Source organism: Streptomyces sp. NRRL S-455, from assembly GCF_000717875.1.
Lineage (GTDB): Bacteria > Actinomycetota > Actinomycetes > Streptomycetales > Streptomycetaceae > Streptomyces.
In genome coordinates this window covers 455,305-512,975 of record NZ_JOCT01000011.1, presented here as the reverse complement: position 1 = coordinate 512,975, position 57,671 = coordinate 455,305, and the positions used below count along the sequence as shown (strand labels likewise).

The following is a 57,671-nucleotide window of genomic DNA, read 5'->3' as shown; positions in this document are numbered from 1 at the left end:
TGAAGGCCAGCGCGGCCGCGAACACGGGCACCGAGGCGATCCGCACCGAACGGCGGCGCACCATGTGGAAGTGCTCGGGCTTCATCGACAGGCCCAGCACGAAGAACGGAAGGAACTGCAGGACGCGCTGGAGGTCCAGGTCGTCCCCGATCTCCGGGCTGACGGAAGCCACCATGGCGATGCCGAGCGCGAGCGGCAGCGGCCAGCGCGCCATCTTCCAGATGGGGGTGGTCATCCGCCAGACGAACAGCGCGACCAGGAACCAGGTCAGGTACCAGGGGTCGAGGAGGCTGATGTCCTGCCCCGGGTCCTCGTCGATCCAGCGCTTGAAGAGCGGGTAGGCCGTCTCGAAGATGATGTACGGCACGGCGACGCCCGTGATCAGGCGCTTCAGCCGGTCGGGCCGCATGTCGAAACTGCGGGAGAAGTAGCCGGAGATGATGATGAACGCCGGCATGTGGAACGCGTAGACGACCTGGTACGCGGCCTCGAGTACCCGGCTGTCGCCCTTGAGCGGCTCCCAGGCGTGGCCCATGGCCACGAGCGCGATCGCCAGGTACTTGGCGTTGTCGAAGAACGCGTCGCGCTGCTTGCCGTTCTGCTTCTTCTGGGGGCTGTGCGGCGAACGCGGGCTCGGCACTCCGTCGGCCGGTGACCGGGCCGGGGGAAGTGGCGCCTTGCGGTCGCCGTTCGGTCGCAGCGAGTTCGTCACAGACCCTCCCACCAGGAGCTCGGGGAGACGATCCGGGACCTCGCTGCGCGTGCGGGGGACGAGGCAGCGTGGAACATCTGAGGCACCCTAGCGTTCCCTGCGGCTATTCGTAAAACGCCGGACGTGAATCCTGGCTATTGGCTCTGGGTACCCCGGATAACGGGAAGTTGACGTCACTGTGGGCGTGATGGCCAACACATCACCCGACGGCGGACAGCGGCGACCACCGGGGCCCTGCTTGTCGCCATACTTCCGGACTAAGCGGTGCATAAGACCAGCAGGCGACTACGGTGGAATGTCCGCCTCCGCGGGGTGGGAGGCCTGGTCGCGGAGGCGTCGAGGAGCCTGTGAGTTCAATTCGAATTAACTGCGAACGCGTTGTGTGGGTACGGAAACGACCGGGAGGAATTCCCTGTGCGGGTGGCCCATCGAATTGCCGTACGAGTCCTTGCCGTTGAGGCGTCGCCGCCGGGTTGGCGCCTGGTGACACAGGCCGTTCCGGACAGAAGTGAGGTGGCCGATGGGTCACCGGCCGCATAGCGGGGCCGGGTTGGTGGCACGATGGTTCTGGCGGGGGTGCGCGGGCGCGCCTCCGGGCCGGGAGAGCGGACCGACCGAGGGTGTGTGATCAGTTGTGGCCATTTCACTGTCAGTGGTGCTGCTGTTGGCGATCATCCTCGTGGTGTTGCTGAGAGGCGGTTCCATCAAGGCCGGCCCCGCGATCGTGGCGGTCCTCTTCGGCTTCTTCCTCGCCTCGACCGGCATGGCCGACGACATCCAGCGGTTCCTCAACTCGATAGCGGAGACCATCAACTCGATCAGCTTCTGACCGGGACCCCGCACGGCCCCCTCCCGAGCCCCGCGCCAAGGGTCTCCGGCACGGGCGGACACGCTCCGCCCGACGACAGATGCGGCCCGTGACCGGGGGAGCCTATGGGGATGGCGCCGCGCGACTCCGACCCGGCGCAGGTGCGCGGGTGCCACTTCGAGGACCGCCCAGGCTCCGGCGGCATGGGCGTGATCACCCGGCACGTTCGGCCTCCGGCCGACGCATCGCGATCAAGGTCGCGCACGTCCGGTACGCGGGCAGCCCGTAAGGCGTGGGAGGTGCCCCATCGCCCCGGGGGACGGCCACCCACAAGGCGGAACGAACCGGCACGTGCTCTGGCCCACGGCACCGCCCGGACCGCGCTGATCTGTCAGCACGCGAGCGCGGGTCGCAAGCCCCAGACGGAGGCAAGATCAAGAGCCGGAGGGGCGCGCGGGGGACACCCCGGCCTGAACACGCCCCCTGTAAAACGATCAGGGCCAGGCCGAGGAATGACCCTCTGACCTGGCCCTGAGCCGTTCAGAGCGGGCGACGGGAATCGAACCCGCGTAGCTAGTTTGGAAGACTAGGGCTCTACCATTGAGCTACGCCCGCACAGCACGCGCCGCAGGTCGGGTGACCGCGGCACAGAAGGCATCGTAGCGGGTAGGACCCCTTCGCCGCACACCGCATTCCCGCCCGGGCCGACGCGGCGGTGGCGCGGACGGAATGCGGAGGCCGCGCTGCTCGTGGGCATGTACCCTACGTGTCGCACCAGACGGGGTGTGGCGCAGCTTGGTAGCGCGTCCGCTTTGGGAGCGGAAGGCCGTGGGTTCAAATCCCGCCACCCCGACCAGCCACCCGATCACCTAGCGTGATCGCCCTCCGGTCACGCAGGTGATCGCCTTTTGGGCGGTGTAGTCGCTGCCGTTACTATGCAAGCTGCACGCCCGTGTGTCTCAGCGTCTGAAGTTCTCCGGGCGGCAGCATCCGCCGGGCCGCTCTGGCCCCGGCAGAAACCAAGAAGTCAGCCACAAGGAGACCGAACCGTGAAGAGCGCCGTGGAGACCCTGAACCCGACTCGGGTTCGGCTCACTGTCGAGGTGCCCTTCGAGGAGCTCAAGGACAGCCTCGACGCGGCGTACAAGAAGATCAACCAGCAGGTCACGGTGAAGGGCTTCCGCAAGGGCAAGGTCCCGGCCCGGGTCATCGACCAGCGGTTCGGCCGCGGTGCGGTGCTGGAGGAGGCCGTCAACGACGCGCTGCCCAAGTTCTACACCGACGCGGTCAACGAGGCCGAGCTCAGCGTGCTGGGCCAGCCCGAGGTCGACATCACGGAGCTGAAGGACGGCGAGACGCTGAACTTCACCGCCGAGGTCGACATCCGCCCGGCCATCGAGATCCCGGACTTCTCCGGCATCGAGGTCGAGGTCGACGCGGTCGAGGTCACCGACGAGGACGTCGACAAGGCCGTCGAGGAGCTGCGCGAGCGCTTCGCCTCCACCACCCCGGTCGAGCGCGCCGCCGAGGACGGCGACGTCGTGACGATCGACCTGGAGGCCAAGGTCGACGGCGAGGTCCTCGAGGACGGCGTCGCGAACGGCGTCTCGTACACCATCGGCTCCGGCGAGCTGCTGGACGGCATCGACGACGCCGTGAAGGGCCTGGAGGCCGGTGGCGAGGCCACCTTCACCTCCGAGCTCAAGGGTGGCTCGGCGGCCGGCAAGGAGGCCGAGGTCACCGTCAAGGTGAGCCAGGTCGCCAAGCGTGAACTGCCCGAGCTGGACGACGAGTTCGCGCAGCTCGCCTCCGAGTTCGACACCATCGAGGAGCTGCGCGCCGACAGCCGCAAGCGCCTGGAGAACATGAAGCAGTACGACCAGGCCACGCAGGCCCAGGAGCGCGTCCTGGAGAAGCTGCTCGAGCTGGTCGAGGTCCCGGTCCCCGAGAAGCTGCTCGAGGACGAGGTCAACACCCGCAAGCACAACCTGGAGCACCACCAGCTCGGCCAGATGGGCCTCGACCTCGCGAAGTACCTGGAGATCCAGGGCAAGAGCGAGGAGGAGTTCGAGACCGAGACCCGTGAGGCCGCGGTCAAGGGCATCAAGACCCAGTTCGTGCTCGACGAGCTGGTCAAGCAGGAGAAGCTCAACGTCAACCAGGAGGAGCTCACCGAGCACCTCATGCGCCGCGCCGCTTCCTCCGGCATGTCCCCCGACCAGTTCGCCCAGGCGGTCGTCGAGGGCGGCCAGGTGCCGCTCCTGGTCGGCGAGGTCGCCCGCGGCAAGGCCCTGGCCGTCGTGGTCGAGAAGGCCACGGTCAAGGACACCAACGGCGAGGTCATCGACCTCGACGACGAAGAGGACGAGACCGAGACCGCCGAGGCCGAGGTCACGGAGGCCTCTGCCGAGGAGAAGACCGAGGGCTGAGCCCCGGCACCGGTGAGTGCGTGAGGAGGGCCCTGGGGTACGCCCCCGGGCCCTCTTGCCGTACCTGAGGGCGGCCGACCTCACGGGGCGCGGGGAACTGCGCGACAAGCCCCCACACACCCGCAGCCCGGCGATCTCCGAAGCGCCCCGGCGAGACCGCACGGGCCCCACCGGCGGAGCCCACCGCGCTACGCCCCCGGCGAACACTCCCGTCTCCGGGATTCCCCGAAGGGACCCGCGCGTTAGGGTCCATGAATACGAGGGCAGTGGAGTCCCCGACGGCTCCCAGCCCCGCAGGGAAACGTGAGACGGCCCGGCGCCGTCGTAAGACGAGCAGGTGGATACGTGACGAATCTGATGCCCTCCGCCGCCGGCGAGCCTTCCATCGGTGGTGGCCTCGGCGACCAGGTCTACAACCGGCTGCTCAACGAGCGGATCATCTTCCTCGGCCAGCCGGTCGACGACGACATCGCGAACAAGATCACCGCACAGCTGCTGCTCCTTGCCGCCGACCCGGACAAGGACATCTACCTGTACATCAACAGCCCCGGCGGCTCCATCACGGCCGGCATGGCGATCTACGACACCATGCAGTTCATCAAGAACGACGTGGTGACCATCGCCATGGGCCTGGCGGCTTCCATGGGCCAGTTCCTGCTCAGTGCGGGCACCCCCGGCAAGCGCTTCGCGCTGCCGAACGCCGAGATTCTGATCCACCAGCCCTCCGCCGGCCTGGCCGGCTCGGCCTCGGACATCAAGATCCACGCCGAGCGGCTGCTGCACACCAAGAAGCGCATGGCCGAGCTCACCGCTCAGCACACCGGCCAGACGGTCGAGCAGATCACCCGCGACTCGGACCGCGACCGCTGGTTCGACGCCTTCGAGGCCAAGGAGTACGGCCTCATCGACGACGTGATCCCGACGGCCGCCGGTATGCCGGGCGGCGGCGGCACCGGGGCCTGACCGGTCCCACGAGGCTCCAGAAGCCCCGTAGGAACCCGCCTGGCCCCGCGCGGGCCCAGGACCCCCCAGCAGCCCCAGCCGACCGCCTCAGCCCCTTTCAGGAGACACCGTGAACCAGTTCCCCGGCAGCGGGATCTACGACCGTATGCACGCCGTGCAGGACATGAGCGCTTCGCAGGGCCGCTACACCGGTCCGCAGGCCGAGTCCCGCTACGTCATCCCGCGCTTCGTCGAGCGCACCTCGCAGGGCATCCGCGAGTACGACCCGTACGCGAAGCTCTTCGAGGAGCGCGTGATCTTCCTCGGCGTCCAGATCGATGACGCCTCCGCCAACGACGTCATGGCGCAGCTGCTGTGCCTGGAGTCGATGGACCCCGACCGTGACATCTCGGTCTACATCAACAGCCCCGGCGGCTCCTTCACGGCGCTCACCGCGATCTACGACACCATGCAGTACGTGAAGCCGGACATCCAGACGGTCTGCATGGGCCAGGCGGCCTCCGCGGCCGCCGTCCTGCTGGCCGCCGGTACGCCGGGCAAGCGCATGGCCCTGCCGAACGCGCGTGTGCTGATCCACCAGCCGTACAGCGAGACCGGCCGCGGTCAGGTGTCCGACCTGGAGATCGCCGCCAACGAGATCCTCCGGATGCGTACGCAGCTGGAGGAGATGCTGGCCAAGCACTCCACCACGCCGGTCGAGAAGATCCGCGACGACATCGAGCGCGACAAGATCCTCACGGCCGAGGACGCGCTGAGCTACGGCCTGATCGACCAGATCATCACCACCCGGAAGATGGACAACTCGAGCCTGCGCTGAGGCGAGAGTCTGTATCGTCTGCCGCCCCTTGGCACGGTTTGGCCCGGTTCACGACAAAGCGAACCGCGCCAAGGGGGGCCCGAACGGGGGGCCCGGCAAGGTACCGTCGGACATAAGGCAGCACCAGGAGTCCGCTTGGACGTCGGCGTCCAGGAGTCTCCCAGGCGAAGGGGAAGCACACCGTGGCACGCATCGGTGACGGCGGCGATCTGCTCAAGTGCTCGTTCTGCGGCAAGAGCCAGAAGCAGGTCAAGAAGCTCATCGCAGGGCCCGGTGTGTACATCTGCGACGAGTGCATCGATCTCTGCAACGAGATCATCGAGGAAGAGCTCGCGGAGACCAGTGAGGTCCGCTGGGAGGAACTTCCGAAGCCGCGCGAGATCTACGAGTTCCTCGAGGGCTACGTGGTCGGCCAGGAGGCCGCCAAGAAGGCCCTCTCCGTGGCGGTGTACAACCACTACAAGCGCGTCCAGGCCGGCGAGAACGGCGGGGCGAACGGCCGTGACGACGCCATCGAGTTGGCGAAGTCCAACATCCTCCTCCTCGGGCCCACGGGCTCCGGCAAGACCCTCCTGGCGCAGACCCTCGCGCGCATGCTGAACGTCCCCTTCGCGATCGCCGACGCCACGGCGCTGACGGAGGCGGGGTACGTCGGCGAGGACGTCGAGAACATCCTCCTCAAGCTGATCCAGGCCGCCGACTACGACGTCAAGAAGGCCGAGACCGGGATCATCTACATCGACGAGATCGACAAGGTCGCGAGGAAGAGCGAGAACCCCTCGATCACGCGCGATGTCTCCGGCGAGGGTGTCCAGCAGGCCCTGCTGAAGATCCTGGAGGGCACCACCGCCTCGGTTCCGCCGCAGGGCGGCCGCAAGCACCCCCACCAGGAGTTCATCCAGATCGACACGACGAACGTGCTGTTCATCGTGGGCGGTGCCTTCGCCGGCCTTGAGAAGATCATCGAGGCCCGGGCCGGCGCCAAGGGCATCGGCTTCGGCGCGCAGATCCGCTCCAAGCGCGAGATGGAGTCCAAGGACCAGTTCCAGGAGGTCATGCCGGAGGACCTGGTCAAGTTCGGCATGATCCCCGAGTTCATCGGCCGCCTGCCCGTCATCACCTCGGTCCACAACCTGGACCGCGAGGCCCTGCTCCAGATCCTCGTCGAGCCGCGCAACGCGCTGGTGAAGCAGTACCAGCGTCTCTTCGAACTCGACGGCGTGGAGCTGGACTTCGAGCGCGAGGCCCTCGAAGCCATCGCCGACCAGGCCATCCTCCGCCAGACCGGCGCGCGCGGCCTGCGCGCCATCATGGAGGAGGTCCTCCAGGGCGTGATGTACGAGGTCCCGTCCCGCAAGGACGTGGCCCGGGTCGTCATCACGGCGGACGTCGTCGAGTCGAACGTCAACCCGACGCTGATTCCGCGCGACGCGCGCGGACGCGGGCCGGGCGAGCAGAAGACGGCGTAGTCACCCGTCGCACGCGAGGCGCCCAGCACGGCCGCTGGGCGCCTTCGTCGTTGCCGGAGTCAGGCCGCGACGCGGACCTGCTCGCGGATCTTGGTGGTGAGGTCGACCGCGACGTCCTTGGTGACGCCCTGCGCCGCGTCACCCGGCGACACGATGGCGATGGTGCTGTGGTCGGCCCAGGCGCAGAACCAGTTGGTCTTCTCCTTCTTGGTCAGCAGATCCGGTGCCTTGACCGACTGGCACTTCATGACCGCGCCGTCGAGGTCGGCCGCCTCGGGCTCACCGACCAGGTCGGGCTTGCCGGACCCGGTGGCGGACTCCTTCTCGGCCGCCTTCTCGAAGTTGGCGAAGAACAGGTCCAGCGTCGCCTCCGGGTCGGAGATCTCGCCGTAGGCGCCGGCCAGGGAAAGAGTCTTGGCCGTCCCCAGCTTCGCCGCGGACGACGGATCATCGGGGTCGAAGTCGCTCAGGTCCACCGTGTTGTAGAGGCCCGCCACGGACTTGGCGTTCTTGACGCCGCTCTTCTCCAGCTCCGACGTCGAGTCGCTGCCGGCGGTCGCTCCGTCCTTCGAGGTGCGCTTGTACTCGCTGAGCACGGTCGCCGGCGTCGTCAGCTTGTGCGGCCCGTCGTCCTCGAGACCGCCGCCGCTTCCGCCTCTGCCTCCGCCGATCGCGAAGAACACCCCGACACCGAGGGCGGCGACCACCGCGACCGCGCCGATGATGATGCCCGTCTTCTTCTTGCCGCCGCCCGGAGCGGGCGGCTGGGGCACGCCGTACTGGGGCTGCTGGCCGTAAGGCGGCTGCGGCTGCTGACCGTACGGAGGCTGCTGACCGTAGGGGCCCGGCTGGACCGGGGCGCCCTGCGGGGCCTGCTGGGTGTGGCCGTAGCCGGGCTGGGGCGGAGGGGCCTGCTGGGGGTAGCCGTAACCCGGCTGGGGCGGAGGGGCCTGCTGGGGGTAGCCATAGCCGGGCTGGGGTGCCTGCGGCGGTTGGCCGTACGGACCGGGCTGGCCGTACGGACCGGGCTGCTGGGGCTGCCCGCCGTACGGGCCCGGCTGGTTGTAGCTCATGGTCTGGGTTCCCCTCCAGATGCTTGTGTGTTCGAGACATCCTGGCGTAGACCTGCCGTGTGCATGGCGTCGGGGCCCTGACCGTTGCAAAGCAAACGCGTTTCGGGACGGAGTAGTGACACCTCTAAACTGCTCCCGTGACCGAGAACGCTCAGCAGCAGCCACCAGCGCCCAGCACCGACCTGCCGACCCAGTACGCGCCGGCCGACGTGGAGGGGCCGCTGTACGAGCGCTGGGTAGAGCGGGGTTACTTCGAGGCGGACGAGAAGAGCGACAAGCCGCCGTACACCATCGTCATCCCGCCGCCGAACGTCACGGGCTCGCTCCACCTGGGGCACGCCTTCCAGCACACCCTCATGGACGCCCTCACGCGCCGCAAGCGCATGCAGGGATACGAGGCGCTGTGGCTGCCCGGCATGGACCACGCCGGTATCGCGACGCAGAACAAGGTCGAGCAGCAGCTCGCCGAGGAGGGCAAGTCCCGGCACGACCTGGGGCGCGAGCAGTTCGTCGAGCGCGTCTGGCAGTGGAAGGAGGAGTACGGCGGCCGGATCCTCGGCCAGATGCGTCGCCTCGGTGACGGCGTCGACTGGAGCCGTGAGCGTTTCACGATGGACGAAGGCCTCTCCAAGGCCGTTCTCACCATCTTCAAGCGGCTCTACGACGACGAGCTGATCTACCGCGCCGAGCGCATCATCAACTGGTGCCCGCGGTGTCTTACGGCCATCTCGGACATCGAGGTGGAATACCAGGAGGACGCGGGCGAGTTGGTCTCCATCCGCTACGGCGAGGGCGAGGACAGCCTCGTCGTCGCGACCACGCGCGCGGAGACGATGCTCGGTGACACGGCCGTCGCCGTCCACCCCGACGACGAGCGCTACAAGCACCTCATCGGCAGGCAGATCAAGCTCCCGCTGACCGACCGCACCATCCCGGTCGTCGCTGACGCCCACGTCGACCCCGAGTTCGGCACCGGCGCGGTCAAGGTGACCCCGGCGCACGACCCGAACGACTTCGAGATCGGCCGCCGCCACGACCTGCCGTCCCTGACGATCATGGACGAGCACGGCGTGATCACGGTTCACGGTCCCTTCCTCGGACTGGACCGCTTCGAGGCCCGCTCGGCCGTCGTCGGCGCGCTCAAGGAACAGGGCCGCATCGTCGCCGAGAAGCGCCCGTACATGCACTCTGTCGGACACTGCTCGCGCTGCAAGACCACGGTCGAGCCGCGCCTTTCCATGCAGTGGTGGGTCAAGGTCGGCCCGCTCGCCAAGGCGGCTGGTGACGCGGTCCGCGACGGCCGCGTCAAGATCCACCCCGAGGACATGTCGAAGCGCTACTTCGACTGGGTCGACAACATGCACGACTGGTGCATTTCGCGCCAGCTGTGGTGGGGCCACCGTATCCCGATCTGGTACGGCCCGGACGGCGAGGTCGTCTGCGTCGGCCCGGACGACGAGCCGCCCACCGGCGAGGGCTGGACCCAGGACTCCGACGTCCTGGACACCTGGTTCTCCTCCGGCCTGTGGCCGTTCTCCACGCTCGGCTGGCCGGAGAAGACCCCGGACCTCAAGAAGTTCTACCCGACCGACGTCCTGCTCACGGGCCACGACATCATCTTCTTCTGGGTCGCCCGCATGATGATGTTCGGCCTCTACGCCATGGACGGCGAGGCCCCCTTCCACACCATCGCGCTGACCGGCCTGGTCCGCGACGAGTTCGGCAAGAAGATGTCGAAGTCGAACCCGAACGCTGTGGACCCGCTGGTCTGGATGGACGCCTACGGCTCCGACGCCGTCCGCTTCACCCTCGCCAACGGCGCCAACCCGGGCGCGGACGTGCCGATCGGCGAGGACTGGGTCAAGGCCTCCCGGAACTTCACCAACAAGATCTGGAACGCCACCCGCTTCGCCCTCATGAATGGCGCCACGATCGAGGGCCCGCTACCCGACGCCTCCGAGATGTCGGCGGCGGACCGCTGGATCCTCTCGCGCCTCAACACCACGGTCGCCCAGGTCGACGCGTACTACGACGACTACCAGTTCGCGAAGCTCGCCGACGCCCTCTACCACTTCGCGTGGGACGAGGTCTTCGACTGGTACGTCGAGCTGTCCAAGACCACGTTCTTCGCGGGCGGCGAGCCGGCCAGGGTCTCGGGACGGGTCCTCGGCGAGGTCCTGGACGTGATGCTGCGTCTGCTCCACCCGGTCATCCCGTTCGTCACGGACGCCCTTTGGACCACCCTGACCGGCGGCGAGTCCCTGGTCATCGCCGACTGGCCCAAGGACTCCGGGTTCCGTGACAAGACCGCCGAGCAGGAGATCGAGCTGGTTCAGCGGGTTATCACGGAGGTCCGCCGGTTCCGCAAGGACCAGGGCCTCAAGGACGGCCAGAAGGTTCCCGCACGTCTGGAGCTGGACGGCACGGCGCTCGCCCCGCACGAGGCCGCCATCCGCCAGCTGCTGCGCCTCCAGCCGGAGGGCGACGCCTTCACGGCCACGGCGACCCTCCCGGTCGCCGGCGCCGAGGTCGCCCTCGACCTCTCCGGCACCATCGACGTGGCGGCGGAGCGCAAGCGCCTGGCCAAGGACCTCGCCGCGGCCGAGAAGGAGAAGGCCCAGGCCACCGCCAAGCTCGGCAACGAGGCGTTCCTGGCGAAGGCCCCCGACCACGTCGTCGACAAGATCCGCACCCGCCTCGCCAAGGCGGAGGAGGACATCACCCGCATCCAGGCCCAGCTGGAGCGCCTGCCGCAGACGTAAGGGCTCGACCGTCGTGGAGGCCCCGGTGCTTGTCAGCACCGGGGCCTCCACCGGCTCAGGGGCGCGGGGAACTGCGCGAACAGCCCACACGGACCCGCAGCCGCCCACCGACACAAGCCACCGCAAACAATGTCAGTCGGTCTCCGTAGACTGGGCCTCGTGAGCGAGCTCCCTCCAGACCACAACTCCGACGACCAGCCCGACCCCCTCGACTCCTTCGACGAGATCATCGCCGAGGAAACCACCCGCGACCCCGACCTCGCGGTCATCGAAGCCGGCAGCCGCACCCTGCGCACCCAGGGCGGCCCGCCCGAGGCCGACATCCCCACCCGGCCCACCGACCCCGAGGTCGACAAGGCCCTGCGCGAGGTCGAGGCGGAGCTCGCCACGCGCTGGGGCGAGACCAAGCTGGAGCCCTCCGTCAGCCGCATCGCCGCCCTGATGGACCTCCTGGGAGAGCCGCAGCGGTCGTACCCGTCGATCCACATCACGGGCACGAACGGCAAGACCTCCACCGCCCGCATGATCGAGGCCCTGCTCGGCGCCTTCGAGCTGCGCACCGGCCGCTACACCTCGCCGCACGTGCAGTCGATCACCGAGCGCATCAGCCTGGACGGCGCCCCCATCTCCGCCGAGCGGTTCATCGAGACGTACCAGGACATCAAGCCGTACGTGGAGATGGTCGACGCGTCGCAGGAGTACCGGCTGTCCTTCTTCGAGGTGCTCACCGGCATGGCGTACGCGGCGTTCGCCGACGCCCCCGCGGACGTCGCCGTCGTGGAGGTCGGCATGGGCGGCTCCTGGGACGCCACGAACGTGATCGACGGTGACGTCGCCGTCATCACGCCGATAGACCTCGACCACACCGACCGGCTCGGCACCACGCACGCCGAGATCGCCACGGAGAAGGCCGGCATCGTCAAGCAGGGCGCCACCGTCATCCTGGCGCAGCAGCCGGTCGAGGCGGCGCAGGTGCTGCTGAAGAAGGCCGTCGAGGTGGACGCGACCGTGGCCCGGGAGGGGCTGGAGTTCGGGGTCGTTGACCGGCAGGTCGCCGTCGGCGGGCAGCTGCTCACGCTGCGCGGCCTCGGCGGCGAGTACCCGGAGGTGTATCTGCCGCTGCACGGCGCGCACCAGGCGCACAACGCGGCCGTCGCGCTCGCCTCGGTGGAGGCGTTCTTCGGCGTCGGCGCGCAGCGCGCCGAGCCGCTGGATCTGGACACGGTCCGCAAGGCCTTCGCGGCCGTCGCCTCGCCCGGGCGGCTGGAGGTCGTGCGGCGGTCACCGACCGTCGTGCTCGACGCCGCCCACAACCCGGCGGGCGCCCGGGCCGCGGCCGAGGCGATCGGGGAGGCGTTCCAGTTCAGCCGGCTCATCGGCGTGGTCGGCACGAGCGGCGACAAGAACGTCCGCGAGCTGCTGGAGGCCTTCGAGCCGGTGTTCGCCGAGGTCGTGGTCACGCAGAACTCCAGCCACCGTGCGATGGACGCCGACGAGCTGGCCGGTATCGCCGTCGAGGTGTTCGGCGAGGAGCGCGTCCAGGTCGAGCCGCGGCTGCCCGACGCGCTGGAGGCCGCGATCACGCTGGCCGAGGAGGAGGGCGAGTTCTCGGGCGGCGGTGTGCTCGTCACCGGTTCCGTCATCACGGTCGGCGAGGCCCGACTGCTCCTGGGGAAGGGCTGAGATCCCGTGCGTACGCTCTGTTCCTCGACCCTCATCGGCGAGTTCTTCATCATCGGCTTCGCCGGTCTGGTCGCCATGAAGGACCCCGACCTGTCCATGACGACCGTATGGACGGTCAGCGGTGTCGCCATGTTCCTGTGCCTGGTGCTGTGCGGCCTGGTGACGCGCCCCGGCGGGGTCGCGCTCGGCTGGGCGCTGCAGATCGGGCTCATCGCGTCGGGCTTCGTCGTGCCGATGATGTTCTTCCTCGGCGTGGTGTTCGCGGCCCTGTGGTGGGCGTCCGTGCACTACGGACGGAAGGTCGACGAGGCGAAGGCGCGATTCGCTGCCCAGTCCGACTCCTCCACGCCTGACGCTGCGTAACAGGCCCCCCGACACGCCGGGTAACCTCGTGCCACCGCACAACCGCACAACCTTGACACATAAGGAGCCCGTCGTGACCCAGCGCACCCTCGTCCTCCTCAAGCCCGACGCCGTCCGTCGTGGCCTGACCGGCGAGATCATCAGCCGCATCGAGCGCAAGGCGGGCTGGACGATCACCGCGCTGGAGCTGCGCACCCTGGACCAGGACACGCTGGAGCAGCACTACGGCGAGCACAAGGGCAAGCCCTTCTACGAGCCGCTGGTGGAGTTCATGGCCTCCGGCCCGGTCGTGGCGATGATCGTCGAGGGTGACCGGGTCATCGAGGGGCTGCGCGCGCTGGCAGGCCCGACCGACCCGATCGCCGCCGCGCCCGGTTCCATCCGCGGCGACTACGGCGTCATCGTGCGGGAGAACCTGATCCACGCCTCCGACTCGGAGGAGTCCGCCGAGCGTGAAGTGAAGATCTTCTTCCCGGGTCGCGGGTAAAGCGCGAAGGGCGAGGGAAGTCTGGGGGCCGCCGCTCCCAGACTTTTCTGGCATATGCGTGCCGATCGAGGGAACGATCGCCCCCGAACGCCCGTCTCCACAAGCGAACCCGCACAGCATCTGCTGACATTGGCGGAGACCCTCCCGCAGTGTTCGCGAAGGCGCGTCTACGATGGAAGCCTTCACGTCACAGCACCCACCTTTGCCTACCTGAAAAGCCCTCAAAAGCTAGTGGGAAGGCCAGACGAATCCTGATGGGGAACTCAATGTCGTTCATCGGCCGTGACATGGCTGTCGACCTCGGGACCGCCAACACGCTGGTGTACGTCAGGGGTCGCGGGATCGTACTCAACGAGCCGTCCGTCGTCGCGATCAACACCAACACCGGTGGGATTCTCGCGGTCGGCGCCGAGGCGAAGAAGATGATCGGGCGCACACCCGGCAACATCGTTGCCGTTCGTCCGCTGAAGGACGGCGTGATCGCCGACTTCGAGATCACCGAGCGGATGCTCCGCTACTTCATCCTGAAGATCCACAAGCGGCGGTATCTGGCTCGTCCGCGGGTCGTCGTCTGTGTGCCCTCGGGCATCACGGGCGTCGAGCGCCGTGCCGTCATCGAGGCGTCGTCCCAGGCCGGCGCCCGCCAGGTGCACATCATCGAGGAGCCCATGGCAGCGGCCATCGGCTCCGGCCTGCCGGTCCACGAGGCCACGGGCAACATGGTGGTGGACATCGGCGGCGGCACCACGGAGGTCGCGGTCATCTCGCTCGGAGGCATCGTCACCGCGCAGTCCATCCGCGTCGCGGGCGACGAACTGGACAACGCGATCATCCAGCACATCAAGAAGGAGTACTCCCTCCTGCTGGGTGAGCGGACGGCCGAGCAGATCAAGATCACGATCGGTTCGGCGTACGACCTCGACACCGACGAGCACACCGAAATCCGCGGCCGGGACCTTGTCTCCGGGCTGCCGAAGACCGTCGTCATCTCGGCGGCCGAAGTCCGCAAGGCGATCGAGGAGCCGGTCAACGCGATCGTCGACGCCGTCAAGACGACCCTCGACAAGTGTCCGCCGGAGCTGTCCGGCGACATCATGGACCGGGGGATCGTCCTGACCGGTGGCGGAGCGCTCCTGCGGGGCCTCGACGAGCGGCTGCGCCGGGAGACCGGCATGCCGATCCACATCGCCGAGGACCCCCTGGACAGCGTGGCGCTCGGCTCCGGAAAGTGCGTCGAGGAGTTCGAGGCACTTCAGCAGGTGCTCGACGCCCAGCCGCGCAGATGACATCACTCTTCGATTCCGCCGTACGGGACGAGCTCCCCTCGTACGGCGGATCGTTGATATAGAGGCATAAACCCCAAAACGCAGCCCCTCGGGTTCCCTGGGGCTTCCCGAATTCCTATGAGGAAGGGCACGGCCGCCGCACGTGAGGGACACACGAGAGAGCCGGCTGCTCCTGGTGCTGCTGATCGCCATCGCGTTCGCGTTGATCACGGTGGACATCCGCGGTGGGGAGGACTCACCGGTCGACGGTGCCCGGCAGGCCGCGGCGACGGTCTTCGGCCCGATCGAGAGCGGTGTCTCGGCCGCGGTCGACCCGGTCGGCAACGCGGTCTCCGCCATCCGCGACTCCGGCGAGCGGCACGACCGGCTCGCCGTGCTGGAAGAGGAGAACGCGGCCCTGAAGGCCCGGCTCGGCAGTGACGACCGCAGCCGCAGCCGCCTCAAACAACTCGACAAGATGCTGAAGGTCGCGGGCCAGGGCCAGTACGGCATCAAGGGCGCGCAGGTCATCGCCATAGGGGCCGCGCAGGGCTTCTCCTGGACCATCACCATCGACGTCGGCGCGCGCGACGGCATCAAACGCGACATGACCGTCCTGAACGGGGACGGGCTCGTCGGCCGCGTCACCACCGTCGGGCCCGACACCGCCACGGTCCTGCTCGCCAGCGACCCCGACTTCACGGTCGGCACCCGGATGGAGAACAGCGACGAGCTCGGCTTCGCCTCGGGGCAGGGCGACCGCCCGCTGCGCGTGGAACTCCTCAACGGCAAGGCGGAGGTGAAGAAGGGCGACCGGCTCGTCACCTTCGGCTCGCAGGCCGACCGGCCGTTCGTGCCCGGCGTGCCCGTCGGCGTCGTCTCCCGCGTCGACCCCTCCGGCGGCGGCCTGACCCGCACGCTGTACGTCACGCCGTACGCCGGCTTCACCAAGCTCGACATCGTCGGCGTCGTCGTCAAGGCCCCGGAGAAGGACCCGCGCGACACGGTGCTCCCGGCCAAGCCGAAGCCCACCCCCCGGCCCACGGTGACGGTGACCGTGACACCGTCCGCCGGGGCACCCGCAGACGGCCAGAACCAGCAAGAGCAGTAGGAGCTGTCACCTCATGCGCGTCAACCGGATCCTGCTCTCCTCCACCCTGGTCGTCGTCGCCCTGGTGATCCAGGTGAGCGTCCTCGCCCGACTGCACCTGCCGGGCGCCGTGCCCGATTTGATGCTGCTCACCGTCCTCGGTTTCGCCCTGGTGTACGGGCACGTCGGCGGCGCCCTCATCGGCTTCGGCGCGGGCCTGCTCGCCGACCTGGCACCGCCCGCGGATCACGCGGCCGGACGGTACGCCCTCGTGCTGTGCCTCATCGGCTACCTCGCGGGCCTGGTGAAGCCCGAGACAGGCCGGCTGAAGTCAGCCACCGGCCCCATGGTCGTGGTGGTCGCCGCCGCCCTCGGCACCACCCTCCTGTACGCCGGGGTGGGGGCCCTCGTCGGTGACACCGCCGCCCGCCATGTCGGCCTGGGCAGCCTGCTGTTCACGGCCGCCCTGTACGACCTGCTGCTCGCCCCGTTCGTGGTGCCGGCGGTGATGGCGCTGGCCCGGCGCGCCGAGAACGATCCGCTCGCCGAGTCCACGTCGGCCGCCGCCAAGGCCACGGACATCTCCTCCGGCTGGCTCTCCGGTGGCACCGGCCTGAGGATCGGCAGCCAGCGCAACGGGCTGCGGGCAGCCCGGGCGCGGATGGCACGGGCCGGGCGCATCAAGGGGGTCAAGCGGCTGTGAGGGCAGCGAAGTTCACCCGAACGGGGCGGTCCCGTAGGAACGTGGGCGCGTGGGCCCGTCGTTCCTCACTCGTCACCGCACACACGTGTCCGGACAGACCGCCGTATTCGCACATCCGTACGCGCATGGAGAGGGGGAGGCAGCCGCAGTGACCAACATTCCCGAGACCGGCCGCAACACACGGGTCCAGATCCGGCTCGTCGTCATCCAGGTCCTCGTCCTCTCCCTCCTGCTCACCCTCGGCGGACGCCTGTGGTACCTGCAGATCCGTGAGGGCGCTGCCTACGCCAAGGAAGCCTCCGGGAACCACGTCCAGCAGGTCGTCCAGCCGGCCGTCCGCGGATCCATCCTGGACGCACGCGGCGTGGCCCTCGCCGACAACGAGACCCGGCTGGTCGTCTCCGCCTCCCGCACCGACCTCCTGAAGATGAAGGACGACGGCAAGGAGGTCCTGACCAAACTCGCCGGAGTGCTGGGCATGACCCCCAAGGAGGTCATGGCGAAGGTCCGGCTGTGCGACGCGGAGACCCCCCAGCCCTGCTGGAACGGCTCGCCGTACCAGCCCATCCCCATCACCGACGAGGCCACCGCCAAGCAGGCCCTGCAGATCCGCGAGCGCGCCGAGGACTTCCCGGGCATCACCGCCGAGCCGCAGGCCGTGCGCCGCTATCCGAGCCCGGGCAAGGCCAACACCGCCCAGGTCCTCGGCTACCTCTCGCCGGTCACCGACGAGGAGATCAAGCAGGCGCAGGACACCGACTCGCCGTTCCTGCGCTCCGACCAGGTCGGCCGCTCGGGCCTCGAGCGCGAGTACGACAAGCAGCTGCGCGGCAAGGCCGGCGTCACCCGCTACGAGGTCGACAACCTCGGCCGCGTCATCGGCCAGGCCGAGGCGGACCCCGCCCACCCCGGCGACAACCTCGTCACCAGCATCGACGCCCGCGTCCAGCGGATCGCCGAGTACCAGCTGAACGAGGCCATGAAGGAAGCCCGCAAACAGCACGACCGCAACACCGGCACCAACTACAAGGCCGACTCCGGCGCCGTCGTGGTGATGGAGGCCAAGACCGGCCGGGTCGTCGCCATGGCGTCCAACCCGGACTACGACCCCAACGCCTGGGTCGGCGGCATCTCCGCCAAGGACTACGCCCGGCTCACCGGCAAGAGCTCCAACTACCCGCTGCTCAACCGCGCGATCCAGGGCCAGTCGGCACCCGGCTCCATCTTCAAGGTCATCCCGACCGCCGCCGCGGTCAACGCGGGCTACTCCTTCGACGGCCCCTACCAGTGCTCCAGCTCCTACTCGATCGGCGGCCAGGTCTTCAAGAACTTCGAGTCCAAGGGATACGGCCCGATCAGCCTCGGCCGCGCCCTGGAGGTCTCCTGCGACACCGTCTTCTACCGCCTCTCCCACGAGGAGTGGAAGCGCGACGGCGGCACCAAGCCCAAGAAGAACGCCGACGACTGGTTCTACAAGACGGCCCACCAGTTCGGCCTCGGCAAGGAGACCGGCATCGACCTGCCCAACGAGGTCACCGGCCGCGTCCCCGACCGCAAGTGGAAGCTCGACTACTGGAAGGCCAACAAGGACGCCTGGTGCCGCACCGGCAAGCGCGACGGCAGCTACGCGGAGAAGATCGCCTACGAGAACTGCCTCGAAGGCAACCGCATGCGCGCCGGTGACTCCGTCAACTACTCCATCGGCCAGGGCGACACGCTCGTGACGCCCATCCAGATGGCCACCATCTACGGAGCCATCTCCAACGGCGGCACGATGTACACCCCGTCCGTCGGCAAGGCCGTCATCAGCGCCGACGGCAAGACGATCACACCGATCAAGCCCAAGGCGCACGGCAAGCTGCCGATGACGCAGAAGCTCCGCAACGAGATAGACGAAGCCCTCGCGGGAGTCGCCACCCGCGGTACGGCCGCCTGGCGCTTCGGCGGCTGGCCGCAGGACAAGATCCCGATGCACGCCAAGACGGGTACCGCCGAGGTCTACGGCAAGCAGACCACCTCCTGGTTCGCCACGTACACCAAGGACTACTCGATCGTCATGACGATCTCCCAGGGCGGCACCGGCTCCGGCGCCTCGGGCCCCGCCGTCCGCAACATCTACAACGCGCTGTACGGCGTCTCCGAGGACGGCAAGATCGACTCCAAGAAGGCCCTGCTGCCCACCCCGCAGAAGGCCCTGCCGAAGGTCAAGACGGACGGCACCATCACCACCCCGAAGATCTCCAAGGACCCGGCCAAGGACCAGCAGGCGAAGAAGAAGGACCCGAACGCCCCGGCCGACCCGCTCCAGCCGGCGACGTCCGCCCCGCCGTCACCCGAGAACCGTGACACCCGAAGGCGCCGGCAGGGAAGCCGGAGGTTGCCGACATGACCGGCGGTGTGAACAGCTTCCAGGTATCCGGCTACGGCCCCGAGCGCTCCGGCTGGACCCGGCTCCTCGCCCGCGACTCCGTGGCGCGGCGGCTCGACTGGCCGATCCTGCTGTCGGCGACGGCCCTGTCGCTGCTCGGCACGCTCCTCGTCTACTCGGCGACCCGCAACCGCACGGAGCTCAACCAGGGCGACCCGTACTTCTTCCTCGTCCGGCACCTGCTCAACACCGGCATCGGCCTCGCCCTGATGGCCGGCACCATCTGGCTCGGCCACCGCGGCCTGCGCACCGCCGTGCCAGTCCTGTACGGCGTCTCTCTCCTGCTGATCCTGCTGGTGCTCACCCCGCTCGGCTCCACGATCAACGGCGCCCACTCGTGGATCAAGCTCCCCGGCGGCTTCTCCCTCCAGCCCTCCGAGTTCGTCAAGGTCACGATCATCCTGGGCATGGCGATGCTGCTGGCGGCCCGGGTCGACGCCGGAGACAGGCAGTACCCCGACCACCGCACCGTGATGCAGGCCCTGGGCCTGGCCGCCGTGCCCATGGTCATCGTGATGCTCATGCCCGACCTCGGATCGGTCATGGTCATGGTCATCATCGTGCTCGGCGTACTGCTCGCCTCCGGAGCCTCCAACCGCTGGGTGTTCGGCCTGCTCGGCGCCGGCGCGGCCGGCGCGATCGCCGTCTGGCAGCTCGGAGTGCTCGACGACTACCAGATCAACCGCTTCGCCGCCTTCGCCAACCCCGAACTCGACCCGGCCGGCGTCGGCTACAACACCAACCAGGCCCGCATCGCCATCGGCTCCGGCGGCCTGACCGGCTCCGGCCTCTTCCACGGCTCGCAGACCACCGGCCAGTTCGTGCCCGAACAGCAGACGGACTTCGTCTTCACCGTGGCGGGGGAGGAGCTGGGCTTCCTCGGCGGCGGCCTGATCATCCTTCTGCTCGGCATCGTCCTGTGGCGCGCCTGCCGTATCGCCCGCGAGACCACCGACCTGTACGGCACGGTCGTGGCCGCCGGCATCGTCGCCTGGTTCGCCTTCCAGACGTTCGAGAACATCGGCATGACCCTCGGCATCATGCCGGTCACCGGCCTGCCGCTGCCGTTCGTGTCGTACGGCGGCTCATCGATGTTCGCCGTGTGGATAGCGGTCGGCCTGTTGCAGTCGATCCGGGTGCAACGCCCGATGTCGGCTTGAACACGGGGCGGGGCGCCCTCTGCCGCCCCGCCCCCACGCCGACTAGATTCGGTTCATGGCGGACACCAAGCGCGAGATCGAGCGGAAGTACGAATCCGAGGGCAGCGGGCTTCCCGACCTGACCGGTGTCACCGGGGTCGCGGCCGTCCTCGACAAGGGCGTCTCACACCTCGACGCCACCTACTACGACACCGCCGACGAACGCCTCGCCACATCGTCCGTCACCCTGCGCCGCCGCACCGGCGGCTCCGACGCGGGCTGGCACCTCAAGTTCCCGGTCGCCCCTGGCATCCGCGACGAGATCCACGCCCCCCTGTCCGACACCCTCCCGGACATCCTCGCCGGGCTGGTCCGCTCCCGCGTCCGCGACCGCGAGCTGCTGCCCCTCGTCCGGCTGCGCTCCGACCGCGACGTACGCCACCTCGTCGACGCCGACGGCAGGCTGCTCGCCGAGGTCAGCGTCGACAGCGTGCACGCGGAGCGGCTCACGCCCGGAGGCGGCGCGGCCCAGTGGACCGAGATCGAGGTGGAGCTCGCCGACGAGGGAGACCCGGCCTTCCTCGGCAAGGTGGACAAACGGCTGCGCAAAGCGGGCGTACGGCCGTCCAAGTCGCCGTCCAAGCTGGCACGGGCCCTCGCCGAAACGGCGCCGGGAAGAGGGTGTGCCCCCGACCCCGCCGCGGAGCCCCGGACCGCCGGAGACCACGTGCTCGCGTATGCGCGCACCCAGCGCGACGCGATCGTCGAACTCGACCCGGCCGTCCGCCGGGACGCCGAGGACTCCGTGCACAGCATGCGCGTGGCCACCCGCAGGCTGCGCAGCACCTTCAAATCGTTCGGCAACGTCCTCGACCGGACCGTCACCGATCCCATCGCCGACGAGCTGAAGTGGCTGGCCGCTGAGCTCGGCCGGGACCGGGACCGTGAGGTGCTGACCGAGCGGCTGACCACCGCCCTCGACGAAGTGCCCGACGACCTGGTCCGCGGCCCGGTCAAGGAGCGGCTGCAGACCTGGTCGAGCGCCGAACACCACGGAGCACGCGGCCGGCTCATCGGCGTCCTGGACTCCCGCCGCTACCTCACCCTGCTCGACACCCTGGACGCGCTGATCGCCGACCCGCCGCTGCGGAAGGCAGCCGCCAGGAAGCCCGGCAAGACGATCACCGAGGCCGTGAAGAGGGACTTCCGCAAGGTCACCAAGCTGGTCCAGCAGGGACAGGAACAGCGGCCCGGCACCGACCGGGACGTCGCCCTGCACGAGGCCCGCAAGAAGGCCAAGCGCACCCGCTACGCGGCCGAGGCGGCCCGGCCGGTCCTCGGCAAGCCGGCCAAGACCCTGGTCAAGTCCATGAAGTCCCTCCAGAACCTGCTCGGCGAACACCAGGACAGCGTGATGGCCCGGCAGACCCTCCGCGAACTGTCGGCCGTCGCCCACGCCGCCGGGGAGGACACCTTCACCTACGGCCTGCTCCATGAACGCGAGGAGCAGCGGGCCACCCGCGTGGAGGCCGAGCTGCCCGCCTTCTGGGCCGGGATCAAGGACCGCGGCGCGGCCCTGTGACCTTCCGGGCGTACGGAGGCGCCCCGAGGTCGCGTTAGTCTGGATGGTCACCCCTGTCAGTTCAGTCCAGCTCACGAAGGTGCGCGACATGCCTGCCGAAGTCGCTGCGTCGGTGTTCCCGCAGCTCGAAGCTCTGCTCCCGCATGTGCAGAAGCCGATCCAGTACGTCGGCGGAGAACTCAACTCCACGGTCAAGAACTGGGAGTCCTGCGACGTCCGCTGGGCGCTCATGTACCCCGACGCCTACGAGGTCGGCCTGCCCAACCAGGGCGTCATGATCCTCTATGAGGTCCTCAACGAGCAGCAGGGCGTCCTCGCCGAGCGCACCTACAGCGTGTGGCCGGACCTCGAGGAGCTCATGCGCGAGCACGGCGTCCCCCAGTTCACCGTGGACAGCCACCGCCCCGTGAAGGCGTTCGACGTGCTCGGCCTGTCCTTCTCCACGGAGCTGGGCTACACCAACATGCTGGCGGCCCTGGACCTCTCCGGGATCCCCCTGGAGGCCAAGGACCGCGGCCTGGACGACCCGATCGTCATGGCCGGCGGCCACGCCGCGTTCAACCCCGAGCCGATCGCGGACTTCATCGACTGCGCCGTGATCGGCGACGGCGAGCAGGCGGTCCTGGAGATCACCGCGATCATCCGCGCCTGGAAGGCCGAAGGCCGCCCCGGCGGACGCGAGGAACTCCTCCTCCGCCTGGCGAAGACGGGCGGCGTGTACGTCCCCGGCTTCTACGACGTCGAATACCTGCCGGACGGCCGTATCGCCCGTGTCGTGCCGAACCGCAGCGGCGTCCCGTGGCGGGTCTCCAAGCACACGGTCATGGACCTCGACGAGTGGCCGTACCCCAAGCAGCCCCTCGTGCCGCTGGCCGAGACGGTCCACGAGCGCATGTCGGTGGAGATCTTCCGCGGCTGCACCCGCGGCTGCCGCTTCTGCCAGGCCGGCATGATCACCCGCCCGGTCCGCGAACGTTCCATCACCGGCATCGGCGACATGGTCGAGCAGGGCCTGAAGGCGACGGGCTTCGAGGAGGTCGGCCTGCTGTCGCTCTCCTCGGCGGACCACAGCGAGATCGGCGACGTGGCCAAGGGCCTCGCCGACCGCTACGAGGACGACAAGATCGGCCTCTCCCTCCCGTCCACCCGCGTGGACGCCTTCAACATCGACCTGGCCAACGAGCTGACGCGCAACGGCCGCCGCTCCGGCCTCACGTTCGCCCCCGAGGGCGGCTCGGAACGCATCCGCAAGGTCATCAACAAGATGGTCTCGGAAGAGGACCTGATCCGTACCGTCGCCACCGCCTACGGCAACGGCTGGCGACAGGTGAAGCTGTACTTCATGTGCGGCCTCCCGACGGAGACCGACGAGGACGTCCTGCAGATCGCCGACATGGCGACGAGGGTGATCGCGAAGGGCCGCGAGGTCTCCCGCTCCAACGACATCCGCTGCACGGTCTCGATCGGCGGCTTCGTCCCCAAGCCCCACACGCCGTTCCAGTGGGCGCCGCAGCTCTCCGCGGAGGAGACGGACGCCCGCCTCGAGAAACTGCGGAACAAGATCCGCGGCGACAAGAAGTACGGCCGCTCCATCGGCTTCCGCTACCACGACGGCAAGCCCGGCATCGTCGAGGGCCTGCTGTCCCGCGGCGACCGCCGCACCGGCGCGGTCATCCGCGCGGTCTACGACGACGGCGGCCGCTTCGACGGCTGGCGCGAGCACTTCTCGTACGACCGCTGGATGCAGTGTGCCGACAAGGCACTGGCCCCCTTCGGCGTGGACGTCGACTGGTACACCACACGCGAGCGCACGTACGAGGAGGTCCTCCCCTGGGACCACCTGGACTCCGGCCTCGACAAGGACTGGCTCTGGGAGGACTGGCAGGACGCCCTCGACGAGACGGAGGTCGAGGACTGCCGCTGGACGCCGTGCTTCGATTGTGGGGTTTGTCCTCAGATGGACACCCACATCCAGATCGGCCCCACTGGTAAGAAGCTCCTGCCTCTCACGGTCAAGAACGCCGCGCCGACTCCCAGCGGACACGGGCACTGAGGCGAAGCCGCCTCCCCATACCACTCGGGGAGGCGGCTGCCCGCGTCACTGGACCGTGTGAGAAGGTCTCCGCGAAGTCGGGTGATGGATGTCCTGGCGGACGTTCGTGCGGACCGCCTCTTCGATCGGGGGTGAACCCGTGTCGAGTTCGAGGATCTGCCGACCGATACGGGGGCTGAGCGTGATGTCTGCGGCCTGCTTCACGGTGAAGTAGTACTCGACGTCCTCGCCGAGGTCGCGTTCCCGCCATGACTCCGGGAGCACTGAGACCAGTGCGAAGCGTTCGACACCGGCCAGGCGAGCCGCCTCGATCGGCTTCGCGACTCCGTCGCCGTCGACAGCCTTCGTGACCTCCGTGCTGCCGCCGTTCGACCGGCGCTGAAGACGATCACGTCGACACCGCCGAACGCTGCCGTCGGCTAATGCCTGAAATTTCAATGGCCCGGGTCCTCGCGAGCATTGCGTCGTTCGTCGCCGAGCGGTCACCCGCGATGAGATGTGAGCGGTTCGTCCTCGGGGGGACTCGTGGAGACAGGCGGGGTCGGTGACGCTCCCCCCGGGGGGCCGGCTCGGCCAGGTTCCCCCAGTTCGGAATATGTGCTGGGGGAGCCGTCAGGTCAGGTGGCCGTGTTCGCAGACCCGGCGGGCGACCTCGCGGAGTTTGATGTTGTTGTCCTGGGAGAAGCGGCGCAGCACGTCGAACGCCTGTTTCTCGGTGAGGTCGTGGCTGCCCATGAGGATGCCCATGGCTTCGCCGATCTGGTGGCGGGTCTGCAGGGCCTGCTGGAGCTGGGCGTGGCTGCGGGCGCTGGAGAAGGCGATGGCGGCGTGCGAGGCCAGTAGCCAGCCGGCGGTCTCGCTGTCCTCTGTGAATGCCCCGGGGCTGCCGGAGTAGAGGTTGAGCGCGCCGAGCTCCTCGTCGTCGGTGTAGAGCAGGAAGCCCATCATGCTGCCGACGCCCAGTTCCTTGGCCCGGGAGGCGTACTGGGGCCAGCGTGGCACCTCGTGGGTGAAGTCGGAGATGCGGAACACCCGCTCCCCGGTGTCGCTGCGTGCCGCGTCGAAGCAGGGACCTTCGGCGAGGTGCTCCTGGAGGCGGTCGCTCTCGGTGACCAGGGGGTGGGTGGGCGCGATTGTCTCCACTTTCTTGCCGTGCAGCAGGAGGATGCCGGCCGCGTCGCAGCCCGCGACCAGTTCCGTGGCCGAGTGTGTGATGCGCTCGAGGGTGGCGTCGACCGAGTCCTGAGCCGCCAGGTACCGGGCCGTGGAGGCCAGCTGCCGTGCGAATGCGCGCCAGTCCACTGTCGTCCTCCTCGGCTCGGGCGCTCGGCGTTCCTCCCGTCCACGGTGTCACGTGCGGCTCGTGAACCGTGCGCGGCGGCGGGCTGATGGTGTCGTCTGCTTCTGCCCCTTTGCGTCTCCGGCATGCGGCTCGTTGCGTCTCCGGCGAGCGAACCGTTGCGTCACCTATCGAAAGTCGATAGATTTCCATCGTGATTCGATCGAGGGAGTGGTGATGGGGAAGCTGGCCGTGATGGCGTTGCGCGTGGTGCTCGTGGTGCTGCTCGCCGGGTCGTTGTTCGTGCAGGCGGTCATGGTGCCGCTGCTGGCCATCGACATGAACGGCCTCAGGCCCGAGTACGCGTATCTCCGCACCCCGATCCTCGTGGTCACGGTCCTGGGTGTCGTGACGGCCCAGGTCGTCGTGGTCTGTGTGTGGCGTCTGGTGACGATGGTGCGCCGTGGGACCGTGTTCTCCACCGCCGCCTTCCGGTACGTGCACATCGTGATCGGCGCGTTCGTGGCCGCCGCACTGCTGGTCTTCGCGCTGGCGGTCGTTCTCGCCCCGGGCGAGGCCGTCGCCCCCGGGGTGGTGCTGCTGCTGTGCGGGGTCGTCGTGGCCGTGCTGGGCGTCGCGCTGGTCGTGCTCGTACTGCGGATGCTGCTCGCGCAGGCCGTCGCACGGGACATCGAGGCGGCCCAGATGGAGGCCGAGCTGGAAGAGGTCATCTGATGCCGATCGCCGTCGACATCGACGTGATGCTCGCCAAGCGGAAGATGTCCGTGGGTGAGCTCGCGGAGCGCGTCGGCATCACCCCCGCCAACCTCGCGGTCCTCAAGAACGGCCGCGCCAAGGCGGTCCGTTTCTCGACCCTCGCCGCCCTCTGCGAGGTACTCGAATGCCAGCCGGGGGACCTGCTGCGCTGGGAGGCCGACGGTGCCGCTGACGGGACAATGTCCTGATGGACTGTGCGGTGCCGGATCCGGACGGGGCGTTGAGGCGTCTACGTCGGTATGGATCTCGAGAAGCCGACCCGCGAGGGTTCCGAGGCGCGGGTCGATCTGCGCGAGCATCAGACTGAGCCGCCCGTTCGGCGGGAGCCGGGGGCGCCCGAGGGATGCCTCGTCGTCGCGATCCGGATCCCGGTGCGGATCATCGTGCTCGTGCTGGTCGTCCCCGTGCGGATCGTGTGGGACGCGCTCGTCGTGGCCGGGCGGTTCCTGAACGACGTGCTGTTCCGGCCGCTCGGAAGGGCGTTGCTGTGGCTCGGAAGGGCGCTGTTCGTCTGGCCGTTCGTGGGGCTGTGGCGGTATGTCGTCGTGCCGGTGGCCAAGGCGCTGGGGTGGCTCGGCAACGTCCTCGTCGTCGTACCTCTGGTGTGGCTGTACCGGTTCGTACTGACGCCGGTGGGACACGCGATCGCGTGGGTCGGTGGGGGCGTCGGGGCCGCGCTCGGCTGGGTGTACAGGCGGGTGCTCACGCCGGTGGGGCACGCCGCGATGTGGGTTGTGAACGGGCTCGGTGCGCTGCTCGCGGCCCTCGGCACCGGCGTGTACACGGCCCTGGCGTGGCTCGTGAAGCACCTCCTCGTCGTGCCCGCCGTGTGGCTGTACACGTGGGTCCTCGCGCCCGTGGGCCGTGCGATCGCCTGGTGCGGCAAGGGGCTCGTCCGGCTGGTGAGCATGATCGTCACCGGCGTCGGGACGGCCCTGTACTGGATCGCCCGGATCCTGTTCGTCCTGCCCGCGCTCGCCGTCTGGCGGTGGGTCCTCACGCCGGTCGGGCGGGTCCTCGCCGTCATCGGGCGGGAGGTGTGGGACGCCTTCGGCCACGCGTGGCGCGTCGCCGGGCACATCTCGCGCGCCGCTGGACGGTTCCTCGGCACCCTCTTCCGGTGGATCTTCGTCGAGCCGGTGCGGTGGGTGTACCGCAGTGTGCTGACGCCGGTCGGGCACGTGGTGCGGGACGCGGTCCTGCGGCCCGCCGCCGAGGCCGCCCGCAGTGTGGGACGGGCCACCCGGCAGGCGCTCACGTCCGCCCGGGAGTCCGTGCGGCAGGCGCGTGCCGACGTCCGGCGGATGCTCTTCGGGGAGCCGCGGCAGCCGCGGCCCGTCGACCTGAGGGAACCTTCGGGCCGCGAGGCACGTACTCTTGGTAGCAGTACGACCGCTCTCACGAAGGACTGAACGACACTGGGCAAGCGACAGCCCGAAGGCCCGCCGCCCGCACCCGCGGTGCAGCGCATCCGACTGCGCTACACCAAGCGCGGCCGCCTCCGGTTCACCAGCCACCGTGACTTCCAGCGCGCCTTCGAGCGTGCGTTGCGCCGTGCCGAGGTGCCGATGGCCTACTCGGCGGGCTTCACACCGCACCCGAAGGTGTCGTACGCCAATGCCGCACCCACCGGCACGGGCAGTGAGGCGGAGTACCTGGAGATCGCGCTCACCGCGCCGCGCGACCCGGAGCAGCTCAGGATCCTTCTCGACGAGTCGCTGCCCGCCGGGCTCGACATCATCGAGGCGGTCGAGGCCCGCACCTCGGGCCTCGCCGACCGGCTCACGGCTTCCGTGTGGGAGCTGCGGCTGGACGGCGTGCCGCAGGAGGAGGCCCGCCGTGCGGCGGACGCCTTCAACGCGGCCGAGACCGTCGAGGTCCAGCGCCTCGCCAAGAACGGGGTCCGTACTTTCGACGCCCGCTCCGCCGTCGTGAGCCTGGAGATCCGCGATCTCGCGGAAACGCACAGTTCGCAGGCTGATAGGCCGACCGACCAGCCCTGTGCGATACTGCGGCTGGTTGTTCGGCACGTGACGCCTGCCGTACGACCCGACGACGTCCTGTCCGGTCTCCGCGCCGTGGCCGACCTGGCGCCGCCGGTCCCCGCAGCGGTGACCAGGCTGGCGCAGGGGCTGTTCGATGAAGAGACCGGCACGGTGACCGACCCGCTCGCGCCCGACCGCGAGGCAGCGGAGGCCCGCTCAACGGCCGAACCGCCTGCCGCCGCGACGGCGCCGGCGTAAGGAAGGTTCCGCGTAAGGACGGACGTCGTAGCGCCGCCCTCGGACTCGGGAGCCACCTGGGTCGGGTAGCGCACCGACCAGAAGACTTTCGCCAGGCCGTACGCAATAGGTGTACGGAACCGGCGAGACAGGACACGGAAAGCTCCCGTGCGGCGCCCGCGCCCCGGACGGCGGCGACGCGCACAGCGCGAGCCGCGGACGTCACCGGCACAAGCCGGACCAGGTGCGGCGCCCGGGAGCCCGACGGGAGAAAAGCCCGCATGCTCGAACCGACCGAACCCACAGAGTCCACCCCGGGCTCCGAAGAGAACAACACCCCGAGCGACACCCTGCCGCCCCGTCGGCGGCGCCGTGCCGCGTCCCGCCCGGCGGGTCCCCCCGCCGGTGCCTCCCCCGACGCTCCGGTGGAGACCGTCACGCCGGCCATACCGGTCGCGGATCCCGAGGACCTCGAGGACATCGAGGAAGCCGCTGCGGAGGAGACCACCACTGTGGCGGAGGAGACTTCCGTACCTGCCGAGAGCAGCGAGCCCGGTGAGGACGCCGCGCCCGCCGGTCGTAAGCGGCGCCGTGCGGTTCGCCGTGCTTCCGCGCCCGCCGGGGCCCCGGAGTCCGCGGAGACCGCCGAGACCGTGGTGCCGGTGACCGCCGCCGCCCCTGCCGCCTCCGAGGCTTCGGAGCAGGCCGAGGCCCCCGCGTCCGCCGCACCCGCCCAGGTGTCCGAGGACGCCGCTCCCCGGCGCACCCGGCGTCGCGCGACGCGCAGCGTGGCCACGCCTGCCGCGGCTGCGGCGGAGGCGAGCGAGACGGTGACGAGCGAGACCGTGACGAGCGAGACGGCGGCGGCCCCGGTGCCGAGTGCTTCCGAGCCCTCCGCGGCCGATGCCGCCGAAGGAGCCGAGGCCGCCGAGGAGGCCGCTCCGCGTCGGGCCCGGCGGCGTGCCACGCGTCGGGTGTCCGCGCCCACGGGGGCGCCCGCGGCTGTCAGCGCGGAGGAGACCGCCGCCCCCGGCGAGGCTGCCGCCGCGTCCACGTCCGCGTCCCCTGTGTCCGCAGAGGAGACGAAGGCCCCCGCGGCCGCCGAGCCCGCTGCCCCCGAGGTTTCTGCCACTGAGGCATCCGCCCCCGAGGCCCCCGCTGAAGGGGCCGCCCCCGCCCAGGCCGGTGAGCCGGCCGAGGAGGCCGCTCCGCGTCGCCGTCGCCGGGCCGTCCGCCGGGCCGCCGGCGGCTTCGCCGAGCCCGCGCGGGCCGCGAAGGCCTCGAAGGGATCCGCCGGCGCGGCCGCCGGTGAGGACGAGTCACCGGCCCGTCCGGCGCGGCCCGCCGTCGCCGTGTTCCAGGCGCCCGTGTTCACCGAGCCCCAGTTCCAGACACCGGAGCGGGCCGCTGCCGCGGCCGCCGCCGAGGCGGCCGGGACCGAGGAGCCCGAGGAGGCGGAGGAGTCCGCCATGGCCGAGGGCCCGGCCGAGGAGCAGTCCGGCGCGCCGCGTCGTCGGCGCCGCCGCCGGGGCTCCGCCGACGAGTCCGAGGCCCGGGCCGCCGAGACCCCCGCCGCGGAGACCACCGTCGACGAGGCGGACGAGGCCGAGGATTCCGCCGAGGGCGACGAGCAGGACGAGTCCGAGGGGTCCGGCTCGCGGCGTCGCCGTCGCCGGGGCGGTCGTCGGCGCCGGCGTGGTGAGTCCGCCGAGACCGACATCGACGGCGAGGGCACCGACGCCGACACCGAGCAGGCCGCCGCACAGGACGCCGAGGACACCGCCGAGCAGACCGAGGAGGACCGGGAGGACTCCGAGGACGGCGACCGGGACGAGTCGGCCGGCGGGGGTGGCTCCAGCAGCAGCCGCCGGCGTCGTCGCCGCCGGCGCCGTGCCGGTGACAGCGCGGCCGACGGCGAGCCCTCCGAGGACGACCCGGAGCGCACGGTCGTCAAGGTCCGTGAGCCCCGCCCCCAGCGGGAAAAGGGGACCGAGCCCTCCGACGAGGTGCAGTCCATCAAGGGCTCGACCCGTCTGGAAGCCAAGAAGCAGCGCCGCCGGGAAGGCCGCGAGCAGGGCCGCCGGCGCGTCCCGATCATCACCGAGGCCGAGTTCCTCGCCCGGCGCGAGGCCGTCGAGCGCGTGATGGTCGTCCGCCAGCACGGCGACCGCACGCAGATCGGCGTCCTCGAGGACAACGTGCTCGTCGAGCACTACGTCAACAAGGAGCAGTCGACGTCCTACGTCGGCAACGTCTACCTCGGCAAGGTGCAGAACGTGCTGCCGTCGATGGAGGCCGCCTTCATCGACATCGGCAAGGGCCGCAACGCCGTCCTCTACGCCGGTGAGGTCAACTTCGAGGCGCTGGGCATGGCCAACGGGCCGCGGCGCATCGAGTCCGCCCTGAAGTCCGGGCAGTCCGTGCTCGTCCAGGTGACGAAGGACCCCATCGGGCACAAGGGCGCCCGCCTGACCAGCCAGGTCTCCCTGCCGGGCCGCTACCTCGTGTACGTGCCCGAGGGTTCGATGACCGGCATCAGCCGCAAGCTGCCCGACACCGAGCGGTCGCGGCTGAAGACCATCCTCAAGAAGATCGTCCCGGAGGACGCGGGCGTCATCGTGCGCACCGCCGCCGAGGGCGCGAGCGAGGACGAGCTGCGCCGGGACGTCGAGCGGCTGCAGCAGCAGTGGGAGGACATCCAGAAGAAGGCCAAGAACGGCAACGCGCCGACGCTGCTCTACGGCGAGCCGGACATGACCGTCCGGGTCGTGCGCGACATCTTCAACGAGGACTTCTCCAAGGTCGTCGTCAGCGGTGACGAGGCGTGGTCGACGATCCACGGGTACGTCTCGCACGTCGCGCCCGACCTCGCCGAGCGGCTGCAGAAGTGGACCTCCGAGGTCGACGTCTTCGCCACGTACCGGATCGACGAGCAGCTCGCCAAGGCCCTCGACCGCAAGGTGTGGCTGCCCAGCGGCGGCTCGCTGGTGATCGACCGGACCGAGGCGATGGTCGTCGTCGACGTCAACACCGGAAAGTTCACCGGCCAGGGCGGCAACCTCGAGGAGACCGTCACCAGGAACAACCTGGAGGCGGCCGAGGAGATCGTGCGCCAGCTGCGGCTGCGCGACCTCGGCGGCATCATCGTCATCGACTTCATCGACATGGTGCTGGAGTCCAACCGGGACCTGGTGCTGCGGCGCCTGCTGGAGTGCCTCGGCCGGGACCGTACGAAGCACCAGGTCGCCGAGGTGACCTCGCTGGGGCTCGTGCAGATGACTCGCAAGCGGGTCGGTCAGGGGCTGCTGGAGTCCTTCTCCGAGACCTGTGTCCACTGCAACGGGCGCGGAGTCATCGTGCACATGGAGCAGCCGACCTCGGCCGGAGGCGGCGGCAAGCGCAAGAAGCGCGCCCGTGCCGGTGCGGCCGAGCAGCCGCACGTGCACGAGGCCGCCGTCGACATCGCCGACATCGCCGAGACCGCCGAGGAGGAGGCGGAGACCGAGGCGGAGGTCGTCGCCGAGGTCGCCGACCCGGTCGCGCTGCCCGCGCCGGCCTTCGAGCCCGACGAGGAGCTGTACAGCAGCGCCGCCGAGGCGGAGGCCGCGGCCACCCGCGGTCGGTCCCGGCGCCGGGCGAGCCGGCGGGCGTCGGCCCCGGCGGGCGCTCCGCGTGGCGGCGACGCCGCCAGGACGGCCGAGCCGGTCAAGGCCGACCAGGACAAGTCCGCGCGGGCCGAGGCGGAGGTGCCGACGGCTCAGGACGTGACCGCCGAGCAGGAGGTCGCCCGTCCGGTGCGGCCCGAGACGGCCGCCGAGGCGCAGGCCGAGCCGATGGCCGTCGAGGACCCGGTGGTCGAGGCCGCGCAGGCCGCGCCCGCCGAGGAAGCCGCACCGAAGGGCCGCACCCGGCGGCGGGCCACCCGCAAGGTGACCGCTCCGGCCGGTTCGCCGGCGGGGGCCGAGGCGGCCGTGGTGACGGTCTCCGAGACGGCGGCCGAGCCCGAGGAGCCGAAGTCCGAGGCGCCGGCCGAGCAGGCGGTGGTGGCCGAGGCGCCCGCCGAGAGCGCCGCCCCGGCCCGCCCGCGGCGTCGTGCGGTGCGCAAGACCGCCGCGCCCACGGCGTCCGAGGACGCGGCCGTGGTCGTCGTCGCGACGACCGCCGCGGACGAGGCCCCGGCCGTCGAGGCGAGTGAGGCTGCCGAGGAGCCGGCTCCGGCCAAGAAGGCCGCCCGCAAGACCGCCAAGAAGGCCACGGCGAAGAAGGCCGCCACCAAGAAGACGGCGGCCAAGAAGACGACGACGGCCAAGAAGACGGCTGCGAAGAAGACCACCGCGAAGAAGACGACCGCCAAGAAGGCGGCGTCCAAGAAGACCGCGGCGGCCGAGCAGCAGCCGGTCCCGTCCGTCTCGAGCCCGGCCGACGAGGGCTGACGCCTCACACCCGACGGAGAAAAGTGATCCGCCCCCGGTCCGACGACCGGGGGCGGATCGTTTGTCTGAACAACAGGTGAATCGATACCTGGTCATACGGTTATGATGCGAGTCGAGACTGATCGCAAATTAAACAAATTAATGTAAAAACGGGACTTAAGTGAAGGCTCTAGTGCTCTCCGGGGGAGCGGGCACCCGCCTCCGTCCGATCACCCACACATCCGCCAAACAGCTGGTACCCGTCGCCAACAAGCCCGTGCTCTTCTACGGGTTGGAGGCGATCGCCGAAGCCGGCATCAACGAGGTCGGCATCGTCGTCGGCGACACCGCGGACGAGATCCGCGAGGCGGTGGGCGACGGTTCCCGGTTCGGGATCGACGTCACCTACATCCCGCAGGAAGCACCGCTGGGCCTCGCCCACGCCGTGCTCATCGCCCAGGAATTCCTCGGCGACGACGACTTCGTCATGTACCTCGGCGACAATTTCGTCGTCGGTGGTATCACCGGCCTGGTGGAGGAGTTCCGCGCCGAGCGGCCCGACGCGCAGATCCTGCTGACCAGGGTCCCCGACCCCACCTCCTTCGGCGTCGCCGAACTGGACGGCGACGGCCGGGTGGTCGGGCTGGAGGAGAAGCCGAAGCAGCCCAAGAGCGACCTCGCCCTCGTCGGCGTCTACCTCTTCACCGCGGCCATCCACGAGGGCGTCCGCTCCATCGAACCCTCATGGCGCGGCGAGCTGGAGATCACCCACGCCATCCAGTGGCTGATCGACCACAAGCGCGACGTCCGCTCCACCGTCATCTCCGGCTACTGGAAGGACACCGGCAACGTCACCGACATGCTGGAGGTCAACCGGTCCGTCCTGGAGACCGTGCAGCCGATGAACGCGGGCACGGTGGACGAGGACAGCGAGATCATCGGCCGGGTGCGCATCGAGGAGGGCGCCCGCGTCAGTGGCAGCCGGATCGTCGGGCCCGCGATCGTCGGTGCCGGTTCCGTGGTCGACAACGCGTACATCGGACCCTTCACGTCCGTCTCCGAGGACTGCCGGATCGAGGACAGCGAGATCGAGTACTCGATCGTGCTGCGCGGCTCGTCCGTCACCGGTGTACGCCGGGTGGAGGCCTCGCTCATCGGACGCGACGTCGAAGTCACCCCCGCCCCCCGTAATCCCAAGGCCCACCGGCTCGTGCTCGGTGATCACAGCAAGGTGCAGATCTCCTCATGACCGCCTCCGCCCCTTCTCCCGCCCGCCCGATCCGGATCCTGGTCACCGGCGGCGCCGGCTTCATCGGCTCGCACTACGTCCGTACGCTGCTCGGCCCCCAGGGCCCCGGAGACGTCACGGTCACCGTCCTGGACAAGCTGACCTACGCGGGCAACCCGGCCAACCTCGACGAGGTGCGCGAGCACCCCGGCTTCGCCTTCGTGCAGGGCGACATCTGCGACCCCGGACTGGTCGGCGAGCTGATGGCCGAGCACGACCAGGTGGTGCACTTCGCCGCCGAGTCGCACGTCGACCGGTCCATCGACGGCGGCGCGGAGTTCGTCCGCACCAACGTGGTCGGCACCCACACGCTCGTCGACGCGGCGCACCGCTCCGGCATCAAGACCTTCGTGCACATCTCCACCGACGAGGTCTACGGCTCCATCGACGAGGGCTCCTGGCCCGAGACCCACCCGCTTCAGCCCAACTCGCCCTACTCCTCGGCGAAGGCCTCCAGCGACCTGATCGCGCTGTCCTACCACCGCACCCACGGCCTGGACGTCCGCGTCACCCGCTGCTCCAACAACTACGGGCACCACCACTTCCCCGAGAAGGTCATCCCGCTCTTCGTCACCAACCTCCTCGACGGCAAGAAGGTCCCGCTGTACGGCGACGGCGGCAACGTGCGCGACTGGCTGCACATCGACGACCACGTCCAGGGCATCGAACTGGTCCGCACCAAGGGCCGCCCCGGCGAGATCTACAACATCGGCGGCGGCACCGAGCTGTCCAACAAGGAGCTCACCGAACTGCTCCTCGAGGCGTGCGGCGCCGACTGGGAGACCAGCGTCGAGTACGTCCAGGACCGCAAGGGCCACGACCGCCGCTACTCGGTCGACTGCACCAAGATCCGCCAGGAACTCGGCTACGAGCCGCGCAAGGACTTCCGTGCGGGCCTCGCGGAGACCGTGCAGTGGTACCGGGACAACCGCGCCTGGTGGGAGCCGCTGAAGGAGCGCGCGGCGCTGAAGTGACCCGTCCCGCCGACGCCGTTGTCGAGGGCCGTACCGTGACGGCTACGCTGCCGCTGGACAAGCGATGGCGGGCAAGAACCAGAGCTGAAGAAGAGCCGAAGAAGAGCTGAGGACATGTGATGCGGCCCCTTTCCATCTCCGGCGCCTGGGTGCACGAGCCGAAGGTCTTCCCCGACAGCCGGGGCAGCTTCCACGAGTGGTTCAAGGCACCGCTCTTCACCGAGACGGTCGGCCACCCGCTGAAGCTGGCCCAGGCCAACATGTCCGTCTCGAGCCGCGGCACCCTGCGCGGTATCCACTTCGCGGACGTGCCGCCCAGCCAGGCCAAGTACGTCAAGTGCGTGCGCGGCGCGGTGCTCGACGTGGTCGTGGACATCCGGACCGGCTCGCCCACCTTCGGCCAGTGGGAGGCCGTCCGCCTGGACGACCGGGACCACCACGCGGTCTACCTCTCCGAGGGGCTCGGCCACGCCTTCATGGCGCTGACCGACGACGCCACCGTGGTGTACCTCTGCTCGGAGGGCTACGCCCCCGAGCGGGAGCACGGCATCCAGCCGCTCGACCCGGCCCTGGGCATCGACTGGCCCGCGGACATCACCCCGCTGCTCTCCGCCAAGGACGAGCAGGCGCCCACCCTCGCCGAGGCCCGGGAGCAGGGCCTGCTGCCCTCGTACGAGGCGTGCGTGGCGTATCGGGAGAGCCTGGGTTCCTGACCCCGAAGGAGCCCGGCAATGGGCCCGGTTTGACCCCCTCGGCCACGGCCCCGTAACCTTGACCGTCGGCGTGTCGTCAGGCCCGCCACATCCCCGTAAACCTCATCCTCCCGGACACGGGCTGTGACCGGGAGAGGTCGCCCGCGTGCTCTCGTGGGTGGCTGGCCTGCGGGGGTGCCGTTTCCCGAGCGAGAGAGTGAGTTCCGCGTGTACGCCATCGTGCGCAGCGGTGGTCGCCAGCACAAGGTTGCTGTCGGCGACATCGTTGAGGTTGACAAGATTTCCACTGCCAAGGTTGGCGACACGGTCGAGCTCTCGACCCTGCTCGTTGTCGACGGCGACGCCGTGACCAGCGACCCGTGGGTGCTGGCCGGCATCAAGGTCCAGGCCGAGGTCGTGGACCACCACAAGGGCCAGAAGATCGACATTCTGCGCTACAAGAACAAGACCGGTTACCGCCGTCGCCAGGGCCACCGCCAGCAGTACACGGCGATCAAGGTCACCGAGATCCCCACGGCTGCGAAGTAAGGGACTGAGGAGAAATGGCACACAAGAAGGGCGCATCGTCCACCCGGAACGGTCGCGACTCCAATGCCCAGCGGCTCGGCGTGAAGCGCTTCGGCGGTCAGGTCGTGAACGCTGGTGAGATCCTGGTCCGTCAGCGCGGCACCCACTTCCACCCGGGCGCGGGCGTCGGCCGTGGCGGCGACGACACGCTGTTCGCGCTGGAGGCCGGTTCGGTGCAGTTCGGCACCCACCGTGGCCGCAAGGTCGTGAACATCGTTCCGGTCGCCTGATCGGACACTTTCGCGAGGCGGACCTCACTTCCCGGGCGGGAAGGCGGGTCCGCCTTTCGCTTGTTGCACACGTGTTGAACAAGTAAATCTCGTACGTACTTCTGGAGGCACCCACCATGACCACCTTCGTGGACCGCGTCGAGCTCCATGTCGCCGCGGGTAACGGAGGACACGGCTGTGCCTCCGTTCACCGTGAGAAGTTCAAGCCGCTGGGCGGCCCTGACGGCGGCAACGGCGGTCGCGGCGGGGACGTGATCCTCACCGTCGACCAGTCCGTCACCACGCTCCTCGACTACCACCACTCCCCGCACCGCAAGGCCACCAACGGCAAGCCCGGCGAGGGCGGCAACCGCTTCGGCAAGGACGGCCAGGACCTGGTCCTGCCGGTGCCGGACGGCACGGTCGTGCTGGACAAGGCGGGCAACGTCCTCGCGGACCTGGTCGGCCACGGCACGTCCTTCGTCGCGGCGCAGGGCGGCCGGGGCGGGCTCGGCAACGCGGCCCTGGCGTCCGCGCGGCGCAAGGCGCCCGGATTCGCGCTGCTCGGCGAGCCGGGGGACCTGCGGGACATCGTCCTGGAGCTGAAGACGGTCGCCGACGTGGCGCTCGTCGGATACCCGAGCGCCGGCAAGTCGTCGCTGATCTCCGTGCTGAGCGCCGCCAAGCCGAAGATCGCCGACTACCCCTTCACCACCCTCGTGCCCAACCTCGGCGTCGTCACGGCCGGTTCGACCGTGTACACGATCGCCGACGTGCCCGGGCTGATCCCGGGGGCCAGCCAGGGCAAGGGCCTGGGGCTGGAGTTCCTGCGGCACGTGGAGCGGTGCAGCGTGCTCGTGCACGTCCTGGACACCGCCACGCTGGAGTCCGACCGCGACCCGGTCTCCGACCTCGACATCATCGAGGAGGAGCTGCGCCAGTACGGCGGCCTCGACAACCGTCCGCGCATCGTCGTCCTGAACAAGATCGACGTACCGGACGGCAAGGACCTGGCCGAGATGGTGCGGCCGGACCTGGAGGAGCGCGGCTACCGCGTGTTCGAGGTGTCGGCCGTGGCGCACATGGGGCTCAAGGAGCTGTCGTTCGCGCTCGGTGAGCTCGTCGCGAAGGCGCGGGCGGCCAAGCCGAAGGAAGAGGCCACGCGGATCGTGATCCGGCCCAAGGCCGTGGACGACACGGGCTTCACCGTGACGCGCGAGGCCGACGGCCTGTTCCGGGTGCGCGGCGAGAAGCCCGAGCGCTGGGTGCGGCAGACCGACTTCAACAACGACGAGGCGGTCGGCTACCTGGCGGACCGGCTCAACCGGCTCGGAGTCGAGGAGGAGCTGGTCAAGGCGGGCGCCCGGGGTGGCGACGGCGTCGCCATCGGCCCCGAGGAGAACGCGGTCGTCTTCGACTGGGAGCCGTCACTGACGGCCGGGGCCGAGATGCTCGGCCGGCGTGGCGAGGACCACCGCTTCGAGGGCACGCGGCCGGCCGCACAGCGCCGCAGGGACCGGCAGGCCGAGCGGGACGAGGCGGAGCGCGAGTACGACGACTTCGAGCCGTTCTGACCGGCGCCGGATCCCCGGGCCGGTGTTAACGGTCGGTGAAGTCCTGGGGTAAGTGAGGGCAACCAACCGGTTGCCCCGGGAGTCGTACTGGGCAACGCGGATGAGGATCTTGTTCCTCTGCGCGGTCAACTGCCTCTCGGATTCCCGGAGTCGACGTGACCCTGTCCCTCCAGCCCGCCAAGCCCGTTCCGCCCGGAACACGGCGTGCCCTGGTCGTCGCCACGGCGCTTCTCGCCGCGATCGGTGGTGCGCTGCCCGCCGCCCATGCGGAGCCGTCCGCTCCTTCGGGGCTGCGGCAGGACTTCAACGGGGACGGATACCAGGACCTGGCCGTCGCCGCGCCCGACGGAGCCGTGAACGGCGTGCACCAGGCCGGGTATGTCGCCGTGCTGTACGGGGGCGCGAACGGGCTGAACGCCGGTTCCAGGAAGGTGTACACCCAGGCCTCCACCGGCGTTCCCGGGGCCCCTGAGGCGTACGACCACTTCGGGTCCCGGCTCACCGTGGCCGATCTGGACGGGGACGGGTTCACCGATCTGGTCGTCGAGGCCTCCGGCGAGTCGTGGGTGCAGGGCGGCAACGCGCGCAACGGCAACCACACCGTGCTGTGGGGCGGGCCCGGCGGCTTCACCTCCGGCAAGGTGCTGCCCGCCGTCGGCAGCGGTTCGTGGCAGGCCGGTAAGTTCGCCGCCGGTGACTTCAACGGCGACGGGCACCAGGACCTCGCGGGATTCGGGCCCGTGCGGTTCGGGCCTTTCGGACGTGACGGTGTGCCCGCCTCCACCCAGAGCGGTGCGCCGCTCATCGACGGCGACATGTACGAGCTCGCCACGGTGGCCGGGGACACGGACGGCGACGGCATCACCGACCTCGTCACGATGTCCCGCGCGTACGACTGGGACGACGATCACGAGTACGGCTACTACCTCAACTACGTGCGCGGCAGCCGCGACGGCCTGCAGCCGCCCGTCATCCTGAAGGACGGGCAGGGCGAACACCTCGACCCGCAGAACGCCACCCTGGCCCTCGGCGACCTCAATGGCGACCGCCGGGCCGACCTCGTCATGGGCGGCCACGCCCTGCGGATCGTCTACGGCACCCAGAGCGGCCCGGCCGCCGCGGCGCCCCAGGTGATCACCCAGGACACCCCCGGCGTGCCGGGCGTGCAGGAGAGCACCGACGACTTCGGCGCCGCGCTGTCGGTCGGGGACGTCGACGGCGACGGGTACGGGGACGTGCTCGCCGGTATCCCCCACGAGGACTTCGGCGGGCTGGCGGACGCCGGCACCTTCGCCGTCGTACCGGGCGGGGCGAACGGGCCGACCGGCGCCGGCACCAAGGTGCTCAGCCAGAACAGCGCCGATGTGCCCGGCACCGCCGAGAGCGGGGACCTCTTCGGGGGCAACGTCCACCTCGTCGACGGCAACGGCGACGGCCGGGCGGAGCCGGTCGTGGCGGCGACCGAGGAGGACGCGGTCGCCGGTGCCGTATGGGTGTTCCGGTCCGGTTCCGACGGCGTCACGGCCAAGGGCTCCTTCTCCTTCGGTCCCCGTGCCCTCGGCATGGCCATGCCCGACGGATCCCACCTCGGCACCTTCCCGCGCTGACCCCCGACCGCGACAACCGGCCCCACAGGCACCCTCGGTACGGGCTTCACACGCTGAACAGCTCTTTTCACGACAGGAATCACATGACCTCGCGTTCCCACCGGCGTTCCCCGCGCGGACGTCTCGTCGTCGCCACCGGCGTCACCCTCGTCGCCGGCGCCCTGGCGATACCCGGCGCCGGCGCCGTGACCTCGGCCACGACCGCCACCACGCCCAGCGCCAAGCGTCTGCACGACGACTTCAACGGCGACGGCTACGCCGACCTCGCGGTGGCCGCCCCGGCCGCGACCGTCGATGGCAAGAAGGGTGCCGGATACGTCGCCGTGGTCTACGGCTCGAAGAACGGGCTGAACGTGACGACGCGGCAGGTCGTCAGCCAGAGCACGGCCGGTGTGCCCGGCAGCCCCGAGGTGGACGACGGGTTCGGCGGCGCGCTCACCACCGCCGACCTCGACCGCGACGGTTACGCGGACCTGGTCGTCGGCGTGGGCGGCGAGGACACGGCCGACGGAGGCGCCGAGTCCGGGCTGGCAGAAGTCCTGTGGGGCGGTGCGAAGGGCCTGTCCGGCGGTGCCGCCCTGGCCACCGGGAAGGCCTACGACGGGCTCGGCGGGCAAGGGCGCCTGACCGTCGGCGACGTGAACGGCGACGGTGCCGAGGATCTGGTGACCGTGGAGAACCAGTTCAATCTGCGGGTCGTGAACGGCCCGTTCTCCCGCGACGGTTCCTCCGGCCACGGCGAGCAGATCGTGCGGGACGAGTTCGACACCCGCGTCCTCGACCTGGCCACCGGTGACCTCAACGGCGACGGTGTCACCGACGTCGCCGCCACCCAGAACGACGGCGACGAGTTCGACGCCCGGCGGGTCGTGTACTGGCTGGGCGGCGAGCAGGGTCTGGCCCCGTACACCACCGTGCAGGGCAGCGACGGCTACCGGCTCCAGGGCGGCGAGAACCTCGACATCGGGGACATCGACCAGGACGGCTTCGACGACATCGTGGTCGGCCGGGCCGTCACCGGGTACGACAGCGACCTCGACACCCCCACCGCCAAGGGCGGCCGGGTCACCTGGATACCGGGCGGTGCCGAGGGGGCCGACGGCACCAGGGCCACGCACCTCAACCAGGACAGCCCCGGCGTGCCCGGTTCCGCCGAGCGGGGCGACGGCTTCGGGACGGACGTCCAGGTCGCCGACGTGGACGGCGACGGCCACCCGGACGTGGTGACCGGTCTGCCCGGTGAGGACCTGGGCACGGTGTCCGACGCCGGCGCGGTCGTCGTGCTGCGCGGCACCAAGGCCGGGCTCACCGGCGCCGGCGCCCAGGCGGTCACGCAGAACACGCCCAACGTGCCCGGCTCCGCGGAGAAGCTCGACGCGTTCGGAAAGGCCGTCCACCTCGCCGACGCCGACCAGGACGGCCTGGCCGACCTGGCCGCGGGCGCGCCGGGGGAGAACGGCAACGCCGGGTCCGTCTGGTACTTCAGGTCCGGCCCGACGACCGTCGTGAGCCCCAACGGCACCACGACCTTCGGCAACACGCTCCTCGGCACGACCGCCACGGGAGCCCGTCTCGGCACCGGCTTCGCTTACTGATCATCTGTCAGACTCGCCCCGGCAACGGCTTGTTCCAGCGCTGGCGGCGAGTCTTCTTTTGTCTGCTTAGTTGTCATGTACGTGAACCCCGGCGTTCAGCGGGCGGACCGCCCGCGAACGTGAAGCTTCCCAGAGTCCAAGTGGCCAGCGAGGTAAGGGAGTCACCCGATGACCGGAGCAGTTTCCCCCGACCGACGCCGCTTCCTGACCGCCGGCGCCGCCGTGCTCGGCGCCGCGGCCTCCGCCCAGCTGTGGCTTCCGGCCGCCGCGCACGCGGCTGAGACGCCGCTGCCCGACGGGGTGTTCAGCCTCGGCGTCGCCTCCGGCGACCCGCTGCCGGACGGCGTCGTACTGTGGACCCGGCTCGCCCCGGACCCGCTGAACGGCGGTGGCATGCCCGACCGGGTGGTACCGGTGGAATGGCAGCTCGCGGAGGACAGCCGGTTCAGAAAGCTCGTCCGACGCGGCACCGCCCAGGCCCGGCCCGAGTACGGACACAGCGTTCACGTGGATGTACGCGGACTGCGTCCGGACCGTGTCTACTGGTACCGCTTCCGCACCAGCGGCCAGCTCTCGCCCGTCGGCCGCACCCGCACCGCGCCCCACACCTCCAGTTCCGGTGGCTCCCTGCGCATGGCCCTCGCCTCCTGTCAGAACTGGCAGCACGGCTATTTCACGCCATACGCGGACATGCTCGACCAGGACCCGGACGTCGTCGTCTTCGTCGGTGACTACATCTACGAGTCGACGCCCTCGGCGACGGCCCTGCGGCGGCACGAGGGCACCGGTGAGCCGTTCAGCCTCGCCCAGTACCGCAACCGGTACGCCCAGTACCGCACCGACCCGGACCTCGCGGCGATGCACGCCCACGCCCCCTTCGTGGTGACCTTCGACGACCACGAAGTGGACAACGACTTCGCCGGGGAGATCCCGCAGGATCCGGACAAGCAGCCGCACGACGCCTTCGTGGCCCGGCTGACCGCTGCCTACCAGGCGTTCTACGAGCACATGCCGGTCCGTGCCACCGCCGTGCCGAACGGCCCTCACATCCGGATGTACCGCCGCCTGGAGTTCGGCCGTCTGGCCCGGCTCAACGTCCTGGACACCCGGCAGTACCGCAGCGACCAGGCCACCAGTCAGGAAGGCGCCCAGGACCCGTCGCTGACCATGCTGGGGGCGCAGCAGAAGCGGTGGCTGCTGAACTCGCTGCAGGACTCGCCGGCCCGCTGGAACCTCATCGCCTCCCAGATCACGATGGCGGAGACCGACCTCAAGGTCGGCGAGGGCAAGCTCTGGTTCTACGACGCCTGGGACGGCTACCAGGCCGAACGCAACCGGTTCCTGGAGGAGTTCAAGCAGGTCCGCAACCCGGTCGTGCTCTCCGGCGACCGGCATCTGACGATGATCAGCGACCTCAAGGAGGACTACGCCGACCCGGACTCCGCGGTCGTCGGCGCCGAGTTCGTCGGCACCTCCATCTCCAGCAACGGCGACCAGGACCAGGCGGCCTTCCGCAGGGAGTGGGACCCGCGGCGCCCGGACAACCCGCACTGGAAGCTGCTCGACGCACACCGCGGCTACCACCTCTTCGACGTCCGCAGGGACGGCATCGACGCACAGGTGCGCGTCGTCGACACCGTGCGGCAGCCCACGGCGACGCCGAGCACGCTGGCCAAGCTGAGGGTCGAGGCGGGCCGACCGGGCGTCGAGGTCGTCTGACCGTCCACGAGCGACCGGTGTGAGAGCCTGGGACCCATCGGGTTCCCGGGCTCTTTTCGGTTCTTCCAGCCGGTCCTGGACACGGTGAAAAGTCCCTTGCCCTCGCCGAGACCGAAAAGCTGCGGAATCGCAACAAGGAATTCCGCGGCAATGAGCCGCCCGGCGAGCCGTATTCGCGACTCGCCCCGGGCGGCGCGGTCACGCATATGAAGAACGCGTGCAGTCCGGCGCCCGGAGACGTGAAGATCGGCACACCGTGCCACTCGCGCACCGTACGCGGCACTCGCCGCTGCGGGCGGTACCGTCAAAGCGCGTACCGTGCACCAGACATCGTCCAAGGAACTCGCGAAGGTCCTCGGTCACCGCTGTCTTGAGCGTCTCCGACGTCGCTGAGCTTCTGTGGAGTTACTCACAGCGCATTTCCCGGAGGCCCGCACAGCCGTCTCACCCATCGCCAGGAGTGGGAGGTGAATGACAGGTTGCGCGCACATATGCGGCGGAGGTCGCTCACCTTGCACAGCGGTAACCACAAGTGGGACCATTTCCAGGTTCCCTGTCGCCCCAAGGTAGGTCACCTGTGTCCCAGCACATAGCCAAGCCCCGTACCACCGCAGTGATCCTGGCCGGTGGCACCGGTCAGCGGGTGGGTCTGTCGATCCCCAAGCAGCTGCTGAAGATCGCCGGCAAGGCAGTCATCGAGCACACGCTGACCACTTTCGAGAACGCGGACTCGATCGACGACATCATCGTGCTGATGGCGCAGGGCTACGTGCCCGACGTCGAGAAGATCGTCGCCAAGGCCGGCTTCAAGAAGGTCTCGAAGATCATCGAGGGCGGCTCCACGCGGAACGAGACCACCGAGCGCGCCATCGCCGCGCTGGGCGAGGGCCTGGCCGAGGGCGAGGACGCCAACGTCCTCTTCCACGACGCCGTGCGCCCCCTGCTGTCGCAGCGCGTCATCGACGACTGCGTCGTGGCGCTGGAGCGCTACCAGGCCGTCGACGTCGCCATCCCGTCCGCGGACACCATCATCGTCACGCGCACGCACGGCGAGGACGGCGAGTTCATCACCGAGATCCCGGACCGCTCCCGGCTGCGCCGCGGCCAGACCCCGCAGGCGTTCAAGCTGTCCACGATCAAGCGGGCCTACGAGGTCGCCGCCGGCGACCCCAACTTCCAGGCCACCGACGACTGCTCGGTCGTGCTCAAGTACCTGCCGGACGTGCCGATCCACGTCGTCGCGGGTGACGAGTACAACATGAAGGTCACCCAGCCCGTCGACGTCTTCATCGCCGACAAGCTCTTCCAGCTCGCCTCCACGGCCGCGCCCGAGCAGAACGGCGAGGAGGCCTACCGCGAGCTCCTCACCGGCAAGACGATGGTCGTCTTCGGCGGCTCCTACGGCATCGGCAAGGACATCGCCGAGCTCGCCGAGTCCTACGGCGCCAAGGTCTACGCCCTCGGCCGTTCCACCACCGGCACCCACGTGGAGAACCCCGAGGAGGTCGACGACGCGCTGTCCAAGGCGTACGCCGAGACCGGCCGCATCGACTACGTGGTGAACACCGCGGGCGTGCTGCGCATAGGCAAGCTCGCCGAGACCGACAACGCCACCATCGAGGAGGCGCTGAAGGTCAACTACCTGGCCCCGGTGCAGATCGCCCGGTCGTCGTACAAGTACCTGTCCGAGACGAAGGGCCAGTTGCTGCTGTACACGTCCAGCAGCTACACGCGCGGTCGCGCCGAGTACAGCCTGTACTCCTCCACCAAGGCCGCCATGGTGAACCTCACCCAGGCGCTGTCCGACGAGTGGGCCGGCGACGGCGTCCGCGTCAACTGCATCAACCCCGAGCGCACGGCCACCCCCATGCGCACCAAGGCCTTCGGCCAGGAGCCGTCCGGCTCGCTGCTGTCCTCCGAGGCCGTGGCCCGCACCTCGCTCGACGTGCTGCTGTCCGAGCTGACCGGCCACGTCATCGACGTCCGCCAGCAGGACCCGACCGCCGGCGCGGCCCGGGCCTCCGGCTTCGAGCAGGCGCTGGCCACGGTGCTGGACCGGCAGGACGGCGTGTAATAATTGGCGCCAAATAGACTTCAGTAATTCAGGCCTCTGCGCCCTCCTGTTAACAGGTTCGACAACAGGAGTGTTCGCAGGGGCCTGAATCCATACCCTCGTAAATATTCACAGACCAGCCGCATTTGCGAACAAGACCGGCACACCCCTCCCAAGAGCAGGTTTCTCCGTGATATCCACCGCTATTCGCGTCGCCCGGGTGGGCAGCGCGGCCGAGCTGGCCGCGGCGGTCCTCATGATGGCGGGCTTCCCCGCCCTCATGCTGGCCGCGCTCGTCCCGAGCGTCCCCGCCTTCGCGGCAGCGGCCGCCGTGACGTACCTGGCGGACCACTATCTGCACCGCAAGGGCAGCTACCTGATCAACCGCCTCGGCAAGGTCCGGGCCGGCCTGTCGATCCGCTTCCTGATCCGGCAGCTGCTGCTCGTCCTGCTGCTGGCCCGGCTGTCCCTCGCGGACAACCTGATCTACTACGGGGCGATCGCCTGCTTCATCGCCTTCTACGGTCTGCAGGCCCCGCACGGCGCGCTGGTCCAGCTCATCCGCAACCGCCGCCGCATGCCGGTCGCCACTCGCAACGTCGACCTCAAGTCCCGCATCCGGATCCCGGACGCCCCGCCGCGCAAGCTGCTGCACCGGTCCGCCGAGAAGATGCTGCACCTCGACCTCGCGGCGGTCGCCGGCATCCTGCTCGCCGCCCAGGTCAAGTCGGCCCTCGTCGGCTTCGTCGGCATCGGCATCACGGTCGTGCTCAGCACCGTGTACGTGCTGGCGCTGGTGCCGTACGTGCGCGGCCGGAGGATCCCGCCGAAGGCCGAGAGGGTCCTGGCGGCCGTCGACGACTGGCTGGGCGAGTACCAGCCGGAGACGGTCCTGTACTTCTCCGGCTCGAAGGACTCCGCGTACCAGGTCAACATGTGGCTGGACACCATGGAGAACCTGGACTCCAAGCCGCTGATCATCCTGCGTGAGCGGGCCATCCTGAACAATCTGGCGCCCACCACGGTCCCCGTCATCTGCGTGCCCGGAGGGGTGCACCTGATGAACATGGACCTGTCCACCGTGCGCGTCGCGCTCTACGCGGCGAACGTCGGCAAGAACATCCACATGCTGCGCGTGCCCACCATGAAGCACGTCTTCATCGGCCACGGCGACAGCGACAAGCTCGCCAGCGTCAACCCGTACAGCAAGGTCTACGACGAGGTGTGGACCGCCGGCCGCGCGGGCCGCGACCGGTACGCCATCGCCGACGTCGGTGTCCGCGACGACGACATCGTCGAGGTCGGCCGTCCGCAGCTCGCCCCGATCCAGACCTGGCAGGGCGTGCCCGAGGGCCCCCGCGGCGGAGCCGCCGATGGACGCTGCCCGACGGTCCTGTACGCCCCCACCTGGGAGGGCTGGGACGGCAACCCGGGCAACACCTCCATCGTGCTGGCCGGCGAGAACATCGTGCAGAGGCTGATCACGGCCGACCCGCCGGTCCGCGTCCTGTACAAGCCGCACCCGTTCACCGGCAACGTCAGCAAGGACGCCAAGGCCGCCCACCAGCGCATCGCCGCCCTGGTCAGGAAGGCGGCCGCCGAGCGAGCCATCGACCCGCGCTTCGTCGCCGACACGGCCGCCCAGGCGGACGCCAAGGCCGAACTGGCCCGGATCGAGGCCCGGCTCGCCGAGCTGTCCGGCTCCGGCGGCGAACGGCGTGACGAGGCCGAGGCCACCCGTGACGGACTGGTCGACGTCGCGAAGCACGAGGAGGTCGCCCGGCTGCGTGCCGAGTGGCACGACGCCTACTGGCGTGCCTTCCCGTCCTGGGAGCACCGCGTCATCACCGGCGCGCAGCCGCGTCTGTACGACTGCTTCAACGTCTCCGACGCGATGGTGTCCGACATCTCCAGCGTGGTCTCGGACTTCATCGCGAGCGGCAAGCCGTACGCGGTCACCGACTCCGCCGGCGTGGGTGTTGAGGAGTTCAAGCGGAACAACACGGCGGTGCGTGCCGCGGTGATCCTGTCCAACAGCGCGACCGAGCTGGGTGAGCTGCTCGCCGCGGTGCGCGACCCGGCCGCCGATCCGCTGGCCGAGGACCGCAAGGAGCTCAAGCAGTACCTGCTGGGCCCGGACGAGCCGACCTCCCTCGTCCAGTTCAACACCGCCGTCGCGAACCTCGCGCTCAAGGCCGAGACCCGCAACCTCGGCCAGGAGTCACGGCTCGCTGCGGCCGCCGCCGAGACCCTGGCGAACGCGGTGCCCGGGCAGCGGCTGTCCGCGGCGGGCGACACGGACGGTGTCGGCACGGGCTGAAGTACCGAGCGGTACTGAGAGCTCGGCCCCCGAGGCGCGTATTCCTCGGGGGCCGAGCCCTTTCGTCTTCCCGATTCACGCCGGTTCACCATGTGACGTAACTCACTGACACGGGTGATCGAGGCAACCGCTTGCCCTGATCACCCGTCTTCCAGTTAGCGAAAGAGGAGATACAGGGGGAATATCCCATTGAATAGGGGGAAACGTGCCGTGGCGCAACCTGATGTGAGTGTGGTCATCGGGGCGTACGAAGCGATGCCGTACCTGACCGAATGCCTCTCGTCCGTCGAGGCACAGACCATCGGTCCGGAGCGCATCGAGGTCATCGCGGTGGACGACGGATCGACGGACGGGACGGGCGAGTACCTGGAGGAGTTCGCCGAGCGCGCTCCGATGCGCGTCCTGGTGATCCGTCAGGAGAACTCGGGCGGCCCGAGCGGCCCGCGCAACGTCGGCCTTGCCAAGGCCACGGGTCGCTACGTCTTCTTCCTCGACGCCGACGACCGGCTGGGCCCGGAGGCCCTGGAACGTATGGTCGCCATGGCCGACCGCGCCGGCACGGACGTCGTCCTCGGCAAGGTCGAGGGTGTCAACCGCTCCGCGCCGAAGTCCATGTGGGGCAGGACGCTGGAGCGCACGGACGTGTTCTCCTCCAACATCAAGTTCACGCTCAGCGCGCAGAAGCTGTTCCGCCGGGCGCTGCTCGACCGGCACGGCATGCGGTTCGACGAGTCGCTGTTCACCGGCGAGGACGCGCTGTTCACCATGGAGGCGTACCTGCGGGCGGACGGTGTCTCCGTGGTGGCCGACCACACCTGCTACTACCTGGTCGGCCGGGACGACGGCAAGCACGTGACCAAGAGCGGCAGTTACACCCTGCGCTTCGACTCCGCGCGGGCCCTGATGAACCTCATCGCCGAACTCGTTCCGGCGGGCGACCGCCGCGACCAGCTGATGGTCCGGCCCTTCCTGGTGACGCTGCTGCCGCAGTTCGGGCCCAAGTACCTCACGGACAGCGAGGAGATACGCCGGCACAAGTTCGAGCTGGCCAAGCCCCTCATGGACGCCCACTGGACGGAGGGCGTCGCCCGGCGTCTGAAGGTCCACGAGCGGCTGCGGCTGCACCTGGTGGCCGAGCAGCGTCCCGAACTCCTCGTCGAGGTCGTGAAGTTCGTCAAGGCCAAGAAGCAGGCGGCGGCCCTCCTGGAGAAGAAGGGCCGGCGCGTCTACCTGGCCTACCCGCACTTCCGCGACCGCGCCGCGGGCGTCCCCGACTCGGTCTACCTCGCCGGGCCCCGCGAGGCCCGCGCCTTCCCGGGCTACCGCGAGGGCGGTGTCGACACGTTCGTCCGCCGGGCGGTGCGCAAGGCGCGGCGGGTGCTGACGTCCCGGGAGGTACGGGCGGCGGCGTGAACCGACGCGGGGGCCTGCTTTCGCACGCCCCCGCGCCGCTCGCCGTACCGCCGCTCAGCGCGGCGCGGTGGGAACCGCGGTCTCGGTGCGCTGGCCGGGCAGCTCCGCGGCCGGCCGCTCCGCCGTGAGCCGTTCCGCCGCCCGGGACCGGTGCTCCCGGGCCTTCTCGCACAGTGCCCGCACCGCCTCGTTGAAGCGCTGCTGGGACGGCGGATCGGCCGGGCCCAGCAGGCGCAGCTTCAGCTCGGCGCGTACGGCGGCCAGTTCGTCCTTCTCCGGGTGCCGGACCGTCTCCAGCAAGGCGGGGATCCCGGCCGCGTCGGGTGTCAGCACGGTCGCCGCCGCCACCGTCGGGAACGCCGCGCGGAAGTCCTCCTCGGACAGCCCGCTGGTGTTCGCCACGGCGTACGGTTTCTCGCTCGCCAGGAAATCGCTGATCACGCTCGACACGTCACTGATCAGCAGGTCGGCCACGTTGAAGCAGGAGTACAGCGCCGGCCGGACGTCCGTGATGACCTGGTGCTCTCCCTCCGGCAGCGAGGCCCAGTACGCCTCCTCCCACGCGGCCGTCGCCCGCCGCACCGCTTCGGCCCGGCCCGGCTCCGGCGCCGACTGCAGCATCATCCGCTCCACCGTGTCGGCCCCGGCCCGGAAGCCGGCCCTGGTGAGGCGGTCCAGCTCCTGCGCGCACCGCGCGAGTTCCGCACCGCACGCGGGGCGCGCCCCCGTCCGCTCCCGGTTGGCCGCCCGGATCAGCTCCCGGACGCGCAGGTCGGCCGCGCCCGCGCGCGGGTCCACCGACCCGGTCAGCGGATGCGGCTTGTACAGCAGCCGCACACCCGGGTCCGCGAGCAGCGCCCGCACCAGGTTCTCACCGGCCGCGATCACCGACGTGTTGCCGGGGTTGCCGTCCCAGCCCTCCCAGGTCGGCGCGTAGAGGACGGTCGTGTGCTTCCCGGTCGGCGGGCCCGTGCGGGGGAGCACGCCGTCCAGCTGCGGGCGGCCCGTCTCCACGACGTCCTTGTCCTCGACGCCCACCTCGGCCAGTGCGTACCGCTCGCGTGCGGCGGGACCGGCCACCCACACCTCGTCGTACGCCTTCGCGTACGGGTTGCACGAGGACAGCTTGTCGCTCTCGCCGTGGTTGACGAAGGTGTGCCTGATGGTGGGGATGCGCAGCACCTGGGAGGTCTTGCCGGAGTTCGACGGGTGGATGAGGGCCTGGAGCGTGGAGTGCTCCAGTCGCATCAGTGTCGACACCTTCGGCAGGCACACGATCGGGATGTCCGTCGCCGCGATCTTCTGCACCATGAACCGCTCGCGCAGCACGATCACCGGCCGGCCGTCGGTCCGGGCGAGCGGCTCCAGCCACATGTTCGCCTGGTAGGCCGAGGAGGAGCCGCCGGAGAAGTACAGGCCGACGGTCGGCCGGTACGCGGCCAGCCACGCGTCGAACCAGTCGAGCACCTCCTGCTCGCCGGCCGGACGGCGTCCCGGCAGCAGCCGGAACAGCAGCGCGCCGAGGCCGGTCAGCGACAGGGCCAGGGAGAGCGCGATGCCGGCGGCCGCGTGCACCGGCTCGTCGCCCGTCGCGGCGGCCAGCAGCCCGGCCGTCGCCGGCAGGCCGAACACCAGCAGCCGGTGGCCGGGGCGGCGCAGCAGCGCGGACGGGGCCGGGGAGAGCCGCAGCGCCGAGGCGTCGATGTTCCGGGTCACCACCGGCAGGGTGCGGGTACGGCGTACCAGCACGGAGACCGCCTGGATGGCGCAGTGCAGCGCGTAGAAGGCGAGCAGCCCGGCGACCAGCGGCGTGTACACCGTCTCCCGGTCCTGCTCGCCGAGCCGCAGCAGGCCGACGACCAGCAGCAGGTCCCGCAGGACGTGCCGCACGGTGATGTCCGCGTGCGACTTGGCGAACAGCGCCAGCACCCCGCGCTGCCACCGGTGCAGGACACCCTCGGTGGCCAGGGAGACGGCGGTCGCGGCGAGCAGCAGCGGTACGTGGGGCAGCAGCGCCGCGACCGCCTGAGCGGCGAACGCGGCGGCCAGGACGACGGTGACCAGCCCCTTCAGCAGGGCCGGTGGGCGGGGGAGAGGTACGGGCACTGCGGTCACTCCAGGAGCGTCGGGTCGGCGCAGGTCGGCCGTCCGGGTTAACGCGCGGCGACGTCAGGACGACACGCATGTGTCGGGGGAGCGGAGCGGGCGGCTGCCGTCCCGCTGTGTCGTGGGACCGTAGCGGAATATCACCTTCCTGTCGTGGGGGCGGGCCGGGACTGAAATGCGGGGCGCCCGCCGTCGTGTGAAGCTTCCCGCACCGTCCGTAGCGTGGACCGGCTCCGCGCCGTACCCGCGCGTCCCGTAGATTTCCAGGTGAGGGACCGGAACGACGTGAGGGACGGGCGGCGACGTGGCAGGGGCAAGGCAGGGCGTGGGCGAGGCCCGCAGGATCGTCGTCAAGGTCGGGTCCTCGTCGCTGACCACCGCTTCGGGCGGCCTGGACGCGGACCGCGTGGACGCGCTGGTCGACGTGCTGGCAAAGGTCCGGAACCAGGGGGCGGCCCGTAGGGCCTCCGTTGAGAGTGGTGGCGGGAGACGGGTGGGCGGTGGGGAGCGCGAGATCGTCCTGGTCTCCTCCGGTGCCATCGCCGCCGGGCTCGCCCCGCTGGGCCTGCGCCGCCGCCCCAGGGACCTGGCCCGGCAGCAGGCCGCCGCCAGCGTCGGCCAGGGCCTGCTGGTCGCCCGCTACACCGCCTCCTTCGCCCGCTACGGCGTCCGCGTCGGCCAGGTGCTGCTGACCTCCGACGACATGAGCCGCCGCGCCCACCACCGCAACGCCTCCCGCACGCTCGACAAGCTGCTCGCGATGGGCGCCTTCCCGATCGTCAACGAGAACGACACCGTCGCCACGGACGAGATCCGCTTCGGCGACAACGACCGCCTCGCCGCCCTCGTCGCCCACCTCGTCCGCGCCGACCTGCTGGTCCTGCTGTCCGACGTGGACGGCGTCTACGACGGTGACCCCGGCAGGCCCGGCACCTCCCGCATCGCCGAGGTCCGCGACCCGTCCGACCTCGCGCATGTCGAGATCGGCAGCGCGGGCAGGGCCGGCGTCGGCACCGGCGGCATGGTCACCAAGGTCGAGGCCGCCCGGATCGCGGCCGCCGCCGGTGTCCCCGTGGTCCTCACCAGCGCCATCCACGCGGCCGACGCCTTGACCGGCCAGGACACCGGCACCTACTTCCACCCCACCGGCAAGCGCTCCGCCGACCGGCTGCTGTGGCTCCAGCACGCCTCCACCCCGCAGGGCGCGCTCACCCTGGACGACGGTGCCGTGCAGGCCGTCGTGGAGCGCCGCAAGTCGCTGCTGCCGGCCGGTATCGCCGCCGTCGAGGGCGAGTTCAGCGCCGGTGACCCGGTCGAGCTGCGGGACGGCACGGGACAGGCGGTGGCCCGCGGGCTCGTCAACTTCGACGCCAAGGAGATCCCCCGGCTGATCGGCCGCTCGACCCGGGAACTGGCCCGCGATCTCGGGCCCGCGTACGAACGCGAGGTCGTACACAGGGACGACCTGGTGGTTCTGCACCCGTAAGGGGTCGAAACGTCCGCCCCCGGTGGTGGACGTTCCGCAAAACCACCACGCGATCTCCTGCGGCCTGCTCAACTTTGTCCCGGGGGCGTATCCCCCCGGGTCCCCTCGGGGACGTTTCCGCAGCAGCGCCACTGTGCAAAGGAGGCCGTCGTGAGACCAGTACGCCAAGGGGCCGCCGCGTCCCGTGGTGGTGCCGGCTCCCGCGCGGCCGGCGAGGAGCGCGCCCTGGCCAGCGTGGCGGCCGGGGACCGGTTCCGGGGCGAGGAGCCGGCGGACACCCCACGCCTGTGGCACGTCACCCTCAGCGTGTCCGGCAAGGAGGCCCCGCTCGAGGAGGTCCGGCGCGCCCTGGAACAGCTCGCCCACGACCACCCTTTCCTGCTGACCAGCCGATACGCCGTCGACCACGCGGAGATCCGCTACTGGGAGGAGGCCCGCGACCTGCACGACGCGGCCGCCGTCGCCCTGCGCCTGTGGGGCGAGCACCGGCAGACCGCCGGGCTGCCGCCCTGGGAGATCGTCGGCCTGGAGGTCATCGACCGCGCGACCTACCACCAGCGCATCGCCGAGGGCAACGGTCCGCGGCCGGCGTCCCCGGTCGGAGTTCATCCGTTCTGACCTGGTCCAGGAAGTGTCTCGGGGTGTGGAACGAGCGATGAACGGCCCGGCCCGGCGGACTACCCTTCCCTCATGACCACGCTCTCTCCGTACGACTCCATGACCCCGGTCACGCAGGCTGCCTACCGGGCCAAGGCCGCCGCCGCGAGCCTCGCTCCGCTGCCGCGGGCCGACAAGGACGACGCGCTGCTCGCCATCGCCGACGCCCTGGAGGTCCGTACGAGCGAGATCGTCGAGGCCAACGCCGAGGACGTCGCCAGGGCCCGCGAGGCCGGCATCAGCGAGGGCATGATCGACCGGCTCACGCTCACCCCCGAGCGGGTCCGCGCCATCGCCTCCGACGTGCGCGACGTCGCCGCCCTGCCCGACCCGGTCGGCGAGGTCGTGCGCGGCTCCACGCTGCCCAACGGCATCGACCTGCGCCAGGTCCGGGTGCCGCTCGGCGTCGTCGGGATCATCTACGAGGGCCGGCCGAACGTCACCGTCGACGCCGCCGCCCTCTGCCTGAAGTCCGGCAACGCCGTCCTGCTGCGCGGCTCCTCCTCGGCGTTCCGGTCGAACACCGCCCTGGTGCGCGTCCTGCGCGACGCCGTGGGCGGGGCCGGGCTGCCCGCCGACGCCATCCAGCTCGTGCCCGGTGAGAGCCGCGACAGCGTGCGCGAGCTGATGCGCGCCCGCGGCCTGGTCGACGTGCTCATCCCGCGCGGCGGTGCCTCCCTGATCAACACGGTGGTCCAGGAGTCCACCGTCCCGGTCATCGAGACCGGCACCGGCAACTGCCACGTCTACGTCGACGCCCAGGCCGACCTCGACATGGCCGTCGAGATCCTGATCAACTCCAAGGCCCAGCGGGTCGGCGTCTGCAACGCCGCCGAGACCCTCCTGGTCCACCAGGACATCGCCGCCGAGTTCCTGCCCCGCGCCCTGGACGCCCTCGCCGAGGCCGGGGTCACCGTGCACGCCGACGAGCGCGTGCAGGCCCACGCCAAGGACTCCAAGGCCACCGTCGTGGAGGCCACGGCCGAGGACTGGGAGACCGAGTACCTGTCGTACGACATCGCCGCGGCCGTGGTCGACTCGCTGGACAAGGCGGTCGAGCACATCAGGCTGTGGACCTCCGGCCACACCGAGGCCATCGTCACGACCTCCCAGCAGGCCGCCCGCCGCTTCACCCAGCTGGTCGACTCGACCACGGTCGCGGTCAACACCTCCACCCGCTTCACCGACGGCGGGCAGTTCGGCTTCGGCGCCGAGATCGGCATCTCCACCCAGAAGCTGCACGCCCGCGGCCCGATGGGCCTTCCCGAGCTGACCAGCACGAAGTACATCGTGACCGGGGACGGGCACGTGCGGCGCTGAGCCACGTATGGCCTAAGGGGCTATGCGGGGCGGCGCATGACCGTGCGGGCGCCGGTGGGCGCGGCAGGCGTGTACCCGCCGGGTGTGCGCCGTGCCGGGCCCCGTGAACGTCGTCTCAACCGGCGGATGAATTTCCATACCGTCTGCCCAAGAAGACCCCCCAGGTCTACTCTGGAACCGTGCCGGAGGACGTGGGGGGCACGCCGTTTCCGGACGGCCGGGAGCCCGACGACGACCACGACCGCGGGGTGTCGGACGAAGAGTTCGCCTCCGTGGTCTTCGACGAGGCCTTCGTACGCGCGGCCGTGGTGCACGAGCCGACCGCCGTGGAGCGCCTTCTGGCCGCGGCACAGGCCAGAGCCGAGGCCTCCGAGGCGGAGGCGCGCCGGGCCCACCCCGGAGGCGAGCGTTACGACGACGGGTACGGCGAATTCGGCCATGATCCCGGCCTGGACGAGTTCGACGACCCCGACATCCTCGAGGATCACTACGGCACGGGCCCGTACGCCAAACAGGTCCGCTGGCACCGCCCCGTCGCCTGGGTGCTCGCCATCGTGATGGGGGTCGGCATGGTCGCGCTGGCCTTCACGGCGGTCTACCGGGGCGCGAACTCCACCCGGGAGGAACCCGCTCCGCCACCAGCCTCGACCGGGCTGGAGCAGGGCAACGGAGTGACCCCCTCCGCCTCCGCCGACCACTCCCAGCCTGCCATCTCGGTGATCCCGCGCAACCCCTGACCGGAACCCGACGGTGTTGGTGAGAACCTGTCAGAACTTGTGGCGGAGCAGGGCGTTTACCCGAGCTTCCGGCGACCTACCCTGAAGATATGGGCGGGCCTGCAGACCCACCCGAGGGGCCCGAGGGCGCTCCCGGAGGTGGCGAGGACGAGTACCGATCCGTCGTCTTCGACGAGTCGTTCGTCCGTGCTGCCCGCCTCCAGGAGTTCTCCGCCCAGGAGCGCATCGACGACCACGCGCCCGCCGTGCGCCGCCGTCCCCCCGTGCGCCGGGGCCTGTCCCGGCAGGCGCTGGTACTGGTCCTGCTGATCGCCATCGCCTTCGGCACCGCGATCTACATGGGCGTCCGGCACCCCTCCCAGACCCCCACAGCCAGGGAGACCGCCGAGCCCCTGCGGATGACGGTCATCCCGCTCGCCCCCCAGGGCAAGGTGCCCGGCACGGCCGACACGGCCTATCTGTACGAGCGCAGCCCCGCCGCGCAGTTCGAGTCGGGCTCGGAGGGCGTACCGCTGCCCGCCTCGCGGCGCACCGAGCACTTCTCGGACAGCCAGGTCGTGACCGCGCTGACCACCGCCAAGGACTACATCGTCCGGTCCGCCCTCGACCCGGAGGTCCTCACCGGCGGTGAGGTGCGTGCCGTACGGGTCCTGCTCGACTCCGACCAACTGGACCAGTTCGACCAGAGCTTCGCCCGCCCCACAGCGGACGGACGCCACGCGCCCACCGGCTGGCTCGTCCGCTTCGACCCCTCCCGCGCCGAACTCGCCGACCGCCATGTACGGGTGCAGGGCACGCTGCAGGCCGCCGAGGCCGACGCGTCCACGCTCGAAGTCACCGCAGACCACACGTTCGTGTACGCCCTGCGGCCGACGGGGGCAGACGACAAGGCCGAGGTGTCCCTGTTCACCGTCCGGCGCGAACTGCACTTCCGCTTCGACCGCGAGGATCTGCGCCTGCACCAGGCCCAGCTCGTCGTCTCCTACGTGCAGGCCGGCCCGCTTTCCTGCGCGGAGGACTCCACGCACCACCTGCGTCCCCTCCTCGCCGGCCAGACGGCCAAGGAAGGCGGCCCCGCCGGCACGGACCCCTACGCCACCGGCAGCGCCACGGCCCTGTGCGGCTCGCTGGCGACCAGCGCGCAGCCGAAGGTGTGAGGCGGGACCTCACGGGCGGGTGCGGGCCCTGGTCAGCTGTCGTCGCGCGGCGGCTGGTCGTCCCCCGACGGGTCCGGCGTGCCCGGCCCCCGAGTGCCCCCGGGCGGCTTCGGGGACGGGTTGGTGAAGCCGCCGAAGCCGCGGCGGACCCGGTCGCCCAGGTCGCCGGCGCCGCCCGCGAGGTCGCTGACCAGCTTCATCAGCGGGTCCTTGGAGCTCTTCACATGGGTGCTGTAGTGGTTCGCCGACTCCCGCCACGAGTCCCGCACCGAGGTGTCCCCGTCCTCGTCGCGCCGCGGGTAGTGGCCGTCCATGATCCGCTGGTAGTCCCGCGACTCGGCCCACTTCTTCAGCTCGGCCGCACGCACGGTGGTGAACGGGTGCGAGCGCGGCAGCACGTTGAGGATCTTCAGCACGGAGTCGCGCAGGTCGCCACCGGCCTCGTACTCCTCGGCCTGCTCCAGGAACGCGTCCACGTTCATCTCGTGCAGGTGGTTGCCGCCCGCGATCTTCATCAGACCCCGCATGGACGCCTGGAGGTCCTGCCCGACCAGCAGGCCGGCCCGGTCCGCGGACAGCTCCGACTTGCGGAACCACTCGCGCAGCCCGGTCACGATCGCCATGATCGCCAGGTTGCCCAGCGGAATCCAGGCGACCCGGACCGCGAGGCTGGTCAGGAACAGCAGGATGGTCCGGTAGACGGAGTGCCCGGACAGCGCGTGCCCCACCTCATGGCCGACGACCGCCCGCATCTCCTCCTCGTCGAGCAGCTCGACGAGACCGGTGGTGACGACGATGATCGGCTCGTCCAGCCCGATGCACATCGCGTTCGGCTGCGGGTCCTGATTGACGTACATCGGCGGGACCTTCTCCAGGTCCAGGATGTAGCAGGCGTCCCGCAGCATCACGTTCAGATGGGAGAACTGCTGGTCCGAGACCCGCACCGAGTCGGACAGGAACAGCAGGCGGAGACTGCGCTCGGGCAGCAGGCCGCTGAGCGCCTTGAACACCGTGTCGAACCCGCTCAGCTTGCGCAGCGCCACCAGGGCGGAACGGTCGGCCGGGTGCTCGTAGGCGCGCGAGGAGATTCCGGGGAAGCGCCTGCGCTGCCTGCTGGGCACGCGCTCGTGCCCGGTGTGCTCGTGGCCGTCGGACATGTCTTCCCCCATGCTCTGTGTGACCTTTGCGGCCCCTTGCTTCCCCGAGGCGGAGTCCAGCCTAGGCGGGGATACGGTGGTCGGGCAGTACAGCGAAGGAGACCACCGTCATGGAGCACCATCGGGCAGCAGCCTGGCTCGTCGAGGCCGCGACCGCCGCCGACCGGCAAGGGGGGCCGGGGATGCTCCGGATCGTTCTCATCGTGATGATCGTGGGCTGTGTGCTGACCGGGTGGTTCCTGCTGCGTGGCTACAGACGGAAGGACGACTGAGGCACCGGGAAGGTTCCCCGCCGGGTTCTCGGGACCGGGCCGGGTGGCGGCACCCACCCTCGCCCGCGGGACGAACAGGCGGAGTCGGCGTGATCGCCGTCGAGGCGCCCGCTTACCATGAGCCGACGTCTTTATCCCGCCCACACGCGATAGGTCCTGCCGAAGATGAGCTTCCACAGCACCGCTGCCCAGTTGGTCACCCTCGCCGCCGAGGGCGAGGAGCACGGCGGA

The 57,671-nt window shown here is 70.1% G+C and carries 46 protein-coding genes and 2 tRNA genes (2 of these 48 only partly in view); 41 read left to right on the top strand and 7 right to left on the bottom strand.

Annotation, left to right across the window (positions count from 1 at the left end; translation table 11 throughout):
• A protein-coding gene (locus IE97_RS0117125) for an acyltransferase family protein (RefSeq protein WP_037834854.1) crosses the window boundary here: on the bottom strand, nucleotides 1-712 show its 5' portion. It extends 467 nt beyond the left edge of the window; the window shows 712 of its 1,179 coding nt (coding positions 1-712); it begins with the start codon at nucleotides 710-712; its stop codon lies off the left edge, out of view.
• A gap of 634 nt (nucleotides 713-1,346) precedes the next feature.
• On the opposite strand from IE97_RS0117125, the gene IE97_RS0117120 reads away from it, so the two are divergent.
• On the top strand, nucleotides 1,347-1,541 hold the full coding sequence (locus IE97_RS0117120; RefSeq protein WP_003990237.1) for a hypothetical protein: 195 nt from the start codon (nucleotides 1,347-1,349) through the stop codon (nucleotides 1,539-1,541).
• Between the two features lie 523 nt (nucleotides 1,542-2,064).
• Here the strand turns inward: IE97_RS0117120 and IE97_RS0117115 are convergent.
• Nucleotides 2,065-2,135: transfer RNA gene (locus tag IE97_RS0117115), tRNA-Gly, on the bottom strand.
• Nucleotides 2,136-2,299: 164 nt separating this feature from the next.
• On the opposite strand from IE97_RS0117115, the gene IE97_RS0117110 reads away from it, so the two are divergent.
• The 5 genes from IE97_RS0117110 to clpX all read left to right on the top strand — a co-directional run bounded on the left by IE97_RS0117110 (nucleotide 2,300) and on the right by clpX (nucleotide 7,198).
• Nucleotides 2,300-2,376, top strand: a tRNA-Pro gene (locus IE97_RS0117110).
• Nucleotides 2,377-2,569: 193 nt separating this feature from the next.
• Nucleotides 2,570-3,949, top strand: coding sequence for a trigger factor (tig, locus tag IE97_RS0117105; RefSeq protein WP_030240060.1), 1,380 nt, complete (start codon nucleotides 2,570-2,572; stop codon nucleotides 3,947-3,949).
• A gap of 357 nt (nucleotides 3,950-4,306) precedes the next feature.
• Entirely contained in the window at nucleotides 4,307-4,912 is a 606-nt protein-coding gene (locus IE97_RS0117100) for an ATP-dependent Clp protease proteolytic subunit (protein ID WP_030240055.1), read from the top strand.
• Between the two features lie 109 nt (nucleotides 4,913-5,021).
• Nucleotides 5,022-5,729 carry an ATP-dependent Clp protease proteolytic subunit gene (locus IE97_RS0117095; RefSeq protein ID WP_030240051.1) on the top strand — a complete coding sequence of 236 codons (708 nt, stop codon included), beginning with the start codon at nucleotides 5,022-5,024 and terminating at the stop codon, nucleotides 5,727-5,729.
• A gap of 182 nt (nucleotides 5,730-5,911) precedes the next feature.
• Entirely contained in the window at nucleotides 5,912-7,198 is a 1,287-nt protein-coding gene (clpX, locus tag IE97_RS0117090) for an ATP-dependent Clp protease ATP-binding subunit ClpX (protein ID WP_030240048.1), read from the top strand.
• A 59-nt stretch (nucleotides 7,199-7,257) separates the two neighbouring features.
• Here clpX and IE97_RS0117085 read toward each other — a convergent pair whose 3' ends face one another.
• A complete protein-coding gene (locus IE97_RS0117085; protein WP_030240045.1) occupies nucleotides 7,258-8,271 on the bottom strand; it encodes a hypothetical protein in 1,014 nt (337 codons plus the stop codon).
• A 137-nt stretch (nucleotides 8,272-8,408) separates the two neighbouring features.
• Between IE97_RS0117085 and IE97_RS0117080 the strand changes: the two genes are divergently transcribed.
• The 11 genes from IE97_RS0117080 (at nucleotide 8,409) to IE97_RS0117030 (ending at nucleotide 23,826) form a co-directional block, all read left to right on the top strand.
• Nucleotides 8,409-11,033, top strand: a complete 2,625-nt coding sequence (locus tag IE97_RS0117080; protein WP_030240042.1) for a valine--tRNA ligase — start codon at nucleotides 8,409-8,411, stop codon at nucleotides 11,031-11,033.
• A 159-nt stretch (nucleotides 11,034-11,192) separates the two neighbouring features.
• Complete coding sequence (gene folC, locus IE97_RS0117075; RefSeq protein WP_030240038.1) at nucleotides 11,193-12,716, top strand: bifunctional tetrahydrofolate synthase/dihydrofolate synthase; 1,524 nt, start codon at nucleotides 11,193-11,195, stop codon at nucleotides 12,714-12,716.
• A 6-nt stretch (nucleotides 12,717-12,722) separates the two neighbouring features.
• Nucleotides 12,723-13,079 (top strand): DUF4233 domain-containing protein, encoded by a 357-nt coding sequence (locus IE97_RS0117070; RefSeq protein ID WP_030240033.1) that lies wholly within the window; start codon nucleotides 12,723-12,725, stop codon nucleotides 13,077-13,079.
• Nucleotides 13,080-13,152: 73 nt separating this feature from the next.
• The gene (gene ndk / locus IE97_RS0117065) at nucleotides 13,153-13,566 is read left to right on the top strand and encodes a nucleoside-diphosphate kinase (protein ID WP_030240029.1); all 414 of its coding nucleotides are present in this window, start codon (nucleotides 13,153-13,155) and stop codon (nucleotides 13,564-13,566) included.
• Nucleotides 13,567-13,832: 266 nt separating this feature from the next.
• Nucleotides 13,833-14,852 carry a rod shape-determining protein gene (locus IE97_RS0117060; protein ID WP_006133575.1) on the top strand — a complete coding sequence of 340 codons (1,020 nt, stop codon included), beginning with the start codon at nucleotides 13,833-13,835 and terminating at the stop codon, nucleotides 14,850-14,852.
• Nucleotides 14,853-14,994: 142 nt separating this feature from the next.
• Nucleotides 14,995-15,942: a rod shape-determining protein MreC gene (gene mreC, locus IE97_RS0117055; protein ID WP_030240019.1), complete on the top strand. Its 948-nt coding sequence runs from the start codon at nucleotides 14,995-14,997 to the stop codon at nucleotides 15,940-15,942.
• 13 nt (nucleotides 15,943-15,955) lie between these two features.
• Complete coding sequence (mreD, locus tag IE97_RS0117050; RefSeq protein WP_030240016.1) at nucleotides 15,956-16,624, top strand: rod shape-determining protein MreD; 669 nt, start codon at nucleotides 15,956-15,958, stop codon at nucleotides 16,622-16,624.
• A 148-nt stretch (nucleotides 16,625-16,772) separates the two neighbouring features.
• The gene (gene mrdA, locus IE97_RS0117045; protein ID WP_030240012.1) at nucleotides 16,773-19,013 is read left to right on the top strand and encodes a penicillin-binding protein 2; all 2,241 of its coding nucleotides are present in this window, start codon (nucleotides 16,773-16,775) and stop codon (nucleotides 19,011-19,013) included.
• Nucleotides 19,010-20,212, top strand: a complete 1,203-nt coding sequence (rodA, locus tag IE97_RS0117040; RefSeq protein ID WP_030240009.1) for a rod shape-determining protein RodA — start codon at nucleotides 19,010-19,012, stop codon at nucleotides 20,210-20,212. The genes mrdA and rodA overlap by 4 nt, the downstream gene beginning before the upstream one ends.
• 55 nt (nucleotides 20,213-20,267) lie before the next feature.
• Complete coding sequence (locus tag IE97_RS0117035) at nucleotides 20,268-21,773, top strand: CYTH and CHAD domain-containing protein (protein WP_030240006.1); 1,506 nt, start codon at nucleotides 20,268-20,270, stop codon at nucleotides 21,771-21,773.
• Between the two features lie 88 nt (nucleotides 21,774-21,861).
• The gene (locus IE97_RS0117030; protein ID WP_030240003.1) at nucleotides 21,862-23,826 is read left to right on the top strand and encodes a TIGR03960 family B12-binding radical SAM protein; all 1,965 of its coding nucleotides are present in this window, start codon (nucleotides 21,862-21,864) and stop codon (nucleotides 23,824-23,826) included.
• Nucleotides 23,827-23,871: 45 nt separating this feature from the next.
• On the opposite strand, the gene IE97_RS43035 is transcribed toward IE97_RS0117030, so the two are convergent.
• Both IE97_RS43035 and IE97_RS0117020 read right to left on the bottom strand, forming a co-directional pair.
• Nucleotides 23,872-24,090 (bottom strand): hypothetical protein, encoded by a 219-nt coding sequence (locus IE97_RS43035; protein ID WP_051705010.1) that lies wholly within the window; start codon nucleotides 24,088-24,090, stop codon nucleotides 23,872-23,874.
• A gap of 348 nt (nucleotides 24,091-24,438) precedes the next feature.
• Complete coding sequence (locus IE97_RS0117020; protein WP_030239998.1) at nucleotides 24,439-25,128, bottom strand: GAF and ANTAR domain-containing protein; 690 nt, start codon at nucleotides 25,126-25,128, stop codon at nucleotides 24,439-24,441.
• 214 nt (nucleotides 25,129-25,342) lie between these two features.
• On the opposite strand from IE97_RS0117020, the gene IE97_RS0117015 reads away from it, so the two are divergent.
• From IE97_RS0117015 to IE97_RS0116935, 17 genes are all read left to right on the top strand, one after another.
• Nucleotides 25,343-25,840, top strand: a complete 498-nt coding sequence (locus IE97_RS0117015) for a DUF2975 domain-containing protein (protein WP_030239995.1) — start codon at nucleotides 25,343-25,345, stop codon at nucleotides 25,838-25,840.
• Nucleotides 25,840-26,070, top strand: coding sequence for a helix-turn-helix domain-containing protein (locus tag IE97_RS0117010; RefSeq protein ID WP_030239992.1), 231 nt, complete (start codon nucleotides 25,840-25,842; stop codon nucleotides 26,068-26,070). Before IE97_RS0117015 ends, IE97_RS0117010 begins: the two co-directional genes overlap by 1 nt.
• 51 nt (nucleotides 26,071-26,121) lie before the next feature.
• Complete coding sequence (locus tag IE97_RS0117005) at nucleotides 26,122-27,294, top strand: hypothetical protein (protein ID WP_030239988.1); 1,173 nt, start codon at nucleotides 26,122-26,124, stop codon at nucleotides 27,292-27,294.
• 48 nt (nucleotides 27,295-27,342) lie between these two features.
• Nucleotides 27,343-28,125 carry a TIGR03936 family radical SAM-associated protein gene (locus IE97_RS0117000; protein ID WP_030239985.1) on the top strand — a complete coding sequence of 261 codons (783 nt, stop codon included), beginning with the start codon at nucleotides 27,343-27,345 and terminating at the stop codon, nucleotides 28,123-28,125.
• A 260-nt stretch (nucleotides 28,126-28,385) separates the two neighbouring features.
• The gene (locus IE97_RS0116995) at nucleotides 28,386-32,537 is read left to right on the top strand and encodes an Rne/Rng family ribonuclease (protein ID WP_030239981.1); all 4,152 of its coding nucleotides are present in this window, start codon (nucleotides 28,386-28,388) and stop codon (nucleotides 32,535-32,537) included.
• A 160-nt stretch (nucleotides 32,538-32,697) separates the two neighbouring features.
• Nucleotides 32,698-33,765 carry a glucose-1-phosphate thymidylyltransferase gene (locus IE97_RS0116990; RefSeq protein ID WP_030239977.1) on the top strand — a complete coding sequence of 356 codons (1,068 nt, stop codon included), beginning with the start codon at nucleotides 32,698-32,700 and terminating at the stop codon, nucleotides 33,763-33,765.
• Nucleotides 33,762-34,778, top strand: coding sequence for a dTDP-glucose 4,6-dehydratase (rfbB, locus tag IE97_RS0116985; RefSeq protein WP_051705009.1), 1,017 nt, complete (start codon nucleotides 33,762-33,764; stop codon nucleotides 34,776-34,778). The genes IE97_RS0116990 and rfbB overlap by 4 nt, the downstream gene beginning before the upstream one ends.
• 119 nt (nucleotides 34,779-34,897) lie before the next feature.
• Complete coding sequence (gene rfbC, locus IE97_RS0116980) at nucleotides 34,898-35,491, top strand: dTDP-4-dehydrorhamnose 3,5-epimerase (protein WP_030239969.1); 594 nt, start codon at nucleotides 34,898-34,900, stop codon at nucleotides 35,489-35,491.
• Between the two features lie 207 nt (nucleotides 35,492-35,698).
• A complete protein-coding gene (gene rplU, locus IE97_RS0116975) occupies nucleotides 35,699-36,019 on the top strand; it encodes a 50S ribosomal protein L21 (RefSeq protein WP_003990208.1) in 321 nt (106 codons plus the stop codon).
• A gap of 14 nt (nucleotides 36,020-36,033) precedes the next feature.
• Nucleotides 36,034-36,288: a 50S ribosomal protein L27 gene (gene rpmA, locus IE97_RS0116970; protein WP_003990207.1), complete on the top strand. Its 255-nt coding sequence runs from the start codon at nucleotides 36,034-36,036 to the stop codon at nucleotides 36,286-36,288.
• Between the two features lie 116 nt (nucleotides 36,289-36,404).
• Nucleotides 36,405-37,841, top strand: a complete 1,437-nt coding sequence (gene obgE, locus IE97_RS0116965) for a GTPase ObgE (protein WP_030239959.1) — start codon at nucleotides 36,405-36,407, stop codon at nucleotides 37,839-37,841.
• A 155-nt stretch (nucleotides 37,842-37,996) separates the two neighbouring features.
• The gene (locus IE97_RS0116960; RefSeq protein ID WP_051705008.1) at nucleotides 37,997-39,448 is read left to right on the top strand and encodes an FG-GAP repeat domain-containing protein; all 1,452 of its coding nucleotides are present in this window, start codon (nucleotides 37,997-37,999) and stop codon (nucleotides 39,446-39,448) included.
• An 83-nt stretch (nucleotides 39,449-39,531) separates the two neighbouring features.
• Nucleotides 39,532-41,043 carry an FG-GAP-like repeat-containing protein gene (locus IE97_RS0116955; protein WP_030239945.1) on the top strand — a complete coding sequence of 504 codons (1,512 nt, stop codon included), beginning with the start codon at nucleotides 39,532-39,534 and terminating at the stop codon, nucleotides 41,041-41,043.
• 168 nt (nucleotides 41,044-41,211) lie between these two features.
• On the top strand, nucleotides 41,212-42,762 hold the full coding sequence (locus IE97_RS0116950; RefSeq protein ID WP_030239938.1) for an alkaline phosphatase D family protein: 1,551 nt from the start codon (nucleotides 41,212-41,214) through the stop codon (nucleotides 42,760-42,762).
• Between the two features lie 577 nt (nucleotides 42,763-43,339).
• Nucleotides 43,340-44,836 carry a bifunctional cytidylyltransferase/SDR family oxidoreductase gene (locus IE97_RS0116945; protein ID WP_030239935.1) on the top strand — a complete coding sequence of 499 codons (1,497 nt, stop codon included), beginning with the start codon at nucleotides 43,340-43,342 and terminating at the stop codon, nucleotides 44,834-44,836.
• Nucleotides 44,837-45,005: 169 nt separating this feature from the next.
• Nucleotides 45,006-47,135, top strand: coding sequence for a hypothetical protein (locus tag IE97_RS0116940; protein ID WP_078603271.1), 2,130 nt, complete (start codon nucleotides 45,006-45,008; stop codon nucleotides 47,133-47,135).
• Between the two features lie 210 nt (nucleotides 47,136-47,345).
• A complete protein-coding gene (locus IE97_RS0116935) occupies nucleotides 47,346-48,548 on the top strand; it encodes a glycosyltransferase family 2 protein (RefSeq protein WP_037844366.1) in 1,203 nt (400 codons plus the stop codon).
• A 54-nt stretch (nucleotides 48,549-48,602) separates the two neighbouring features.
• On the opposite strand, the gene IE97_RS0116930 is transcribed toward IE97_RS0116935, so the two are convergent.
• The gene (locus tag IE97_RS0116930; RefSeq protein ID WP_030239926.1) at nucleotides 48,603-50,654 is read right to left on the bottom strand and encodes a hypothetical protein; all 2,052 of its coding nucleotides are present in this window, start codon (nucleotides 50,652-50,654) and stop codon (nucleotides 48,603-48,605) included.
• Between the two features lie 304 nt (nucleotides 50,655-50,958).
• Between IE97_RS0116930 and proB the strand changes: the two genes are divergently transcribed.
• The 5 genes from proB (at nucleotide 50,959) to IE97_RS0116905 (ending at nucleotide 56,011) form a co-directional block, all read left to right on the top strand.
• Nucleotides 50,959-52,140, top strand: a complete 1,182-nt coding sequence (gene proB, locus IE97_RS0116925; RefSeq protein ID WP_078603270.1) for a glutamate 5-kinase — start codon at nucleotides 50,959-50,961, stop codon at nucleotides 52,138-52,140.
• 150 nt (nucleotides 52,141-52,290) lie between these two features.
• Nucleotides 52,291-52,758 (top strand): hypothetical protein, encoded by a 468-nt coding sequence (locus tag IE97_RS0116920; RefSeq protein WP_030239919.1) that lies wholly within the window; start codon nucleotides 52,291-52,293, stop codon nucleotides 52,756-52,758.
• A 72-nt stretch (nucleotides 52,759-52,830) separates the two neighbouring features.
• Nucleotides 52,831-54,117: a glutamate-5-semialdehyde dehydrogenase gene (locus IE97_RS0116915; RefSeq protein WP_030239916.1), complete on the top strand. Its 1,287-nt coding sequence runs from the start codon at nucleotides 52,831-52,833 to the stop codon at nucleotides 54,115-54,117.
• 143 nt (nucleotides 54,118-54,260) lie between these two features.
• Nucleotides 54,261-54,854 carry a hypothetical protein gene (locus IE97_RS0116910; protein WP_037834859.1) on the top strand — a complete coding sequence of 198 codons (594 nt, stop codon included), beginning with the start codon at nucleotides 54,261-54,263 and terminating at the stop codon, nucleotides 54,852-54,854.
• An 89-nt stretch (nucleotides 54,855-54,943) separates the two neighbouring features.
• Complete coding sequence (locus tag IE97_RS0116905) at nucleotides 54,944-56,011, top strand: hypothetical protein (protein ID WP_030239910.1); 1,068 nt, start codon at nucleotides 54,944-54,946, stop codon at nucleotides 56,009-56,011.
• A gap of 32 nt (nucleotides 56,012-56,043) precedes the next feature.
• Here IE97_RS0116905 and IE97_RS0116900 read toward each other — a convergent pair whose 3' ends face one another.
• The gene (locus IE97_RS0116900) at nucleotides 56,044-57,168 is read right to left on the bottom strand and encodes a M48 family metallopeptidase (protein ID WP_030239905.1); all 1,125 of its coding nucleotides are present in this window, start codon (nucleotides 57,166-57,168) and stop codon (nucleotides 56,044-56,046) included.
• A 110-nt stretch (nucleotides 57,169-57,278) separates the two neighbouring features.
• Here IE97_RS0116900 and IE97_RS42520 point away from each other — a divergent pair, with 110 nt between their 5' ends.
• A complete protein-coding gene (locus IE97_RS42520) occupies nucleotides 57,279-57,440 on the top strand; it encodes a hypothetical protein (RefSeq protein ID WP_030239902.1) in 162 nt (53 codons plus the stop codon).
• Between the two features lie 165 nt (nucleotides 57,441-57,605).
• Nucleotides 57,606-57,671 carry the start of a hypothetical protein gene (locus IE97_RS42515; RefSeq protein ID WP_030239898.1) on the top strand. Its footprint extends 99 nt past the window's final position, so 66 of the gene's 165 nt are visible here — the first part of the coding sequence; its start codon is at nucleotides 57,606-57,608; its stop codon lies off the right edge, out of view.

Coding starts and splice junctions, on each gene's coding strand:
- IE97_RS0117100 (WP_030240055.1), top strand. CDS start 4,307: ATGCCCTCCGCCGCCGGCGAGCCTTCCATCGGTGGTGGCCTCGGCGAC.
- IE97_RS0117085 (WP_030240045.1), bottom strand. CDS start 8,271: ATGAGCTACAACCAGCCGGGCCCGTACGGCGGGCAGCCCCAGCAGCCC.
- IE97_RS0117060 (WP_006133575.1), top strand. CDS start 13,833: ATGTCGTTCATCGGCCGTGACATGGCTGTCGACCTCGGGACCGCCAAC.
- mreD (WP_030240016.1), top strand. CDS start 15,956: ATGCGCGTCAACCGGATCCTGCTCTCCTCCACCCTGGTCGTCGTCGCC.
- rodA (WP_030240009.1), top strand. CDS start 19,010: ATGACCGGCGGTGTGAACAGCTTCCAGGTATCCGGCTACGGCCCCGAG.
- IE97_RS0117035 (WP_030240006.1), top strand. CDS start 20,268: ATGGCGGACACCAAGCGCGAGATCGAGCGGAAGTACGAATCCGAGGGC.
- IE97_RS0117030 (WP_030240003.1), top strand. CDS start 21,862: ATGCCTGCCGAAGTCGCTGCGTCGGTGTTCCCGCAGCTCGAAGCTCTG.
- IE97_RS0117015 (WP_030239995.1), top strand. CDS start 25,343: ATGGGGAAGCTGGCCGTGATGGCGTTGCGCGTGGTGCTCGTGGTGCTG.
- IE97_RS0117010 (WP_030239992.1), top strand. CDS start 25,840: ATGCCGATCGCCGTCGACATCGACGTGATGCTCGCCAAGCGGAAGATG.
- IE97_RS0117005 (WP_030239988.1), top strand. CDS start 26,122: ATGGATCTCGAGAAGCCGACCCGCGAGGGTTCCGAGGCGCGGGTCGAT.
- IE97_RS0116995 (WP_030239981.1), top strand. CDS start 28,386: ATGCTCGAACCGACCGAACCCACAGAGTCCACCCCGGGCTCCGAAGAG.
- rfbB (WP_051705009.1), top strand. CDS start 33,762: ATGACCGCCTCCGCCCCTTCTCCCGCCCGCCCGATCCGGATCCTGGTC.
- rfbC (WP_030239969.1), top strand. CDS start 34,898: ATGCGGCCCCTTTCCATCTCCGGCGCCTGGGTGCACGAGCCGAAGGTC.
- rpmA (WP_003990207.1), top strand. CDS start 36,034: ATGGCACACAAGAAGGGCGCATCGTCCACCCGGAACGGTCGCGACTCC.
- obgE (WP_030239959.1), top strand. CDS start 36,405: ATGACCACCTTCGTGGACCGCGTCGAGCTCCATGTCGCCGCGGGTAAC.
- IE97_RS0116955 (WP_030239945.1), top strand. CDS start 39,532: ATGACCTCGCGTTCCCACCGGCGTTCCCCGCGCGGACGTCTCGTCGTC.
- IE97_RS0116950 (WP_030239938.1), top strand. CDS start 41,212: ATGACCGGAGCAGTTTCCCCCGACCGACGCCGCTTCCTGACCGCCGGC.
- IE97_RS0116915 (WP_030239916.1), top strand. CDS start 52,831: ATGACCACGCTCTCTCCGTACGACTCCATGACCCCGGTCACGCAGGCT.
- IE97_RS0116905 (WP_030239910.1), top strand. CDS start 54,944: ATGGGCGGGCCTGCAGACCCACCCGAGGGGCCCGAGGGCGCTCCCGGA.
- IE97_RS0116900 (WP_030239905.1), bottom strand. CDS start 57,168: ATGTCCGACGGCCACGAGCACACCGGGCACGAGCGCGTGCCCAGCAGG.
- IE97_RS42520 (WP_030239902.1), top strand. CDS start 57,279: ATGGAGCACCATCGGGCAGCAGCCTGGCTCGTCGAGGCCGCGACCGCC.